62 protein-coding genes and 1 pseudogene (1 of these 63 cut by a window edge) are annotated in these 55,597 nt (G+C 70.4%); 30 read left to right on the forward strand and 33 right to left on the reverse strand.

What is annotated here, in order from left to right; translation table 11 throughout:
- Positions 1-95: 95 nt before the first annotated feature.
- Positions 96-526, forward strand: a pseudogene (locus ABT063_RS40290) (thiamine pyrophosphate-dependent enzyme); the annotation flags it as partial.
- A 293-nt stretch (positions 527-819) separates the two neighbouring features.
- Here ABT063_RS40290 and ABT063_RS40295 read toward each other — a convergent pair.
- Complete coding sequence (locus tag ABT063_RS40295) at positions 820-1,890, reverse strand: NAD(P)-dependent alcohol dehydrogenase (protein ID WP_351065770.1); 1,071 nt, start codon at positions 1,888-1,890, stop codon at positions 820-822.
- Positions 1,891-1,938: 48 nt separating this feature from the next.
- On the opposite strand from ABT063_RS40295, the gene ABT063_RS40300 reads away from it, so the two are divergent.
- From ABT063_RS40300 to ABT063_RS40380, 17 genes are all read left to right on the forward strand, one after another.
- Positions 1,939-2,781 (forward strand): SDR family NAD(P)-dependent oxidoreductase, encoded by an 843-nt coding sequence (locus ABT063_RS40300; RefSeq protein ID WP_351065772.1) that lies wholly within the window; start codon positions 1,939-1,941, stop codon positions 2,779-2,781.
- Between the two features lie 53 nt (positions 2,782-2,834).
- Entirely contained in the window at positions 2,835-3,995 is a 1,161-nt protein-coding gene (locus ABT063_RS40305) for an acyl-CoA dehydrogenase family protein (protein WP_351065774.1), read from the forward strand.
- 121 nt (positions 3,996-4,116) lie between these two features.
- On the forward strand, positions 4,117-4,905 hold the full coding sequence (locus tag ABT063_RS40310) for an enoyl-CoA hydratase/isomerase family protein (RefSeq protein WP_351065776.1): 789 nt from the start codon (positions 4,117-4,119) through the stop codon (positions 4,903-4,905).
- Between the two features lie 5 nt (positions 4,906-4,910).
- A complete protein-coding gene (locus ABT063_RS40315) occupies positions 4,911-5,318 on the forward strand; it encodes a Zn-ribbon domain-containing OB-fold protein (RefSeq protein WP_351065778.1) in 408 nt (135 codons plus the stop codon).
- On the forward strand, positions 5,315-6,514 hold the full coding sequence (locus tag ABT063_RS40320) for a thiolase family protein (RefSeq protein ID WP_351065780.1): 1,200 nt from the start codon (positions 5,315-5,317) through the stop codon (positions 6,512-6,514). Before ABT063_RS40315 ends, ABT063_RS40320 begins: the two co-directional genes overlap by 4 nt.
- A 20-nt stretch (positions 6,515-6,534) precedes the next feature.
- Complete coding sequence (locus ABT063_RS40325; RefSeq protein WP_351065782.1) at positions 6,535-7,803, forward strand: acyl-CoA dehydrogenase family protein; 1,269 nt, start codon at positions 6,535-6,537, stop codon at positions 7,801-7,803.
- Positions 7,800-8,765, forward strand: a complete 966-nt coding sequence (locus tag ABT063_RS40330; RefSeq protein WP_351065784.1) for a phosphotransferase family protein — start codon at positions 7,800-7,802, stop codon at positions 8,763-8,765. The genes ABT063_RS40325 and ABT063_RS40330 overlap by 4 nt, the downstream gene beginning before the upstream one ends.
- Positions 8,766-8,778: 13 nt before the next feature.
- Positions 8,779-9,993 (forward strand): acyl-CoA dehydrogenase family protein, encoded by a 1,215-nt coding sequence (locus ABT063_RS40335; protein ID WP_351065786.1) that lies wholly within the window; start codon positions 8,779-8,781, stop codon positions 9,991-9,993.
- Positions 9,990-10,775, forward strand: coding sequence for an SDR family oxidoreductase (locus tag ABT063_RS40340; RefSeq protein WP_351065788.1), 786 nt, complete (start codon positions 9,990-9,992; stop codon positions 10,773-10,775). The genes ABT063_RS40335 and ABT063_RS40340 overlap by 4 nt, the downstream gene beginning before the upstream one ends.
- Positions 10,772-11,533 (forward strand): SDR family NAD(P)-dependent oxidoreductase, encoded by a 762-nt coding sequence (locus ABT063_RS40345; protein ID WP_351065789.1) that lies wholly within the window; start codon positions 10,772-10,774, stop codon positions 11,531-11,533. The genes ABT063_RS40340 and ABT063_RS40345 overlap by 4 nt, the downstream gene beginning before the upstream one ends.
- On the forward strand, positions 11,530-12,387 hold the full coding sequence (locus ABT063_RS40350; protein ID WP_351065791.1) for an enoyl-CoA hydratase-related protein: 858 nt from the start codon (positions 11,530-11,532) through the stop codon (positions 12,385-12,387). Before ABT063_RS40345 ends, ABT063_RS40350 begins: the two co-directional genes overlap by 4 nt.
- Before the next feature lie 74 nt (positions 12,388-12,461).
- Positions 12,462-13,088, forward strand: a complete 627-nt coding sequence (locus tag ABT063_RS40355; protein WP_351065792.1) for a TetR/AcrR family transcriptional regulator — start codon at positions 12,462-12,464, stop codon at positions 13,086-13,088.
- Positions 13,089-13,184: 96 nt separating this feature from the next.
- On the forward strand, positions 13,185-13,535 hold the full coding sequence (locus ABT063_RS40360) for a nuclear transport factor 2-like protein (protein WP_351065794.1): 351 nt from the start codon (positions 13,185-13,187) through the stop codon (positions 13,533-13,535).
- Positions 13,536-13,557: 22 nt separating this feature from the next.
- On the forward strand, positions 13,558-13,980 hold the full coding sequence (locus ABT063_RS40365) for a nuclear transport factor 2 family protein (protein WP_351065796.1): 423 nt from the start codon (positions 13,558-13,560) through the stop codon (positions 13,978-13,980).
- Positions 13,981-14,020: 40 nt separating this feature from the next.
- Positions 14,021-14,341 (forward strand): EthD family reductase, encoded by a 321-nt coding sequence (locus ABT063_RS40370; protein ID WP_351065798.1) that lies wholly within the window; start codon positions 14,021-14,023, stop codon positions 14,339-14,341.
- A gap of 123 nt (positions 14,342-14,464) precedes the next feature.
- Positions 14,465-16,024, forward strand: coding sequence for a class I adenylate-forming enzyme family protein (locus ABT063_RS40375; protein ID WP_351065800.1), 1,560 nt, complete (start codon positions 14,465-14,467; stop codon positions 16,022-16,024).
- A gap of 26 nt (positions 16,025-16,050) precedes the next feature.
- Positions 16,051-17,133: an MBL fold metallo-hydrolase gene (locus ABT063_RS40380; RefSeq protein WP_351065802.1), complete on the forward strand. Its 1,083-nt coding sequence runs from the start codon at positions 16,051-16,053 to the stop codon at positions 17,131-17,133.
- A gap of 14 nt (positions 17,134-17,147) precedes the next feature.
- Here the strand turns inward: ABT063_RS40380 and ABT063_RS40385 are convergent, their stop codons facing one another.
- The 9 genes from ABT063_RS40385 to ABT063_RS40425 all read right to left on the reverse strand — a co-directional run bounded on the left by ABT063_RS40385 (position 17,148) and on the right by ABT063_RS40425 (position 27,224).
- Positions 17,148-17,900: an SDR family NAD(P)-dependent oxidoreductase gene (locus ABT063_RS40385; protein WP_351065804.1), complete on the reverse strand. Its 753-nt coding sequence runs from the start codon at positions 17,898-17,900 to the stop codon at positions 17,148-17,150.
- An 18-nt stretch (positions 17,901-17,918) separates the two neighbouring features.
- Positions 17,919-18,971 carry a phosphotransferase family protein gene (locus ABT063_RS40390; RefSeq protein ID WP_351065806.1) on the reverse strand — a complete coding sequence of 351 codons (1,053 nt, stop codon included), beginning with the start codon at positions 18,969-18,971 and terminating at the stop codon, positions 17,919-17,921.
- Positions 18,968-20,170, reverse strand: a complete 1,203-nt coding sequence (locus ABT063_RS40395) for an acyl-CoA dehydrogenase family protein (protein ID WP_351065808.1) — start codon at positions 20,168-20,170, stop codon at positions 18,968-18,970. The genes ABT063_RS40390 and ABT063_RS40395 overlap by 4 nt, the downstream gene beginning before the upstream one ends.
- Before the next feature lie 38 nt (positions 20,171-20,208).
- Positions 20,209-21,012 carry an SDR family NAD(P)-dependent oxidoreductase gene (locus ABT063_RS40400; RefSeq protein WP_351065810.1) on the reverse strand — a complete coding sequence of 268 codons (804 nt, stop codon included), beginning with the start codon at positions 21,010-21,012 and terminating at the stop codon, positions 20,209-20,211.
- Between the two features lie 26 nt (positions 21,013-21,038).
- Positions 21,039-22,778: an ABC transporter permease gene (locus ABT063_RS40405; protein WP_351065811.1), complete on the reverse strand. Its 1,740-nt coding sequence runs from the start codon at positions 22,776-22,778 to the stop codon at positions 21,039-21,041.
- 4 nt (positions 22,779-22,782) lie between these two features.
- Positions 22,783-23,949, reverse strand: coding sequence for an ABC transporter ATP-binding protein (locus ABT063_RS40410; protein WP_351065813.1), 1,167 nt, complete (start codon positions 23,947-23,949; stop codon positions 22,783-22,785).
- A 96-nt stretch (positions 23,950-24,045) separates the two neighbouring features.
- The gene (locus ABT063_RS40415) at positions 24,046-25,110 is read right to left on the reverse strand and encodes an ABC transporter substrate-binding protein (RefSeq protein ID WP_351065814.1); all 1,065 of its coding nucleotides are present in this window, start codon (positions 25,108-25,110) and stop codon (positions 24,046-24,048) included.
- A 486-nt stretch (positions 25,111-25,596) separates the two neighbouring features.
- Positions 25,597-26,661, reverse strand: coding sequence for an NADP-dependent oxidoreductase (locus ABT063_RS40420; RefSeq protein WP_351065816.1), 1,065 nt, complete (start codon positions 26,659-26,661; stop codon positions 25,597-25,599).
- A complete protein-coding gene (locus ABT063_RS40425; RefSeq protein ID WP_351065818.1) occupies positions 26,658-27,224 on the reverse strand; it encodes an FAD-binding protein in 567 nt (188 codons plus the stop codon). Before ABT063_RS40425 ends, ABT063_RS40420 begins: the two co-directional genes overlap by 4 nt.
- 140 nt (positions 27,225-27,364) lie before the next feature.
- On the opposite strand from ABT063_RS40425, the gene ABT063_RS40430 reads away from it, so the two are divergent.
- Genes ABT063_RS40430 through ABT063_RS40440 form a run of 3 tightly spaced genes read left to right on the forward strand, consistent with a single transcriptional unit; the run spans position 27,365 to position 28,672 of the window.
- On the forward strand, positions 27,365-27,811 hold the full coding sequence (locus ABT063_RS40430; protein WP_351065820.1) for an SRPBCC domain-containing protein: 447 nt from the start codon (positions 27,365-27,367) through the stop codon (positions 27,809-27,811).
- On the forward strand, positions 27,808-28,176 hold the full coding sequence (locus ABT063_RS40435) for an ArsR/SmtB family transcription factor (protein WP_351065822.1): 369 nt from the start codon (positions 27,808-27,810) through the stop codon (positions 28,174-28,176). Before ABT063_RS40430 ends, ABT063_RS40435 begins: the two co-directional genes overlap by 4 nt.
- A gap of 13 nt (positions 28,177-28,189) precedes the next feature.
- Positions 28,190-28,672 carry a hypothetical protein gene (locus ABT063_RS40440; protein ID WP_351065824.1) on the forward strand — a complete coding sequence of 161 codons (483 nt, stop codon included), beginning with the start codon at positions 28,190-28,192 and terminating at the stop codon, positions 28,670-28,672.
- A gap of 59 nt (positions 28,673-28,731) precedes the next feature.
- On the opposite strand, the gene ABT063_RS40445 is transcribed toward ABT063_RS40440, so the two are convergent.
- The gene (locus ABT063_RS40445) at positions 28,732-29,157 is read right to left on the reverse strand and encodes a VOC family protein (RefSeq protein ID WP_351065826.1); all 426 of its coding nucleotides are present in this window, start codon (positions 29,155-29,157) and stop codon (positions 28,732-28,734) included.
- 109 nt (positions 29,158-29,266) lie between these two features.
- Complete coding sequence (locus ABT063_RS40450; RefSeq protein ID WP_351065827.1) at positions 29,267-30,070, reverse strand: maleylpyruvate isomerase family mycothiol-dependent enzyme; 804 nt, start codon at positions 30,068-30,070, stop codon at positions 29,267-29,269.
- A gap of 113 nt (positions 30,071-30,183) precedes the next feature.
- Here ABT063_RS40450 and ABT063_RS40455 point away from each other — a divergent pair, with 113 nt between their 5' ends.
- A complete protein-coding gene (locus tag ABT063_RS40455; RefSeq protein WP_502990978.1) occupies positions 30,184-30,447 on the forward strand; it encodes a hypothetical protein in 264 nt (87 codons plus the stop codon).
- A gap of 89 nt (positions 30,448-30,536) precedes the next feature.
- Positions 30,537-32,024 carry a cytochrome P450 gene (locus ABT063_RS40460; RefSeq protein ID WP_351065828.1) on the forward strand — a complete coding sequence of 496 codons (1,488 nt, stop codon included), beginning with the start codon at positions 30,537-30,539 and terminating at the stop codon, positions 32,022-32,024.
- A gap of 32 nt (positions 32,025-32,056) precedes the next feature.
- Here the strand turns inward: ABT063_RS40460 and ABT063_RS40465 are convergent, their stop codons facing one another.
- From ABT063_RS40465 to ABT063_RS40480, 4 genes are read right to left on the reverse strand one after another with little or no spacing between them, the layout of a single operon-like run.
- Positions 32,057-33,739, reverse strand: coding sequence for a glycoside hydrolase family 13 protein (locus ABT063_RS40465; RefSeq protein ID WP_351065830.1), 1,683 nt, complete (start codon positions 33,737-33,739; stop codon positions 32,057-32,059).
- Positions 33,740-33,774: 35 nt separating this feature from the next.
- A complete protein-coding gene (locus tag ABT063_RS40470) occupies positions 33,775-34,608 on the reverse strand; it encodes a carbohydrate ABC transporter permease (protein WP_351065832.1) in 834 nt (277 codons plus the stop codon).
- Positions 34,605-35,678, reverse strand: coding sequence for a carbohydrate ABC transporter permease (locus ABT063_RS40475; RefSeq protein ID WP_351065834.1), 1,074 nt, complete (start codon positions 35,676-35,678; stop codon positions 34,605-34,607). The genes ABT063_RS40470 and ABT063_RS40475 overlap by 4 nt, the downstream gene beginning before the upstream one ends.
- An 11-nt stretch (positions 35,679-35,689) precedes the next feature.
- The gene (locus tag ABT063_RS40480) at positions 35,690-36,991 is read right to left on the reverse strand and encodes an ABC transporter substrate-binding protein (protein ID WP_351065836.1); all 1,302 of its coding nucleotides are present in this window, start codon (positions 36,989-36,991) and stop codon (positions 35,690-35,692) included.
- Positions 36,992-37,312: 321 nt separating this feature from the next.
- Here ABT063_RS40480 and ABT063_RS40485 point away from each other — a divergent pair, with 321 nt between their 5' ends.
- Positions 37,313-38,380 (forward strand): LacI family DNA-binding transcriptional regulator, encoded by a 1,068-nt coding sequence (locus tag ABT063_RS40485; protein WP_351065837.1) that lies wholly within the window; start codon positions 37,313-37,315, stop codon positions 38,378-38,380.
- A 118-nt stretch (positions 38,381-38,498) separates the two neighbouring features.
- On the opposite strand, the gene ABT063_RS40490 is transcribed toward ABT063_RS40485, so the two are convergent.
- The 14 genes from ABT063_RS40490 to ABT063_RS40555 form a co-directional block, all read right to left on the reverse strand.
- Positions 38,499-39,698 (reverse strand): FAD-dependent monooxygenase, encoded by a 1,200-nt coding sequence (locus tag ABT063_RS40490; protein WP_351065838.1) that lies wholly within the window; start codon positions 39,696-39,698, stop codon positions 38,499-38,501.
- Between the two features lie 372 nt (positions 39,699-40,070).
- On the reverse strand, positions 40,071-41,609 hold the full coding sequence (locus ABT063_RS40495; protein ID WP_351065840.1) for a glycoside hydrolase family 43 protein: 1,539 nt from the start codon (positions 41,607-41,609) through the stop codon (positions 40,071-40,073).
- Positions 41,610-41,928: 319 nt separating this feature from the next.
- Positions 41,929-42,357, reverse strand: a complete 429-nt coding sequence (locus ABT063_RS40500) for a hypothetical protein (RefSeq protein ID WP_351065842.1) — start codon at positions 42,355-42,357, stop codon at positions 41,929-41,931.
- 85 nt (positions 42,358-42,442) lie between these two features.
- Positions 42,443-42,817 carry a gas vesicle protein K gene (locus tag ABT063_RS40505; RefSeq protein WP_502990979.1) on the reverse strand — a complete coding sequence of 125 codons (375 nt, stop codon included), beginning with the start codon at positions 42,815-42,817 and terminating at the stop codon, positions 42,443-42,445.
- Positions 42,753-42,971 carry a gas vesicle protein GvpJ gene (gene gvpJ, locus ABT063_RS40510; protein WP_351065843.1) on the reverse strand — a complete coding sequence of 73 codons (219 nt, stop codon included), beginning with the start codon at positions 42,969-42,971 and terminating at the stop codon, positions 42,753-42,755. Before gvpJ ends, ABT063_RS40505 begins: the two co-directional genes overlap by 65 nt.
- The gene (locus tag ABT063_RS40515) at positions 42,968-43,780 is read right to left on the reverse strand and encodes a GvpL/GvpF family gas vesicle protein (RefSeq protein WP_351065844.1); all 813 of its coding nucleotides are present in this window, start codon (positions 43,778-43,780) and stop codon (positions 42,968-42,970) included. Before ABT063_RS40515 ends, gvpJ begins: the two co-directional genes overlap by 4 nt.
- Positions 43,777-44,139, reverse strand: coding sequence for a gas vesicle protein (locus tag ABT063_RS40520; RefSeq protein WP_351065846.1), 363 nt, complete (start codon positions 44,137-44,139; stop codon positions 43,777-43,779). Before ABT063_RS40520 ends, ABT063_RS40515 begins: the two co-directional genes overlap by 4 nt.
- Positions 44,136-44,387 (reverse strand): gas vesicle protein GvpG, encoded by a 252-nt coding sequence (locus ABT063_RS40525; protein WP_351065848.1) that lies wholly within the window; start codon positions 44,385-44,387, stop codon positions 44,136-44,138. The genes ABT063_RS40520 and ABT063_RS40525 overlap by 4 nt, the downstream gene beginning before the upstream one ends.
- 3 nt (positions 44,388-44,390) lie before the next feature.
- Positions 44,391-45,101 (reverse strand): GvpL/GvpF family gas vesicle protein, encoded by a 711-nt coding sequence (locus ABT063_RS40530; RefSeq protein ID WP_351065897.1) that lies wholly within the window; start codon positions 45,099-45,101, stop codon positions 44,391-44,393.
- A 62-nt stretch (positions 45,102-45,163) separates the two neighbouring features.
- Entirely contained in the window at positions 45,164-45,547 is a 384-nt protein-coding gene (locus ABT063_RS40535; RefSeq protein ID WP_502990980.1) for a gas vesicle structural protein GvpA, read from the reverse strand.
- Positions 45,548-45,900: 353 nt separating this feature from the next.
- Positions 45,901-46,251 (reverse strand): gas vesicle protein GvpO, encoded by a 351-nt coding sequence (locus ABT063_RS40540; RefSeq protein ID WP_502990981.1) that lies wholly within the window; start codon positions 46,249-46,251, stop codon positions 45,901-45,903.
- A 202-nt stretch (positions 46,252-46,453) separates the two neighbouring features.
- Positions 46,454-46,624 carry a hypothetical protein gene (locus tag ABT063_RS40545; RefSeq protein ID WP_351065850.1) on the reverse strand — a complete coding sequence of 57 codons (171 nt, stop codon included), beginning with the start codon at positions 46,622-46,624 and terminating at the stop codon, positions 46,454-46,456.
- A gap of 61 nt (positions 46,625-46,685) precedes the next feature.
- Positions 46,686-47,039 carry a hypothetical protein gene (locus ABT063_RS40550; RefSeq protein WP_351065852.1) on the reverse strand — a complete coding sequence of 118 codons (354 nt, stop codon included), beginning with the start codon at positions 47,037-47,039 and terminating at the stop codon, positions 46,686-46,688.
- A gap of 272 nt (positions 47,040-47,311) precedes the next feature.
- Positions 47,312-47,500, reverse strand: coding sequence for a hypothetical protein (locus ABT063_RS40555; RefSeq protein WP_351065854.1), 189 nt, complete (start codon positions 47,498-47,500; stop codon positions 47,312-47,314).
- A gap of 38 nt (positions 47,501-47,538) precedes the next feature.
- On the opposite strand from ABT063_RS40555, the gene ABT063_RS40560 reads away from it, so the two are divergent.
- From ABT063_RS40560 to ABT063_RS40585, 6 genes are all read left to right on the forward strand, one after another.
- A complete protein-coding gene (locus ABT063_RS40560; RefSeq protein WP_351065855.1) occupies positions 47,539-47,802 on the forward strand; it encodes a hypothetical protein in 264 nt (87 codons plus the stop codon).
- A 502-nt stretch (positions 47,803-48,304) separates the two neighbouring features.
- The gene (locus ABT063_RS40565; RefSeq protein ID WP_351065857.1) at positions 48,305-48,730 is read left to right on the forward strand and encodes a PhlB family protein; all 426 of its coding nucleotides are present in this window, start codon (positions 48,305-48,307) and stop codon (positions 48,728-48,730) included.
- Positions 48,731-48,790: 60 nt separating this feature from the next.
- Positions 48,791-50,035, forward strand: coding sequence for a CaiB/BaiF CoA transferase family protein (locus ABT063_RS40570; RefSeq protein WP_351065859.1), 1,245 nt, complete (start codon positions 48,791-48,793; stop codon positions 50,033-50,035).
- Between the two features lie 58 nt (positions 50,036-50,093).
- Positions 50,094-51,269 (forward strand): acyl-CoA dehydrogenase family protein, encoded by a 1,176-nt coding sequence (locus ABT063_RS40575; protein WP_351065861.1) that lies wholly within the window; start codon positions 50,094-50,096, stop codon positions 51,267-51,269.
- Between the two features lie 62 nt (positions 51,270-51,331).
- The gene (locus tag ABT063_RS40580; RefSeq protein ID WP_351065863.1) at positions 51,332-52,108 is read left to right on the forward strand and encodes an electron transfer flavoprotein subunit beta/FixA family protein; all 777 of its coding nucleotides are present in this window, start codon (positions 51,332-51,334) and stop codon (positions 52,106-52,108) included.
- Positions 52,109-52,132: 24 nt separating this feature from the next.
- Complete coding sequence (locus tag ABT063_RS40585) at positions 52,133-53,098, forward strand: electron transfer flavoprotein subunit alpha/FixB family protein (protein ID WP_351065865.1); 966 nt, start codon at positions 52,133-52,135, stop codon at positions 53,096-53,098.
- A gap of 68 nt (positions 53,099-53,166) precedes the next feature.
- On the opposite strand, the gene ABT063_RS40590 is transcribed toward ABT063_RS40585, so the two are convergent.
- From ABT063_RS40590 to ABT063_RS40600, 3 genes are all read right to left on the reverse strand, one after another.
- Positions 53,167-54,303, reverse strand: a complete 1,137-nt coding sequence (locus tag ABT063_RS40590) for a serine hydrolase (protein ID WP_502990985.1) — start codon at positions 54,301-54,303, stop codon at positions 53,167-53,169.
- A 215-nt stretch (positions 54,304-54,518) separates the two neighbouring features.
- Positions 54,519-55,292 carry a M23 family metallopeptidase gene (locus tag ABT063_RS40595; RefSeq protein ID WP_351065868.1) on the reverse strand — a complete coding sequence of 258 codons (774 nt, stop codon included), beginning with the start codon at positions 55,290-55,292 and terminating at the stop codon, positions 54,519-54,521.
- An 85-nt stretch (positions 55,293-55,377) separates the two neighbouring features.
- Positions 55,378-55,597: the 3' portion of a C40 family peptidase gene (locus ABT063_RS40600; protein WP_351065870.1), read on the reverse strand. 656 nt of this gene lie beyond the right edge of the window; only the last 220 of its 876 coding nucleotides appear in the window; its start codon lies beyond the right edge, outside the window; it ends in the stop codon at positions 55,378-55,380.

Here is a 55,597-nt window from a genome sequence, read left to right on the forward strand (position 1 = left end):
GAGTTGCCTACGCGTCACGACCGACTTCCTACCGGATCCGCCTTCCATGCGGATCCGGGTCAGCAAGATTGATCACGACGTCACACAGGCCCTAGTACGGCGTCGACACCGGCATGTGCAACGTGTGGGCCGCCCGCTACATCACGCCCAACGGCCGCCGCCGCGTGATCGGTTCGTTCCTGCACGGCACCATGGCCAACGCCCTTCCGTCGACGGCCTGCCCGATTACCAGACCGACCATGAGCCGGTGGACTACGCCGCCATCGCTGCGGGGGTCGGAATCCACTCGATCCGCATCGAGAAGCCCGGGCAGATCCGCGAAGGCCTGCGGGAGGCGCTGTCGTACGACGGGCCGTGCTTGGTGGACCTGGTCACCGACCCCAACGCACTGTCGATTCCGCCGCACATCTCCGGCGAACAGGTGAAGGGATTCGCCTTCTCGGCCCGGAGGACGGTGCTCAACGGGGGCGTGGGGAAGATGCTCGATCTGGCCAGGGCCAACCTGCGCAACGTTCCGCGGCCGTAGGTCACCGCTCGGCGCGGACGGCGAGACGTCGACAGCAGGCCGTCCCGTCTCCGCGACGAGTCCGATGAGCCCGGCAGCAGACCCGGCAGGGCCGGGGTCGAGGGCACTGCCCAGGGCCTGTCCGGCGGATCAGGTCGCAGGAAAACGGCGGCGACCCATGAGCGAGGGTGAGCGGGGTCTGGTGCGTCCGTCCAGCTGCAAGGCGGAGGAGGGCGTCGACAACCGACGACAACGCGGCAGATGGGCGTGCCAGACTTGAATTCAGCTCATGTAGAGGCTTGCTTGGCTCCGCGTCATTCGGGTACCAGCACGGCGCGCCCCCGTACCCCACCGGAGCGCAGCGTTTCGATCGCCTCCGGCGCGCGGGACAGCGGGAACCGCTCGGTCTCCACCCTGACGGTTCCTGAGCGCGCGAGCGCGACGACCTGTTCCAGATCCGGACGCGTGCCCCAGAACGGCAGTGAGATCCGCAGTCCCGGAGGGAGTGCCCCCGGCTTGCGGACCGTCAGTTCCCCGCCGCCGCTGCCGACGAGGGCGAGTTCTCCATCCGCCCGCAGGGTGTCCACCGCCAACCGGAGTGTGGCGGAGGTGCCGACGAAGTCGAGCACGGCGTCCACACCCGCGCCGCCGGCCCGTTTCCGCAGGACGTCGGCGGTGTCCGTGCGTGCCACCGTGCCGAAGTGCGCGCCGCGGTCGGTGGCCAGGGCGATCGCCTCCTCCCGTACGTCCACCGCGAGCACCTGCGCGGAGGTGGTGGCGCGGAGGATCTGGACCGCCAGATGACCCAGGCCGCCGATGCCGACGACGACCACACTCGCGCCGACGCCGCCGCCCTCGGTTTCGCCGAGAGCATGCCGGATTCCGGCGATGGCGTGGTAGGAGGTGAGTCCGGCGTCGGACAGCGGGGCCGCCTGGGTGGGATCGAGGTCGCCCACCGGCAGGAGCAGACGTCCGGACGGTACGAGCAGGAAGTCGGCCAGGCCGCCGTCGCGCCCGAGTCCGGCCCCGGTCCCGGTGTGGGCCGCGTCCAGCGCGGAGCGGCGGTCGCAGTAGTTCTCCGCCCCGGCCGAGCAGTGGCCGCACCACCCGCAGCCCCAGGGGCCGTAGACCACCACGCGCTCTCCGGTCCGTGGCCCGGTGGCGTCCGGGCCCAGCTCCGCCACCCGGCCGGCGACCTCGTGCCCGAGGGTGAAGGGCGTCAGGTAGGGCAGCGCGCCGGGCCCCGCGGAGATGACATGCAGGTCGGAGCCGCACAGCCCCGCAGCCTCGACCCGCACCAGGACCTCTTCGCCCCTGGGTGTGGGTCGTTCCACTTCGGCGACCACCGGTGGGCCGCCCCAGTGCGTCAGCCGGACCGCTCGCATCCCGCCCTCCCGGTACTGTCTGTTGACATGCGGGCCACGATAGCAAAAATGAAGTCAGTTCAATACCGGGGTGAGGCGGTGGCTCGGATGGGCGACGAAGTCGCGGAGTACGGCCGTTTCGCGGGGCGGGTCGCGCTGGTCACCGGCGCGGGCTCCGGCATCGGTGCGGCGGTCGCCCGCGGACTGGCCACTCAGGGCGCAGGCGCCGTCGTCGCGGCTGACATCGACGGTCCGGCGGCCGAGTCGGTGGCGAAAGGGATGGCCGGAGGCCATGCGGTGCCTCTCGACGTGGCGGACGCCGGACAAGTCGATCGGGCGGTCGAGGAAGTCGTACGGGCTCACGGTCGGCTGGACGTGGTGGTGCACGCGGCGGGCGTCGACGACCCCACCGTGAAGCAGTGGCTGGCCGACGCGGTCGTTGCCGGGCGACCGCCCGAAGTCACCACCCGCCTGGGTGTCGAGGCGTGGCGACGCGTCTTGCGGATCAATCTGGACGGAACCTTCCACGTCCTGCGCGCCGCCCTGCGCGCGATGCGGCCCAACCGGTCGGGAGCCGTCGTCACTTTCGGCTCCTCCGCGGCCTTCGACGCGCTCACCGGCTATCCGCACTACGCGGCTTCGAAGGCCGGCGTGCAGGCGCTCAGCCAGTCCGTCGCGAAGGAGGCCATCGCGTTCGGCGTGCGTGTCAACACGGTGGCCCCCGGCCCTACCGAGACCGCCATGGCCGCCAACACCCCCGAGGTGCTGCGGAAGGGCTTCGCCGACCCCCGTGTGCGGCCGTATGCCACGCCGGAGGAGATCGCCGACATCGCACTGTTCCTGGCGAGCGACGAGGCGGCGAACCTCGTAGGCGCGGTGCTGCTCGCCAACGGCGGCCGTTTTACGGCATAGCGAGCGGCTCCAGTGCGGCGACCGGGTCCGCACCGCGGACCGGGGGACAACACATGACTGCCCTGCGGGAGGCCCTGATGTTCCGGCTCGATGTCGATCCGGCGTTGCTGCGAGAGACGGACGAACGACGGCAACTGCGTGACGTACTGCGGGAGTTCCTGGCAGAGACCTGCGGGCCCGAGGAGGTCCGCAAGCAGACGGACGGCCCGCGCGGCTACGACCAGGTGCTCTGGGAGCGGCTCGCCGGCGAGATCGGCGTGCACGGTCTCGCACTGCCCGAGGAGTACGGGGGAGCCGGCTACTCCTTCGCCGAACTCGCCGTGGCTTTGGAGGAAACCGGCCGCGTCCTGTGTCCCGCGCCGCTGCTCCCGACCGTCGTACTCGCCGGGCACGCCTTGCTGGCCAGCGGCGACCGGCGGGCGTGCGAACGCTGGCTGCCGGGCATCGCCACGGGCGCCCTCACCGCGACCGTCGCCGGGTTCCTGCACAGCGCGCAGGTCACCGCCGAACGCGGGCCGGACGGCTGGCTGCTGCGCGGTGAGGCGGACTTCGTGCCCGACGGCGAGGGGGCCGGTTTGGTCCTGGTGGTGGCCCGGGCTCCGGACGGTCCGCGGCTGTTCGCCTGTGAGCCGGATGCCGACGGCTGCGACCGCACTGCGCGGCGGGTGCTGGACCTCACGCGTCGTCAGGCGCTGGTCCGTTTCCGGGGGACACCCGCCGAACCGGTCGGGGATGCGGGAGGGGTTCCCGGGATCGTCGACGCCGTGCTGGATGCCGGGCGGACGGCACTGGCCGCCGAGCAGCTCGGTGGCTGCGCCCACGCACTGGACGCCGTAGTGGAGTACGTGTCACACCGAACTCAGTTCGGGCGACCGATCGGGTCGTTCCAGGCGGTCAAGCACCGTCTGGCCGATCTGCTGGTCGAGGTCGAGGCGGCCAGGTCGGCGTCCGGGTACGCGACCGCCTGCCTCGCGGACCGGGCCGCGGGGGAACTGCGGGTGGCGGCGAGCGCTGCCGCGGTGGCGTGCTCCACCGCCTACCGGCGGGCAGCGGCGGAATATGTGCAGCTCCATGGGGGGATCGGCTTCACCTGGGAGCACCCGGCTCATCTCTGCGTGCGCAGGGCGCGGGCCGACGAGACGCTGTTCGGTACGGCGGACGACCACCGTGTCCGGCTGGCCGGGATCCTCGGCCTCACCGGGCGTCCGGACTGAGTCCCCGGCCAGCAGCTCCTGGCGGCCGTGTGGTGCGAGTGGTTGACAGCACATCGGTCCGGCCCGAGAATCTAAATGAATTCAGTTCAGTTAGAGTCGGTTCAATCAAAGGAGAGGTCGGATGGCTGTCGAAGACGAGATCCAGTTCGAGCGAGACGGTCATGTGGCTCGCGTCTGGCTCAACCGACCGCACAAGAAGAACTGCGTGACCGTGCCGATCCTGAATCGGCTGGACGAGATCATCACCGAGGTCGACGCCGATCCCGACCTGCGTGTGCTGATCCTGCGCGGCCGCGGCAACACCTTCTGTTCCGGGTTCGACCTGGACAGCCTCAAGGCCGACTTCATCGGCAGCTCCACCGCCATCGATGTCGCCGTGCTGTCCGCGAAGGTGTGCGACCGGCTGTACTCGATGAAGACGCCGTCCATCGCGGTGCTCGAAGGGCACGTGACGGCGGGCGGGTTCGAGCTGATGATCTCCTGCGACTTCGCGATCGCCGCGGACGACGCCCTGATCGGCGACTTCCACATCCGCCGCGCGCTGTTCGGCGGCGCCGGCCCGATCTACCGGGTGCCCCGGATGATCGGTGTCCGCAAGACCAAGGAGCTCATGCTCACGGGCAAGCTCCTGACGGGCGTGGAGGCCGCGGAGTTCGACCTCATCAACGCCTCCGCGCCGGCGGACAAGCTGGACGCGACGGTGGAGGAGTTCGCCGGCCAGCTCATCGACAAGAGCCCGTTCACGATGTGGATCACCAAGATGACCATCGACCGGAGCCTCGACGCGGACATCCAGTCGCTGATGGTCATGGAGCACCTGGCCGTCGGCGTCATGCTCAACTCCGAGGACGCGGCCGAGGGCGTCTCCGCGTTCCTGGAGAAGCGCGAGCCGAAGTGGAAGGGGCGCTGACGGCGATGCCCGGAGCCAACCCGTCCCCGGGCGTCACGTTCCAGGCCGGGGCCCTGTCCGGTCGCCCGCTGCACGGGTCCCGCTGCCCGAGCTGTGAGGTCGCCGTTTACCCGGCGGACCCCGCATGCCCGAGCTGCGGAGGGCGGGCCGTACCGGTGGTCCTGTCCGGTACGGGCACCGTGTGGACGTGGACCGTGCAGCGATATGCGCCCAAGTCGCCGCCGTATGCGATGCCTGAGGGCGGATTCCGGCCGTTCGCCGTCGGTTACGTCGAACTGACCGAAGGCGTACGGGTCTTGGCAGCGCTGGACGGCGTGCGGCCCGAGGAGCTGAGGATCGGCATGCCGGTCACCATCACGGCGGGCGACGGCGTGCCGCGCGCGCTGCCGGACCCGGCAGGGGAGGCGACGTGAGCGGAACGGACGCCGGAAGCGGAAGTGCCGCCCGGAGCACGGTCAGCTCCACCGACGTCCTCGTCTGCGGCGTCGGCATCACCCCGTTCGGCCGGTCGGAGGCCACGGGGAGGCAGCTCGCGGTGGAGGCCGTGACCGCCGCACTGGCCGACGCCGGGCTGCCGTGGTCCCGGGTGCGGGCGGCGTTCGGCGGCAGCGACGCGGCCGGGAACGCCGACACCCTGGTCACCCGGCTCGGCCTGACCGGACTGCCGTTCGTCAATGTCCGCAACGGCTGCGCCACCGGCGGCAGCGTCCTGGTGTCCGCCGTCAACGCGATCCGATCCGGCGCGGCGGACGTGGCCCTCGCCGTCGGCTTCGACAAGCACCCGCGCGGAGCGTTCGACCCGCGGCCCGCCGACTGGGGACTGGACGAGGCGTACGGCAGCGAGGGCCTCATGGTGACCACCCAGTTCTTCGCCATGAAGATCCAGCGGTACATGTACGACCACGGCATCACCCCGCGCACCCTCGCCCTGGTCGCCGAGAAGGCGTACGCCAACGGGGTCCGCAACCCGTACGCCTGGCGCCGCAAGCCGCTGGACGCGGACGAGATCCTGGCCTCGGGCATGGTCAACGACCCCTTGACCCGCTACATGTTCTGCTCGCCGGGGCAGGGCGCGGTCGCCCTGGTGCTGTGCGACCGCGCGGTCGCGCGGGAGCTGGGCGGTGGCGCCACCCCGGTCGCCCTGCGCGCGGCGGTCGTGCGCACCCGGCGGTTCGGCTCCTTCGAGGTGTTCAGCCCCTCGGCGCCCGGCGGCACGCCGAGCAGTGTCAGTACGGATGCCGCGAGGGCCGCCTTCGAGGAGGCCGGGGCCGGCCCTGGCGACATCGACGTGTGCCAGCTCCAGGACACCGAGAGCGGCGCCGAGGTGATGCACATGGCCGAGTGCGGATTCTGCGAACACGGCGAGCAGGAACGGCTGATCGCGTCGGGCGCGACCGCGGTCGGCGGTGCGCTACCGGTCAACACGGACGGCGGCTGCATCGCCAACGGCGAGCCCATCGGAGCCTCCGGGCTGCGCCAGGTGCACGAGATCGTCCAGCAGTTGCGCGGCCGCGCGGGCGAACGCCAGGTACCGGGCGGCCCGCGCACCGGCTTCACCCATGTCTACGGCGCACCGGGCGTCAGCGCGTGCACCGTGCTGACTCGCTGAACGGAAGGGAGAGGAGGGAGATGACACATACGAACCCGGTACCTCAACCGGTGCTGACACCCGAGGAGTTCCGGACCGAGGCCCGCCGTTGGCTGTCGGGCGTGGCGGACCACCGAGGCCCCCGGGGACAGGAGTGGGCCAGCGGTGACGACTCCGTGGCCGTGTTCGAGAACTGGTCCGAGGACGAGGAACGGGCACACACCGAGCGCATCCGCGTATGGGAGCGCACCCGCCACGACCAGGGCTGGGGCGCCCTCGGCTGGCCAGGGGAGTACGGCGGCCGCGACCTGCCCGCGTACTACGAGCAGCTGTACCGCGCCGAGGAGGCCTCCTTCGACGTGCCCCGGCGCACCGAGATCTTCCCCGTGACGCAGCAGCTCGTGGCACCGGCGATCCGTATCTGGGGCACCGAGGAGCAGAAGCGGCGCTGGCTGCGGCCCATGCTCCGTACCGACGAACTCGCCTGCCAGCTCTTCTCCGAGACCGAGGCGGGCTCCGACCTCGCCGCCGTCCGCACCAAGGCGGTCCGTGACGCCGACGGTGACGGCTGGGTGCTGCGCGGCCACAAGGTCTGGACGTCCGGCGCCCGGGTCGCCACCTGGGGAGTGGCCGTCTGCCGCACCGACCCGGAGGCGCCCAAACACGCCGGGATCACGGTCTTCCTGGTCCGGATGGACGCCCCCGGCGTCACGGTACGACCCATCCGGCAGATGACCGGGGGGAGCAGCTTCAACGAGGTCTATCTGGACGATGTCCGGGTCCCCGACGCCGACCGGCTCGGTCCGGTCGGCGAGGGCTGGCGGGTGACGCTCACCGTCCTCGCCGCCGAGCGGCTGGACTCCGGCACGCTCGGCCTGGACAACGCGGACCGCGCCCTCGACCTCGCACGGAACCTGCCCCGGCCGCTCACCGGCGGGGAACAGCAGCAGGCGGGTGACCTGTTCGTCCGTACCCTCGTCCAGCGGCTCATCGGCCTGCGGGTCACGGCCGCACTGGTCGCCGGCCGTGAGCCGGGCGCCGAGGCGTCCGTCGGCAAGCTCTATGCCACCGCGACCATGCGTGCCACCACCGACCTCGTACAGCAACTGCTCGGGCCGCGCCTCGCCGCCGACACGGGGGAGTGGGGCACCTTCGCCTGGACCGAGCACCTGCTCGGCGCTCCCGGCTACAGCATCGCGGGCGGCAGCGACGAGATCCAGCGCAACATCCTCGCCGAACGGGTGCTGGGACTGCCCAGGGAGCCCAGGAACGTCGAGGACGCCAAGAAGCCCAAGGAGGCCGCGCGTTGAGCACGCTCACCGAGGTGACCGAACTGACCGGTCGGGTGCGCGAACGGCTTGCCGAACTCCACCCCGGCGAGCCGCTCGGCGACCTGGAGACGCTGCCCGGCGGTCACTCGGGCCTCACATACTCCATCACCGCGGGCCCCGCATCGTACGTCGTCAAGGCCGTTCCTGCCGGGCAGCGGCCGGTCGGCCGGAACGACGTGCTGCGCCAGGCCCGGGTCCTGCGCGCGCTCGTCGGCTCGGTGCCCGTGCCGGGTGTCGTCGCCGTGGACGAGCACCAACCCGCCTGGTTCGCCATGGAGTTCGTGACCGGCGAGGCGGTCGAGCCCGTCCTCGACGACCACCGACTCGAGCCGCGCCTGTGCCGTACGAGGATGCTGGCGCTGGCGCGCGTGCTGCGTGGGCTGCACCGGACCGAGGCGGCCGGGCTGGGGGCGCCCGAGCCCCTCGACCCGGCCGCCGAACTCGACCGGTGGAGTCGCACCATGCGCGCCGTACCGGCCGAACTGAGGTCTGGGGCCGATGAGTTGCTGGCCCGACTCGCCGCCACCGCACCCACGGGCCTGCCGCCGGCCCTGATCCACGGCGACTTCCGGCTGGGCAATGTGCTCTGCGTGGGTGAGCGCCCCGCCGCCGTCATCGACTGGGAGATCTGGGGCCTCGGCGATCCGCGTACCGACCTCGGCTGGTTCCTGCTCTTCACCGACCACCGCAACTTCCCTCAACTGGGCCGCGAGGTCCCGGATCTGCCCACCGAGGACGAGCTGCTGGCGGCCTACCTCGACGGCCGCCCGGACCCGCCCGACTTCGACTGGTTCCGCGCTCTGGCCCGCACCAAGATGGCCGCGATCATGGGTCACAATCTGCGCCGCCACCGCGAGGGCAAACACCACGACCCTGACCAGGAACGGCTGCCACCGACCATCGCGGCGATGATGCGCGCGGCACGGGACATCCTCGGCTGAAGGAGCGACACGCATGGACTTCGAGCTCTCCCCGAGGACACGGGAACTGCACTCGCGCATGGGCGCGTTCATGGAGGAGTACGTCCTCCCGGCCGAGGCCGTCTACGACCGGCAGCTCGCCGAGACCGACAACCCACACCAACAACCCGCCGTCATGCGCGAGTTGCAGGAAAAGGCTCGCGCCGAAGGCCTGTGGAACCTCTTCCTCGCACACGGCGACTGGGGCGCCGGCCTCACCAACCTCGAATACGCCCCGCTCGCCGAGCTCGCCGGACGGTCCGTCATCGGCCCCGAGGTGTTCAACTGCTCCGCCCCCGACACCGGCAACATGGAGCTGCTCGCCCTCTACGGCACACCCGAGCAGCAGGACCGCTGGCTGCGTCCCCTGCTGGCGGCCGACATCCGGTCCTGCTTCGCCATGACCGAGCCCGAGGTCGCCAGTTCCGACGCGCGCAACATCCGCACCCGGATCACCCGCGACGGCGACTCCTACGTCGTCAACGGCCACAAGTGGTACACCTCCGGGATCCTCGACCCCGACTGCGCTCTGATCATCCTCATGGGCGTGGCCGACCCGGACGCGGAGACGTACCGGCAGCAGAGCATGCTGCTGATCCCGCGCGACACCCCAGGCATCACCGTCCTGCGCGACCTGCCGATGTTCGGCTACACCGACCGCTGCGGCCACGGCGACGTGCTCTTCGAGGACGTACGCGTACCGGTCGGTAACCTCCTCGGCGGCGAGGGGGAGGGTTTCGCCCTCGCCCAGGGACGGCTCGGCCCCGGCAGGATGCACTACGCCATGCGCGCCGTCGGCTTCGCCGAGCGAGCCCTCGACCTGATGTGCCGCCGGACGCTGAGCCGGGTCGCTTTCGGCGGACCACTGGCCGAACAGGGCGTCGTACGCGAATGGATCGCCCGCAGCCGCATCGAGATCGAGCAGCTACGGCTGCTGGTCCTGAAGTCGGCCTGGCTCATGGACACCCAGGGCAACGCCGCCGCCCGTACCGAGGTCGCCGCGATCAAAGTGGCCGCGCTGGAGGTCGCGCACCGGGTGGTGGACCGGGCGGTGCAGGCCCATGGCGCGGCGGGCGTCAGTGACGACACCGTGCTGGCCCGGCTGTACGCGATCACCCGGGCGCTGCGCATCGCGGACGGGCCGGACGAGGTCCATCTGCGCACGGTGGCCCGGCGGGAGCTGGCCAAGTACCCGAAGGAGCAGGTGTGAACGGACAGGTACCGCAGGTCCTGCACGGCCGGGTCGCCGTGATCACCGGTGGCTCGCGCGGGATCGGCCTCGGCATCGCCGCGGCCTACCGGCAGGCGGGCGCCCATGTGGTCATCGCCGCCCGCAAACCGGACGGGCTCGTCGAGGCCCGGGCGGAACTGCTGCGGCTCAAGGGCGACGGCGACGTCCACGAGGTGGTCGCCAACGCAGGCGAGCCCGAGGACGCCGAGCACTGCGTCGCCGAGACCATGGCCCGGTTCGGCAGGGTCGACATCCTGGTCAACAACGCGGCCACCAACCCGTACATGGGCGACCTGCTCGATCTGGATCTGCCTCGCGCGGAGAAGACCGTACGCGTCAACCAGTACGGCATGATCGCCTGGACCCGTTGCGCCTGGCGTGCCTGGATGTCCGAACACGGCGGCGCGGTCGTCAACATCGCCTCCGTCGGCGGGCTGATCGTCGACCCGCACATCGGCTGGTACAACGCCACCAAAGCGGCGATGCTCCACATGACCCGGCAACTCGCCTACGAACTCGGCCCAAGGGTGCGGGTGAACGCGATCGCTCCCGGCCTGATCAAGACCGAGCTCGCCAGGGCCGTATGGGAGCCGAGGGAGCCGATCCTCACCGCGAAGCTTCCGCTGCGCAGGCTGGGCACGGTCGAGGACGTGGCGAACACGGCGCTGTTCCTGGCGTCCGACGCGTCGTCCTGGATGACCGGCCAGACGCTGGTGCTGGACGGCGGCGCCACAGTGCTGCCGATCGGGGTGGACGAGTGACCGCGGCGGCTGATCGCTTCTCCCTGCACGGCCGTACGGCGGTGGTCACGGGCGCGTCCTCGGGCCTCGGCGCCCGGTTCGCCGCGGTACTCGCCGGAGCGGGTGCCACCGTCTTCGCCGCGGCCCGGCGGCTGGACCGCCTGAAGGAACTGGCCGACGCCGACCCGCGCATCCATCCGATTGCCTGCGACGTCTCGCGCGACGCGGACCGCGTACGGCTGGCCGAGAGCGCGCTCGCGGCCACCGGACGCTTCGACGTCCTGGTCAACAACGCGGGCGGTGCGGGATCCGTACGCGCCGAGGACGAGAGCGCGGAGGACTTCGCAGCCGTGCTCGCGGTGAACCTGGTGGCGCCCTTCCACCTCGCCCGGCTGATGGCCGAGTCCACCGACACTCCGGGCCGGTCCGTCGTGAACGTCTCCTCCGTCCTGGGCCTGGTCGCCGGGGCCCCGCTGGGAGGCGCGTCCTACGCCGCGTCCAAGGCGGGCCTGATCGGGCTCACCCGCGAACTCGCCGGTCAGTGGGGGCCGGCAGGGATACGGGTCAACGCCCTCGCCCCCGGCTGGTTCCGCTCGGAGATGACCGAGGATCTGTTCGCGGACGACCGATCCCGCCGGTGGGTCGAACGGGGAACCATGCTGGGCCGGGGCGGTGCACCGGGTGAGCTGGACGGGGCTCTGCTCTTCCTCGCGTCGGACGCCTCCTCGTACTGCACCGGTCATGTGCTCACCGTCGACGGCGGATGGACGGCGCGGTGAGCGTCACCCTCGGCATCGACGAGGCGGGGGTGGCCCATGTCGAGATGTGCCGCGAGAAGGCGGGCAACGCCATCGACCTGGCCATGGCCAGGGGACTGCTGGAGGCCGCCAGGTCGTGCGAGAGGACCGACGGCGTACGGGCGGTGCTGCTCACGGGACGGGGGCGGTCCTTCTGTGTCGGGGGCGACCTGCGGGAGTTCGCCGCGCTGCCCGGGGGCCGGCTCGCCGCGCACCTCACCGAGGTCACCGACGCGCTGCACGGCGCGCTGCGGGTGTTCGCCGGGCTGGACGCGCCGCTGGTGGCGGCCGTGCAGGGCGCCGTCGCGGGGGCCGGTCTCGGGCTGGCGGCGGCGGCCGACCTGACCCTCGCGGCATCCGACGCCACCTTCGTCGCCGCCTACACCGGCATCGGGTACTCCCCGGACGCCGGGGTCAGTTGGTCGCTGCCACGGCTCGTCGGCCCCAAGCGGGCACTGGACCTGCTGCTGACCAACCGGCGGATCACGGCGCCCGAGGCGGCGGAGATGGGGCTGGTCAGCAGGGTCGTCGCCGCCGACCGGCTGGCCGAGGCTGCCGAGGAGACGGCGGCGGCGCTCGCCCGGGGAGCCACCAGTGCGCTCGGGGTCACTCGGCGACTCGTCGCGGCGGGACTCTCCGCGAGCCTCGACGCACACCTCGACGCGGAGGCCCGCCACTTGGCCGACGCGGCGGTCTCGGCCGAGGGCCGTGAGGGCGTGCTCGCCTTTCTCACCAAGCGCAGCCCGGACTACGCCGTTGCCCGCGCCCCCGCGACCGTCGGGGAGGCGGACGTCGTGCAGCTCCGTGGCGATACGTGGCGCCTTCCTGATTCGTAACCGAGTTCAAGTAGGTCTACCCTCAGACATCCGATCGGTGGCGGGCACCGGTCGCGGAGTGCAGGGGAGAGGCAATGGCGAGGGCGCGGATCGTGGATCCGGACCAGGGGCCCAGGTCCAAGCGGGCGGCCATTCTGGAGGCCGCGGTCGAGTACTTCGGCGAGACCGGCTACGAGACCACCAAGTGGTCCGACGTCGCCGATCGGGTCGGTATCGGGCAGACGGCGCTCTACCACTACTTCGAGTCCAAGGCGCACTGCCTGCTCACCATCATGCGTCTGGAGCTGCAGCGTTCCCACGACATGTTCACCGAGGCGACGGCCAATGAACCGGACCCCGTCGAAGCCTTGCGGGCCGGGGTCCGCTCGGCGTTCGCCGTGTCGGAGCAGGAGATCCGGCAGATGCGCGTACTTCAGGCCAACATGTCGCTGCTCGCCACGCCACGGAAGTCCAAGCGCGAGGAGGCCGAGCGCATCGCGGCGCGGCAGCTGGTGCAGATGGTGGAGCGGGACTGGACGAACCTGCTGGTGCGCGGCATGGCGAAGGGCGCGTTCCCGGTGCGCGACGCCCACATGCTCGGGCTGGCCGTGCTCGGCATGATCGTGAGCGTATGGCGGTGGTACCGCCCGAGCGGGGCCATCCCGCTTCAGGAGATCAGCGACCTGATCGAGGGGTGCGTGGTGCGGATGGTCGGGGAGTAGCCCGTAGTGCTCCGCCTCTTGTTCGGGCGGAGCACCCGCATTATATTCAAACTGAACTGAACTCAGGTTGAAGTCCGGGTGAGGGAGAGCGAGACCATGGTGCTTCGCGAGTACATGGCCAGGATGGACGGTCAGGATCCGGAGAAGGCCCTGGAGCTCCTGGAGCCCGGGTTCCGGTTCCTCATCGCTCTCCCCAACGGCGAGAAAACCGGGGAGTCGAGGGCCGACTTCGCCGCGTACATCGCCGGCCGGGGCGCCGTGGACCGTGTGCACGAGATCGTGCGGTACTCGGTGGACCAGGACCTCGAGACGGCCTACGGCTTCGTGGTGGACGCGGGCACACCGACCGGCGCGTTCCTGTCGGCCGCCGTCGTCTCGCCCTCCGGTCTGATGGCGCGCTACCAGTCCTTCTTCACCCCTGCCTTCAACCTGGTCGACCGGCCTTGACGGGACAGGAGGCCCACAGCAGATGCCCGGCACAGCGACACAAGAACCGGCACCGGAGCCCGACTCGGAATCGGCATCGCGCCCTTCGGCACCCTTCCTGCGCGCGTGGTTCGCGCTGCTGGACAGTGACGACGCGTCCCGGATCCTCGACCTGATCAGCGACGACTTCTCGTTCTCCATCCTCTTCTCCACCGGCGGCGACGACGCCACGGACTTCCATGGCGGTCGTGCCGAGATGGAGGGCTACCTCGCGCAGCGCGAGCAGGGTGTTCGCACCCATCACCTGCTGGCCGCCGGCGTCGACGGTCTCGACGAACTGTTCCTCGGCGAGGTCCGCCGGGCCGGAGTGCCGGAGGCGAGCTTCATGGCCTCGGCGCGGCTCGACGAGTCGGGCAAGGTCCGCCGGCTGCTCATCGGCCGTTCGCCCGCCGTCCGGTTCTCCTGAACGACGTCTTCTCTCCGCCCATCCCGCACCGGGAGGTGCCATGTACAACCTCATCCTGCTGGCCTCGCGGCCGCCGGACTGGACCCATGAGCGGTTCATCGAGTGGTGGCGGGGCGAACACGCCGAACTGACCTGTCGGCTGCCGGGGCTGCGGTCCTGGCGGCACACCGACGTCGACGCGGCCCTGGAGCCGCGCTCCGAGGGATGGGACGGGGTCTCGGTCCTCGGTTTCGACACCGCCGAGGACCTGCGCAAGGCCCTGGACAGCCCCGAGTGGGCGGCGGCCGTCGCCCAGGTCGGCGACATGCGGGGCCGCCGGATCGCCGTCATGGGCGATGAGCGGGAGATGTACGCGGGCTGACGCGAGCGGGCTGAGGCACGCGGGCCGACCCATCCCGCCGCGCCACCGGACGGACCGAACCGTTCCACAACGTTCCACCATCTTTCGCGCGACGAGGCGAGAAAGCGGGAAGCGGGAAGCGGGATGCGACAGACAGTGCGGGAGTTCCAACAGCGTGCGGACGAAGGCGACTTCACAGCCGTCATCGACGACTACGGCCGCCACACCGCGCGGGAGCTCCTCGACCGCGCCCTCGCCCTGGCGGAGGCGATGACCCCGGACGGGACGCCGGGCGGCACGGTCATGGTGCAGGCCGACAACTCCTGGCGTACGGTCGCGGCCACCCTGGCGGCCGGAATGACCGGTGGCGTACTCGCCGTGGTGAACCGGCACACCACGGGTGCCGAGTTCCGGGCCGCCCTGGACGACATCCGGCCCGACGTCGTCATCGCCGAGCCGTCCGCGCTACGGGATTGGCACGGGCCGGGCCTGCCGACGGGCCGCACGGCCGAGGCCCTCGACGGCTGGACCGTGCTGTCCGCCCGCGGCCCGAGGGACGTCACCCGCTGGAACGGCGGCGCCGTCATCGGCTTCACCTCCGGCTCCACCGGTCGCCCCAAGGGTGTCGTCCAGTCGGAGACGGCCCTGCGCTACGCCTGCTCCCACACCCGCGACATCAACGGGCTGCGCCCCGGCGACGCGGTGGCGGCCCTCGTCCCGCTGTCCTCCACCGCCGCGTACTGCTTCGGAGTCTGCATGTCCCTCATGCTCGCCGGGCCGCTGGTGCTGACGGGCCGGTGGGACCCCGGCGCCGCCCTCGCACGGATGGCCGAGCACGAAGCCCGGTGGACCATGTGCGTACCGACGATGGCCCTGCAGATGGGTTCGGCGGCCGGGGGAGCGCGGGCGCTCGAAGGCGTCCACTCGATCACGGTGGGCGGGGGCCCCATGGACCGGGGCGCACTCGGTCGCGCCGAGCGGTCGCTCGGGACGAGGATCCTGCGGGTGTTCGGCATGTCCGAATGTCTCGGGCACACCTCACCGCGCCCAGACGACCCCGAGGAGATCAGACTCGGCCGGGACGGCCGTCCCTTTCCCGGCACCGAACTGAGGGCCGTCGCTGCCGACGGGTCCGTCCTCGGGCCCGGGGAGACGGGACGCGCGCAGGTCCGCGGCCCCTCCCTCTTCCTCGGCTACGCTCGCGACGGCGAGGTGGAGCCGCCGGCCCTCACCCCGGACGGTTTCCTTGCCACCGGTGACCTGCTGATGACCGACCACGACGGCACCGTCACCGTCATGGGCCGGGAGAAGGACGTCATCATCCGCGGCGGCCGCAACCTCGACATCACCGAGATCGAACGTGCCGTCGCCAGCCACCCGAAGGTGGCCCGCGTGTGCGTCGCACCGGTGCCCGACCCCCTGCTCGGCGAACGCCCGGCCGTGCTCGTCGTCCCCGAGGACGACAGCGGTGCCCTCATCCTCGACGAGATCACCGAACACCTGGAACGTACCGGCCTGTCCAAGGCCAAGTGGCCCGAATTCGCCTTCACTGTGAGCGAGTTGCCGCAGACTCGGGTCGGCAAGCTCGACCGCGGGGGCGCCCGGGAACTCGTCCGCGAACTGTACGCGCGGCTTTCCGCCGAACCTAGCGCTCAGGGAGGCGCCGCGGCAGCTGCCGGCGCGCCGGGACCGTCCGGCGAGTGACCCGAACCACCTCAGCTGGGAGATGTATGACGACCCGTTTCGACCGTGGACAGTGGGCGCAGGGCGGAGCCCAGACCGTGCGGCCCGGAGTGCACCGCGTACCGCTCCCGCTGCCGGAGGACGGGCTGCGGGCCGTCAACGTCTACGTGCTGGAAGAGGACGACGGCCTGGTGCTGATCGACGGCGGGTGGTCGATCCCCGAGTCCCGCAAGGCGCTGGAGGATGCCCTGGCCGGTCTCGGCCACGACCTGGCCGAGATCACCCACATCCTGGTCACCCACATCCACCGCGACCACTACACCCAGGCAGTCGAGCTGCGCCGCCTGCTCGGCTCCAAGGTCTACCTCGGCTCCGGCGAGCGGCGCGGCCTGGAGCTGCTCGGCGAGCTGCGCACCGACCGGCCCCTCGGATCGCTGGAGACGCTGCGCCTGGCCGGGGCCGGGGAACTGGCCGACCGTGTCGAAGCGATGGACCACGGCGGCTTCGACCCCGCCGTGTGGGAGGCGCCAGACCGCTGGCTGGACGCCGAGGAACTGCGCTTCGGGGACCGCACCCTGCGCGTGGTGCCCACACCCGGCCACACCAGGGGCCATGTCGTCTATCTCGACGAGGCCCGGGGGCTGCTGTTCTCCGGGGACCATGTGCTGCCGCACATCACCCCGTCCATCGGCTTCGAACTGGGAGACGGCCCCGGACTGCCGCTGGGCGACTACCTCGCCTCACTGCACCTCATGACCACGCTCGCCGACGCACAACTGCTGCCCGCGCACGGACCCGTCGGCGACAGCGTCCACCGCAGGGCCGTGGAGTTGCTGGTCCACCACGACGACCGGCTCGGCGAGACCCTCGCGGTCCTCGGCGAACGCACCCTCGACGCCCACGCGGTGGCCCGGGAGCTCGGATGGACCCGGCGGAAGGTGGCCTTCGAGGACCTGAACCCCTTCAACCAGATGCTGGCCGTCAACGAGACGGCGGCGCACCTGGACGTCCTCGTGGCCCGCGGCCGGGTCAGCCGGGCCTCGGCGGACGGCGTCAACCGGTACGCGCGGTGTGCCCCCGGCGCCGGCGACGGCGACCACGCATCGGTCCCGGCGCCCGCGTCGGCGTAGCCTCGGCGGGCACCTCAGCGCGCGGTCCAGCCTCCGTCGACGTAGAGCTCCGAGCCCGTCATGAAGGCCGCGTCGTCCGAGGCGAGGAACGCCACGGCGGCCGCCACCTCCTCGGTCGTGCCCAGCCGGCCGAGCGGGGTGCCCTCGACCATCGCGGTCAGCCGCGGCGTGCCCCGCCACAACTCCCGGGACAGGGGCGTCTCGATGAATCCGGGATGCAGCGAATTGACCCGCACACCGCGCTTGCCCCAGTGCAGCGCGGCGTTCTTGGTCATCAGCCGTACGGCGCCCTTGGCCGCGTGATACGAGAACTGGGCGCCGAAGCCGCCGACCGTGCCGAAGATCGAGGCGATGTTGACGACGGAGCCGCCGCCGGAGCGCTCGATCGCCGGGCCGCCGTGCTTCATGCCGAGCCACACGCCGGTCTGCGTCACCCCGATCACCCGGTCCCAGGTCTCCTGGGTCTCGGTCTCCACCGTGCCCATCGCGGCGATCCCCGCGTTGTTGACCAGCACCGACAGGCTTCCCAGCCGGTCGGTCACCTGGGCGACGACCGTCTCCCAGGCCGTCTCGTCGGTGACGTCCAGGCGCAGCCCCAGGGCACCGCCCGGCAGCTCTCCGGCGAGCTTCTCGCACCGGTCCGCGTCGAGATCGGTGACCACGACGGTCGCGTCCTCCGCGGCCAGCCGTCGCACGATCGCCTCGCCGATGCCTCCGGTGGCACCGGTCACCAGCGCCACCCTTCCCGAGAGCCGGGCTTGTGTCACCGCTCCTCACTTCCCTTCTCAGATACGCGGAACATCGACGGACAGCCCGGAGTGCAGCAGCGCTGGCACGGCCGAGCCGACCCGGTCGAAGCCAGGGCCGACGGTCCGCCCGGCGAGATGGCGGGCGTGGATGCCCTCCGCGATGACGGCCAGCTTGAAGTACCCGAGGGCCCGGTGGAAGGGCAGCGCGGAGACATCGCGGCCGGATCGTGCCGCGTACCGTTCCGCCAGCTCGGGTGCGGACAGGAAGCCCGGGTTGGCCGCCGGGACATGCCCTCCGCCGAGGACCGGCTCGCACGCGGGGTCCCAGTAGACGAGGAGCAGGCCGAGGTCGGCGAGCGGATCGCCCAGGGCCGCCATCTCCCAGTCGACGATCGCGGCGATCCGCCCCGGGCCGTCGGCGCTCAGGATGACGTTGTCCAGCCGGTAGTCCCCGTGCAGGACCGCCGGTGCGGCACCGTCGTCCCGCACCACGTGCAGTCCGCGTTCCAACCTCCTGTGCAGCGCGTCCAGTTCGGGCAGTTCACGGGTGGCGACCCGGCCCCACTGGCCGCGCCAGCGCCGCACCTGCCGCTCCACATACCCGGCCGGGCGCCCGAATCCGCCCAGCCCGACCTCGTACGGATCGACGGCGTGCAGCGCGGCCAGTTGGTCGACCAGCGCCTCGGAGCACCGCCGCGCGTCTTCTACGGACAGCCCGGCCGCACGTTCTACGTCCCGCAGCACTTCGCCGTCGACGAAGGAGACGACGGTGAACGGCGCGCCGATCACCGACTCGTCCTTGCAGGAGAGCACGGTCCGCGGCACGGGAACATCGGCGGCGGCGAGCGCGGCCATGACGCGATACTCGCGGTCCATGTCGTGCGCGGTCGGGGTGAGCGCGCCCAGAGGCGGCCTGCGCAGCACCCAGCGGTGCGTGCCGTCGGTCACGAGGTACGTGAGATTGGAACGCCCGCCGAGCAGCAGGCGGACGTCCAGGGGGCCGGCGCACTGCGGGACCTCGCGCTCGAAGAAGCGCCGCAGTGCGGGCAGGTCCACTCCGGCCACGGTGGCGTCGCCGGTCGCCGTCACCGCACACCTCCTCGCTCCCGTGCGGCCCGGACCGCGCGCTTGGCGATGGCCCACCGGTGGGTCTCCGACGGCCCGTCATAGACGCGGAACGCCCGGACCTCGCGGTAGAGCGCGGCCAACGGTGTGTCCTCCGAGATGCCGAGCGCCCCGCAGATCTGCACCGAGCGGTCCACGACCCGGCCCACGGCCTCGGACACGAAGGTCTTCGCGACGGAGGTGTACTGGGCGCCGGCTCTGCCCTGGTCGAGTTCCCAGCAGGCACGCCAGAGCACCGCCCGGCTCGTCTCGATGTCGATCTCCGAATCGGCCAACTGCTGCTGCACCATTCCGAGTTCGGCCAACGGCCCGCCGAAGGCCGTGCGCCGGGCGGCCCGGTCCAGGGCGAGGTCCTGCGCCCGGCGGGCCACGCCGAGCCACCGCATGCAGTGGGTCAGCCGGGCGGGCCCGAGACGCACCTGCGCGTACTCGAAGCCCTTGTCGGCCTCGCCGAGCACCGCGTCGTCGGTCACCTCGCAGTCGTCGAAGGCGAGTTCGCTGTGACCGGCGAACAGGCCCCGGTCGAGGGTGCCGATGTTCCTGACCACCTTCATGCCCGGGTTGTCGGCGCCAATCAGGAACATGGTCGCCCCGCCCGGGTCGCCGGGTGCGCCGCTGGTGCGCGCCACGCAGATCGTGAACGCGGCCCCGTCCGCGCCGCTGATGAACCACTTGCGGCCGTTGATCCGCCATCCGCCCGGGACGCGGACCGCCGTCGCGGCCAGCGCCCGCGGGTCGGAGCCGGCACCGGGGGAGGGTTCGGTCATCGCGAAGCACGACCGCGTCTCACCGGCCGCCAGGGGAGCGAGAAAGCGAGCCTTCTGTTCCTCGGTGGCGACCGCTTCGAGCAGATGCGTGTTGCCCTCGTCGGGCGCGGCGCAGTTCAGGGCCAGAGGGCCCAACAGCGAGTATCCGGCGGCCTCGAAGACGACCGCCTGACCACGCAGATCCAGACCGAGACCTCCCCAGCGGCGCGGTACATGGGGGGCGAACACGCCCGCCGCGCGGGCCGCCTTCTGCAGGTCCCGCCGCAGCGGCTCGGGACCCGTGTGCACGTCCCCGTGGCAGTTCTCCTCCGCCGGCAGAACGGTGTCGCGGACGAAGTCGGCGGTCCGCCGCGCGATGTCGGCGACATCCCGGTCGATGTCGAACTCGATGGCCATACGGCCCCTCTCGATCCTGTACGTGGTGCGGTACGAGGTCACTCCCTGATCCCACGCCACGCCAGCGCCCCGCCGTCGATGACGTACGAGGCGCCGGTGATGAACGCGGCGTCGTCGGAGGCCAGGAAGCAGGCGAGCTTCGCCACCTCCTCCGGCCGTCCGAGCCGCCGTACGAGCTGCGGCGCGGTCAGCTCCCGTTCCATGGCGTCGCGGTCGTCGGCCGCCTCGAAGAAGTCCCGCGCCAGGGGCGTCTCGATGACGCCGGGGCAGAAGCAGTTGCAGCGCACCGGCGCCAGGTCGACTGCGGTGACCTTGGTGAGGTGGACGACGCCCGCCTTGGTGGTGCCGTAGACCGGGGCCAGGGGGAAACCGGTGAGCCCGGACACCGACGCCGTGTTGACGATCGAGGGTCCGCGGGTGGAGCGCCGCAGGTGGGGCGCGGCGAACTTCGTCGTGAGCCAGACGGCCTTGAGGTTGACCTCGTAGACCGCGTCCCAGACCTGTTCGGGCAGCGTGTCGACCGCGCGGTCACCAGGCCGGTCCACCAACGAGGATTCGACCACCCCGGCGTTGTTGACGAGGACGTCGAGTCCGCCGAACCGTTCCGCCGTCCGGACCACCATCGCCTCGATGTGGTCGCGGTCGCGCAGGTCGCACACGATCGCTTCCGCCTCGGTCCCGGCGGCGCGTACGAGGTCGGCCGTCCCGCTCGCGGTCGCCTCGTTCCGGTCGGCGACCGCGACCGCCGCCGCGCCCTGCCGCGCCATCTCCACGGCGATCGCCCGACCGATGCCCTGACCCGCGCCCGTCACGAGGACCCTCCTGCTGTCGAGTGAGCCCATGCCCTTACCCCTGTCCCCGCTCCTGCTCACAGCTTCTCGAAGATGTCGGAGCCCGCGACCGACATGGCCACGAAGACGCCCGCCGACGTCACCAGCGTCATGACGAGCGCGATGGCCGCGACCAGCGGATAGGAGCCGTTGGACCAGTAGTCGAAGAGGATGGTGCCCATGACCTGCGTCGTGGGCGCTCGTACCAGCAGTGACGCGGTGAACTCGTGGGTGAGCAGCACGAACATCAGCGCTCCGGCTCCCGCGAGCGTGGGGCGCAGCAGCGGCAGCACGATCTCCGTGTTGGTCCGCAGCGCGCCCGCCCCGCTGGTCCGCGACGCCTCCACGTACGTGTCGCCGAGCGCCACCATCCCGGACAGCTGCATCCGGGTGGCGAAGGGCAGCATCAGCGTCACGTAGACGAGGACGATCACCGTTCGGGTGCCGTACAGGATGAACGGCTCACGGCTGTACGTCAGCAGGAAGCCGGCGCCGAAGACCACCGCGGGGATCCCGAGGGGCATCGCCACGATGAAGTCGACCGCGGCCCGGATGATCCGGAACCGGCGCCCCTTGAGCAGCAGCGAGGCGGCGACGAAGCCGAGCGGCAGCGCGATGGCGACGGAGATGACCGAGGTGATGAGGCTGTTGACGATGGCGTCGGTGATCCCCGACTCCTGGAACACGCGCCGGAAGTTGTCGAGCGTGAACCCGCTCGGTTCGATCTTCCCGCTCCAGAAGGCGGAGAGCGACACCACCAGGAGCGCGCCCAGCGGCAGCGCCAGCGCCACCAGGCCGTACAGGACGATGCCGGTGACCGCCACCCACGACGGCCGTCCGCCGGACCGGAACGCCTTGCCGCCGTGCGTGACGAAGCGGCTGTGGTCGCCGAGGATCACCTTCTGGAAGAGAACGACGGCGATACCGAAGAGCAGCAGCGGCGAGCCGATCGCGGCGGCCCTGCCGTAGTCGACCGGACTCTGTGACACGGCGACGTACATGTCGGTGGTGAGTACGTCGATGCCGTTGTTCCTGCCGAGCAGCAACGGTCCCGTGAACTGGCCGAGTCCCAGCAGCAGCGCGACGAAACCGCCGTACACCAGGGTCGGGCGAAGCAGCGGCAGCGTCACCCGGAAGAACACCCCGGCGGCCGACGATCCGCTGACCTGTGCCGCCTCGATCAGCTCCGCGTTGATGTTGCCGAAGCCGGCGCTGACGAACAGGTAGACGAAGGCGGTCAGTCCGAAGCCGGTGATGAGTACGATCCACGGCAGCGTGTAGATGTCGACGGGACCCTCGCTGAGATGATCCCACCAGGGCAGGTTGCGCAGCGCCGCGTTGAGGTAGCCGGGGCGGGGCGAGAACAGGAACGCCCAGCCGGTCACCGCTGCCACGGCGGGGATGACGATGGGCAGGACGGGCAGTATGCGCAGCAGCCGCAGGCGGGGCGGCAGGCGGGTCGCCGCCCAGGCCAGGAACGTGCCGAGGACGAGGGCGATGGTCAGCGAGCCCAGTGCCAGACCTGCCGTCGTGCGCAGTGTCCCGGCCATGTCCGGGTTGTCGAAGGCCGCACTGTAGCCACGGGCGTCGTCCTCGAAGGCCAGCCGTTGCAGGCCCACCAGCGGAGCGATCACCAGGTAGCCGATGGCGGCCAGGAAGGCGAGCGCGCCGAGCCGCGGAAGGTGGCGCCGCACACGGGTCAGCGCCGTCGGGTGCGGTGGGTCCGGGAGCGGCGGTGTCGTCGCGGGGGAGGGGGCGGATACGGCGGGTGCGGCCACGGCGTCACGCCCCCACTGCGGCGGCGGGGGCGTGCGCGGCCGTCCGTACCCCGTCGGCGTCGTAATAGATGGCCGCGTCCTTGGCGAACCACGCGGTCACCCGCTGACCGCGCGACAGACCCCGGGCCCACGGCTTGCCGGTCAGCGGTGCCCGCGCGTGCAGACGGCTGTCCGCGATCGCGACGACCACGTCCATGTGGCGCCCGCCGAACTGCGCGTCGACGACCTCCGCCGCGAGGCCGACGCCGTGGGCCGGCGGTTTCTCCTCGGCCGGACAGAGCTGAAGGTCGTCGGGGCGCAGCCGGGCGGCGACCTCGCTGTGCGAGCGGGTCACCGGGAGCTCGCCGAGCACTGCCAGGCTCGCGGGGCCGTCGGCGCCCGGTTGGCCGGCGAGTACCCATCCCTCGCCCCGCCGCCGGAGCGGAAGCCGGTTCGACATGCCGGTGAACCCGGCGACGTATTCGGTGGCCGGTTCCTCGAAGACCCGCTCCGGTGTGTCGAGTTGCTCGATCCGCCCCGCCTTCATGATCGCCAGGCGGTCGCCGAGCGCCAGCGCCTCACTCTGGTCGTGGGTGACGAACACAGCGGTGAAACCCAGTCGCGCGTGCAGCTCGTGCAGCTGGGCGCGCACCTGGTCACGCAGCCGGGCGTCGAGGTTGCTCAGCGGCTCGTCGAAGAGCACCAGGTCGGGCTGGGCGGCCAGGCCGCGGGCCAGGGCGACCCGCTGCTGCTGGCCGCCGCTGAGCTGCGCCGGATAGCGGTCGAGCAGGGCGGCGCAGTCGACGAGCTCCGCCGCCTCCTCGATCCGCCCGCGCGCCTGCTCGCGGGCCACCCGTCGGGTCCGCAGCGGATATCCGATGTTGCGGCGCACCGTCATGTGCGGCCACAGCGCGTACGACTGGAACACCATCCCGATCCGGCGCTTGTTCGGAGGGAGGTTGACCTTCCCGCGGACATCCAGCACCGTCTGGTCGCCCAGCGAGATACGTCCCTCGTCGGGCGTCTCCAGACCGGCCAGACAGCGCAGAGTCGTGGTCTTCCCGCAGCCGCTCGGGCCGAGCAGAACAACGAACTCGCCCGGCTCGATCTCCAGCGACAAGTCGTCCACGGCGACCGCCGGTGGCTTGCCGGCGAACTTTTTTGTCAGACCCTCGATGCGCACGTGGGACACGGGGGACTCCTCACATCCAAAGATCGAGTGAGTGGGCACCCGTCGGCGTGGGTGCCCACACTGCTGTGCGTCGGCCGTGGCCGATGCCCACCGCCCCTACTGGAAGAGGGACTTCCACTTCTTCTGGTACGCGGCCACGGCATCCGGCGTGAGTTTGGCCGGATCCTGGACCCGTACCTTGTCGTTGGTGATCACCGTGCCGGGGACCTTGGGCAGCACCGAGCCGGCCGAAGGGGTGATCAGCTCCTGGCCCTGGGCGGTCACCATGAAGTTGGCCAACAGCTGGCCGGCGTTGGGGTGCGGGGCGCTTTCCAGCACCATGCCGTAGTAGCGGGCACCCCACGCGCCGTCCGGCGGCATGCGGTAGTCGACCGGCGCGCCCTTCTTCTTGGCGGGCTCCAGCGCGATCGGCGCTATGAAGCTGCCGGCGGCTATCTCGCCGGACTGCAGCGCCTCGCCCATCGGCAGGGAACTGGGGTAGATGCGCGGCTTCTGGGCGGCCAGCTTCTTCACGAAGTCGGCGCCGTACGTCTCCTCCAGCCACAGGTAGAAGTCGACGATCGACGGCGCCGTCGGTTCGATGACGCCGATCTTTCCGCCGGAGAGCGACGGGTCGAGCAGGTCCGAGTAGTCGGTCAGCCCTTTGGAGTAGAGCTTGGTGTTCCAGCCGAACGTGAGCACCGCGGAGTTCGTCTCGAAGTAGTTGCCGTCGTGGAGGTACTGCTTGGCGTCATAGTCGCCCTTGCCGGTCAGTTCCGGCCCGGTCGGAGCCAGGAACCGCCCGGCTTCGGCCTGCGGCTTCACCCAGGACAGGCTCGCGCTGACGTACATGTCGGCGATGCCCTTGCCGGTGTTGAACTCCGTCTCGACCTTCACCCCGAGGTCACCGTCGACGCCCCGGACGGTCTTGACGTCGATCCCCGGGTACTTGGCCTCGAAGGCCTTCGCGAGGTTGTTGAGAGCGGTCAGATCCTGGGCCGAGTAGACAGTGACCTGTCCCTCTTTCTTCGCCGCGGCGACCAGCTCCTCCATGCCCGCCGACGCGGGCACGACCTTGGACTCGGCGTTGTTGTCGTTGCCGCCGCCGCACGCGGCGGCCAGCAGTGCGGTGATCGACAGCAGGATGAGCAAAGTCCCGCGCCGTCGCGGATCTGATCTCATTCTCGGCTCCCTTGCCTGATACCGGCTCCCGGCCGAACCGGCGCACACCCGAGCGGACTTCGCGCTGGACGGTGGCTGGATGGCCAAGATTTCAGGGAAATTACCAAACTGAACTAGGTTAGACAATAGCTTGCACAGGCGTGCGGGGAAGCGGGTCGATGGGCGGTCGTGCTCGGTAAGGCTGGCTCGCCTGCGGGTGGAGCGCGTCCGTAGTGACCGTAAGAAGGATATTTCCCCCCGCTGGTTGCGCTGCAGTGCTGGGTGGTGGTCAGTCTGTGGGGTATGCGCCGCCACCGCCTGGGTGTTCTGGCCGCGTGACCGGTCGACAGTGCGCTTACTGAACTCATTTCAGTTCGATCGCGATCGGGTTGCGGCGCTGGTGCAGTGGGGGCGGCACCATCAGTCGTTCGCCCCGATGAGGGTGGCGACGGCGGCAAGGGCACCGGGCTCGGTGGGCCAGGCGCTCCCGAGTGCTACCCGGCCTGCTCAGCCGCCGGCGTTCTCACGATGCCTGACATCGTCGATCCGCACGAGCGTCTTGCCGGTGTTGTCGCCCCGGAGCAGGGACGCGAGCGCCGCCGGTGCCTGGGCCAGCCCGTCGACGACCGTTTCACGGCAGTGGAGGCGGCCCTCGCGGACCCACGCACCCGTCTGCCGTCTCATCTCGGGCAGCAAGTGGGTGTGGTCGCTGCCGCGGAAGCCGCGCATCGTCAGGCCCTTCGTCACTGCCGGCATGAGGTTTCCAGGGCCGTTCGGTGGCTCCTCTGCCGCATACTCCGAGATCATGCCGCAGATCGCGACGCGGCCCGACCTCCGCAGCGCGCCGAGAGCGGCCTCGAGATGGTCGCCACCGACGTTGTCGAAGTACACGTCGATGCCGTCCGGCGCCGCCTCGCGCAGCAGGTCGGGAAGGGTGCCGCGCTTGTAGTTGAACGCGGCGTCCAGGCCGAGCTCCTCCAGGAGGTAGCGCACCTTCTCATCGGAACCGGCGCTGCCGATGACGCGGTGCCCGCGGATCTTCGCCATCTGTGCGACGAGGCTGCCGACAGCGCCGGCCGCGGCGGAGACCCACACCACGTCTCCGTCACGCAGGCCCGCGACATGGAAGAGGCCGGCGTAGGCGGTGAGTCCATTGCCGCCGAGTACACCGAGGTGGGCCTGTGGCGGAGCCGTGCTTACGTCGAGCTTCGTGAGTGTGCCGACACCGCCGAGCGCCTGCCTCTCCGCTTCGACCACCGCGTAGTCGCGCCAGCCGGAGGCGTGCCACACCGTGTCACCTCGGGCGAACCCCTCGGCGCGGGACTCGAGCACCTCCCCGACGGTCATGATCCCGTCCATCGGCTCTTCGAGGGGAAACGCCGGGAAGTATCCCGGTGGCGCCTTCTCCCGGAGCCGCAGCCGGAGAGCGGCGTCGACGGACGTCCACGTGTTCCGGACCAGCACCTCGCCCGGCCGCGGCTGTCGCACCCCGACCTCGACGAGGCGAAATTCCGACGCCCGGACCTCGCCGCGAGGATAGGCGATCGGCCGGACCTCACGGCCGATCGTCACCGCGTCTCCCCGGTGCTCGTGACCCGCCCCGGCACCGGTGCGTCTTGGGGTGCGGCGCGAACCGCTGCGGTCCCGGCCGCGGTGAGTCCGAACGCGAGGGCCGACGCGATGCCAACGGCGTGGGCCCGGTGCCACAGGCCTCCGGTGTCCGAACCGGCCGCGAGGAGCCCCTCCACGGGCGCACCGTCCTTGCCCAGGACCGGTGCCCGGTCGTCGATGCGGACTCCGTGGAACGGGAAGGTGATGGCCGGCACCGCCTCGATGACGTAGTAGGGCGGTTCGTCGAGCGGCATGCGGTCGAGGCGGCGGCCAGGCACCGGTTCCTCACCCGCCGCCGTTCGGGCGTCGAACCGATCGACGACCGCGACGGACACCCGTTGCGCGCGGCTCTCGCATCCGCCGTAAGTCCGGCCATCCCCGCCCCGATGACGAGCAGGTCGACCGTCCGATGGTCCGGCATTCGCACTCACCCCTTCTTGACGTTCGTTACGTCGTGTACTCGGGCAGGCCGTCCAGGGTGTGTGCGCGGCATGCGGTCGAGCCGTTTCCTGAACTGACTTCATTTTTGTCAAAGCCGTCCTTATGTCAACGGTGCCGCGTGGGGCTGGTCGTGAGTACCCGGGTGCAACCCTGGGGTTGCACCCGGGTAGGGGGATGTGCAACTCTGGGGTTGCATCTGATGGTGGCGATGAAGGAGTCCCTCATGAGCGAGGACCGGATCGAACGCGAAACCCTGATCGCGGCACCCCTGGAGCGGGTCTGGTCGCTGGTGGCCCAACCCGGCTTCTGGGTGGCCGACAAAGCGAGCCTGCCCGGCACCGTGGCCAAGGAGGGCGAGTCGATGGTGGCGAAGAACGCCGAGCACGGCGACTTCCCGGTGCGGGTGGAGAAGGTCGAGCCGCCTACGTACCTGGCATACCGCTGGACCAGCGCGTTCCCCGGAGAAGAGCTGCGCGAGGACAACAGCACCCTCGTGGAGTTCACGTTGACCCAGGAAGGCGACCAGACGCGGCTGCGCGTCGTCGAGAGCGGGTTCGCGGCGCTGGCCGGATCCGAGGAGCTGCGCAGCCAGAACCTGAAGGATCACACCGAAGGCTGGCCCCTGGAGCTCGACGCGCTCAAGACCCGCGCCGAACAGCCCTCCACGTGACGGAAGAACGTCCCGGCGCCGCCGAGGTCGTCGACAGCGTCCTCGGTGCGCTGGCCGACCCGACACGACGTCAGCTGCTTGACCTGCTCGCCGCAGAGGGTGAGGCCACAGCCACGACGCTCGCCGAACGACTTCCCGTCTCGCGGCAGGCGGTGGTCAAGCACCTCGCCGTCCTGGACGCCGCCGGGCTGGTTTCCGGCGGCCGGGTCGGACGCGAGGTGCGGTACGCCGTGCGGCCCGCGGCGCTGGACGCGACGGCACGGTGGATGGCCTCGCTCGCGGCCGACTGGGACCGGAGGCTGGCGAACATCAAACGTGTCGCTGAGGCAGCGGAGCGGGATTCGAGTGCGGCACGCCCCGACTGAAGGGAAGCACGCTATGGACACGACAGCACTTCGCGGCGCCTACGACAGGCTGTTCGATGCGGCGGCCGTCCCCGACCTCGGCGACGCCCACGACGGAGGATGGAACGCCGACCAAATACTGGCTCATCTCCTCAGCGTTGACGCCTCGATCGCAGCGGTCGCCCTGGGCGTCGTCGCCGGCGCGCGACCCACCTTCGACAACCGGATCTGCCTCGACACCTGGAATCTCGACCGGATCATCGCCGAGCACTCGGGCCGGTCGGACCTGATGGAGCACGTCCGGAGCCAGGCCGCCGTCCTGTGCGACATCGCCGATCAGCTCAGCGAGCAAGCCGCCTCGGTTCCGGTTCCCTCGCTCCTTCTCTCCAACGACGCACTCGTGCTGGACCAGCCGATTCCGCTGGCAAGCCTCATCGACGGCCTCGCCGAAGACCACGTACCCGCGCACACGCAACAGCTCCTCGAGCTTCGCGTCGCCGTCCCCGGACACGCCTGAAAGGCCGCGAACGACGCCGGCCATGCTCGCCGCGCGCTTCTCGGGCCATCGTGCGCTGCTCAGACGACCGGCTCGCCGATGCCCAACAGGTTTCCCTCGCTGTCACGGAACCAGGCGGCGCGTTCACCCCCTGCGCCCTTGCTCGGGTAGTTCCCGTCGATCTCGGCGATCCCGTCCTTCGTTCGGAACCCGGGCAGGTCGACCTCTTCGAACACCACGCCGCGCTGCTTGAGTTCCGACACGATTGTCTCGACGTCGTCGACCTCCCACCCCATCTGGGTGGAGGTGCCGGGCGAAGCTCCCGTCGACTTGAACAGGGCGAACTCCGTCCCGCCGCACCGATACAGCAGCCCACCGGGCCGTTCGTCGACGGGCTCAAGGCCGAGCTGCTCGGCGTAGAAACGCCGCGCCCGGTCCAGATCCTGGGCTGGAAGCCTGGTCGCCACGCGTCCCCGGGCCAGGATGTTCCTGTCGTCTGCGTTCATGCCCCCTACTGTGCCGCGAACCGTGTCCCGAGGGACGGCGACAGGCGCGTGCCACGGTGTGGCATCCGGGGCTGCCGGTGTCAGATCTTGAAGGATTCCTGGCCGGGGCCTATTTGCGGAGCCAGAAGCCGGATCGTTCGAGCCACAGGGTCAGCAGGTCCACATCCCCGTACACCTCGACGGCCGCGTCGGCCGGGGTGCGGCGGCCGTAGAGGAGCAGGACGAGGTCGGTGAGCGGGGCGCGCACCGCCACCGCGGCCTTCTCGTGGGCGTGGCTCCAGGTGATCGGCACGCCTGTGAGGTCGACCAGCCACTCGGCGTCGCGCGCGTCGGTGGCGTGCAGGTGCAGCGTGCGGCCCGGGCCGGTGAGCGGCGGGGCGTCGGGCCCGGCGGCCTCCAGGACCCGGGGCAGCGCGCCGAAGCCCATCCACTCGTCCAGGGCGTCCCGGGCCAGGTCCTCCCGTACGGCAAAGGAGGCGCCCGTGGCGAAAGCCGCGTCGGCGGCGTGCAGGGTCGTCTCGTGGGTCATCCGACGGGCCCAGAAGAGCGCGGTGCCGCTCGGGGCGACCGTCCACAGCGGGGCGTCGGGACCCGCCTCGCGCAGAGCGCCGGTCAGCTCCGCGGCGCCCTCGGCGAGCCAGGCGTCCAGGGCGGAGGGGGTCTCGGGGCCGGGCGAGGAGACGTCGTCGACCAGGTCGTGGGGGACCAGGCCGGTGGCCCGGGTGCGGACGATCTGCGCCGCCCAGCGGTGGGTGCCGCCGACGTGGCGGGCGAGCTGGGTGAGGGTCCAGCCGGGACAGGCGACGACGGGGGTGGCCGCCGGGCCCGCCTTGGCGGACCGCACGGCTGTGCGCAACTCGTCGGTCCGGGAACCGATTTCGGTGCAGTACGCGTCGTGGCTCACGTCATTCACCCGGACACCGTAGAGCGGACCGGGCGCGGGCCGCACGCGACTCCGTCAACTCCTGCTGGTAGCCGCGGCCGTCGGAGTCGTGGTGCCGGCGGCGTCGAGGGGGCAACCTCCGCATGGAGGGCTTCGTGGTCAACAACTACCTTGACCTACAAGAGGAGTTGGAGGAGTTCGCGATACCGCATCTGCGCACCGGCCGGCTCTCGCTGGACGAGACGGTGGTCGACGGGTTCGAGCGCATCGCGGACGCGTTCCCGGGAAGGCTGCGCGGCGAGAACACCGGCGAGACCATCGTACGAGATCACGCGCAAGTTCCGTCCATAAGCGGCATTCGGGTAGGTCCGCCGGTCTCGACGACGCGCAGGCCGTGCCCTGTGTGACGCAGCGATCACTCCGAGCAGGAATTCCGCCGCGCGATCTTGGGCATGCATCGGCCGCAAGGACCCCCACTCGAGGAGTGCCAAGCGCCGTGAACGCCTCGCCAGCCACAGCCGCCGCCACCCCCACTGCTCCGGGAGCCTTCCCTCTGATCGGCCACGCCCACCGCCTCACCCGCGACCCGTTGGCCTTCATCACCTCGCTGCGCCGGCACGGCAGCGTGGTGCGGATACGCATAGGTCCCACGCCCGCGTACGTCGTGACCGACCCCGCCCTGACCCGTCGAGTCCTCGTCACGGACGCTGTGCACTACGCCAAGGGCGGCAAGATCATCGACGCGCTGAGAGTCTTCTTCGGCGACGGACTCGCCACCGTCGCCGACGGCGACACGCATCTGCGCAATCGCCGCCTGATGCAGCCGATGTTCAACAAGGCACACATCGCCACCCGCGGCACCGCCATGATCGAGCAGGTGCGGGCGATGATCAGCGCATGGGGCGAAGCCGAACCCCGTGACGTGTACGCCGACATGAACGACGTCACGCTCGCCGCGTTCCTCGTGGCCCTGTTCGACACGGACCTCCCCGCACACCTCCAGGGCGAGTTCACCGCCCTCATGCCCGCGATCATGAAGGGGACGATCCGTCAGACCGTCCTTCCCCCCTGGGTCACGCGCCTGCCCTTGCCCGCCAACCGCGCCCACGCGGAGCGCGTCGCCCGGTTGCGTGCCCTCATCGACCAAGCCATCGACCATCACACCAGCAGGGCGCCGCATCCGCCCTCCGCATCCGCGGACACCTCGACCGAGCCTGCGGGATGCCCGCACGCCGCCCCGGCACAGGAACGCGACGGGCTGTTCACCACCCTGCTCACGGCCGAGGACCCGCTGACGCGGCAGCAGTTGCAGGACGAGGTCATCACGCTGCTGACCGGCGCGATCGAGACGACCGGTACCACACTGGCCTGGACCCTGTACGAGATCGCCCGTAATCGCGAGATCGAACAACGCCTGCGGGACGAACTGGCCTCGGTCTGCCCCGATCGCCCCTTGCGCTACGACGACCTGGACCAACTCCCGTACGCCCGCCAGGTGCTGCAGGAGGCCGTCCGCAAGTACGGACCGGCATGGATGGTGACCAGGACCGTCACCCAGGACGTGAACCTGGGCGGTCACCGCATACCGGAGGGATCCGACGTCGTCTGGAGCCCATATCTCCACCAGCACGACCCTGACTACTTCCCCCAACCGGCTCTCTTCGACCCGGACCGCTGGACGTCCGAGCGCGCCCCTACCACCCGCGGATCGTTCCTCGCATTCGGCGACGGACGCCGCAAGTGCATCGGGGAGAACTTCGCGTGGAGCGAGTTGCACATCATCCTGGCGACCATCCTGCAAATCTGGCCCCGCCTCGAACTCATCTCGCGCCCTCCCCGCGCGAAGGCCGTCGTCACCGTCAAACCCGACACCATGGCCATGGCGTTCCACCGGATGCCCGCACCGGCGGCGGACAACACCACCACACCGGCACGCCGACCCCAGCCACCGGCACCGGACAAGCCGGCAGCGGCCTCCGGCTGACCGCCGAGCGCTCCGCGTGAGCGCCCCGGTCGCTACACCGCGAGCCAGACCGCGTGATCGGGCGCCAGCAGGCCTCCTTCGACGGGGCCGCTGGAGAGCAGGAGGGAGGTGTGTTCGGGCAGGGGATGCGCCTCGGCCGAGAGGTTGACGACGCAGGCGAAGCCCGGTGCGCGACCGTAGGCGAGAACCCCGTCAGGGGCCTCCAGCCAGGTCAGGGTGCCGTCGCCGAGCGCGGGGAGCTCACGGCGCAGCCGCAGGGCGGAGCGGTACAGCTCCAGCATCGATGTCTCGTCACCGGTCTGCGCCTGAACGCTGAACTCGCCCCAATGCGACGGCTGCGGTAGCCAGGGCGCGGCGGAGGCACCCGCCGGGCTGAAGCCGTACGGCGCGGTCCGTCCCGACCAGGGGATGGGCACCCGGCAGCCGTCGCGCCCGCGGTCGGTGTGCCCGGACCGCTCCCAGATCGGGTCCTGGAGCACGGCCTCGGGCAGGTCCTCGACCTCCGGCAGACCGAGCTCCTCGCCCTGGTAGATGTAGGCGCCGCCCGGCAGGGCGAGCATCAGCAGGGCGGCCGCACGGGCACGTCGCCGGCCCCGTTCCAGGTCCAGTGGACCTTCGGGCCGGTACGGCTCGTTGGCCACCCAGCGCCTGACAGTCTCGCGGCCGTAGCGGCTGGGGTGGCGCATGACGTCGTGGTTGGAGAGCACCCAGGTGGCCGGCGCGCCCACCGCCCCGAGCATCGCGAGCGAGTCGTCGATGACCGCGCGCAGGTCCTTGGCGCCCCAACTCGCCATCAGAAAATCGAAATTGAACGCGGTGTGCAGCCCGTCCCGGCGGACGTAGGCGGCGAGCCGCTCGGGCGTGTCCGCCCACGCCTCGGCGACGAACGACCGGTCGCCGGGGAACTCGTCGGCCACCTTGCGCCACGCGCGGTAGATGTCGTGCACCTCGTCGCGGTCCCAGTGCGGGTGGTCGAGGTGCTGCCGTATCCGGGTCGGCCCGTCCGCGTCGTCCCGGCGGGAGAGCGGCCCGAGCACCCCCGCCGGCTCCTCGCGGGGCGGCAGGTCGGGCAGCTCGGGGTCCTTCACCAGCCCGTGCGCCACGTCGATACGGAAGCCGTCCACGCCCCGGCCGAACCAGAACCGCAGGATCGACTCGAACTCCGCCCGTACCTCGGGGTGTTCCCAGTTGAGGTCCGGCTGCTCAGGGGCGAACAGATGCAGGTACCACTCCCCGTCGGGCAGCCGCGTCCAGGCCGGACCGCCGAAGCAGGAGACCCAGTCGTTGGGCGGCTCGGCCCCGTTCGGCCCCCGGCCGGGGCGGAAGACGTAGCGCTCCCGCTCCGCGCTGCCGGGCCCGGCGGCCAACGCCGCCCGGAACCAAGCGTGTCGGTCGGAGGTGTGGTTGGGCACGATGTCGGGGATGACGCGGATCCCGTGCTCGTGCGCCTCCTCGATGAGTTGCTCGGCCTCGGCAAGCGTGCCGAACAGCGGGTCGATCGCGCGGTAGTCCGCCACGTCGTACCCGTGGTCCGCCATCGGCGACTCGTACCACGGATTGATCCAGATGGCGTCGACGCCGAGCGACTTGAGATACGGCAGACGAGAGCGGATGCCGGCGATGTCACCGACGCCGTCACCGTTCCCGTCGGCGAAACTGCGGATGTAGACCTGGTAGATGACGGCGCTGCGCCACCACGGTGCGGTGCTGGGCATGCTGCTGTGGTTCTCCTCGGATGGTGGACGGGTGGCTACTTGGCCGAGCCCGAGGTGAGTCCGGCGACGATACGGCGCTGGAAGACGAGCACCATGATCACCAGAGGGACGGTGACCAGAACGCCCGCCGCCATCTGACTGCCGTACGGAGTCTGGTAAGTCGTTGCGCCGCTGAACTTCGAGATGGCGACCGTCGCGGTCTGCATGCCGGGCTTGTTGGTCATCGACAGGGCGATGAGGAACTCGTTCCAGGCGGCGATGAACGTGATGATCGCGGTGGTGAAGATGCCGGGTGCGGCGAGGGGAACGATGATCCTGCGGAACGCCTGGCCGCGGGTGCAGCCGTCGACCATGGCGGCGTGCTCCAACTCGTCCGGCATCTGCCGGAAGAACGTGGTCAGGTTCCACACCGCCAGCGGCAGCGTGAAGGACATGCTGGGCACGATCATCGCCTGGTAGGTGTTGATCCAGCCGATGTCCGTGAACAGCTTCAGCAGCGGAACCACGATCGACACCACCGGGAACATCGAGGTGGCGATGATCAATGTGAGGATCAGCCGCTTGAACCGGAACTCCAGCCGGGCCATCGCATACGCGGTGAACGTGGCCAGCAGCAACGACAGCACGGTCGTAATGCCTGCGACGATCAGGCTGTTGAGCAACGCGCGCGAGAACCCCTGGGACGGGCTGAACACCGCGCGGTAGTTCTCGAACGACAACGGATGGGGAAACAGCGAGGTGCTGAAGATGTCGGTGCTGCGCCGCAGACTGGAGACCAGCATCCAGTAGAAAGGGGCCAGGCAGTAGGCCACCACGGCGGCGACACCCATGTAAGGCAGCCACTGACGCCACTTGGCCGTGAGGATCATGCCGTCACCTCCGCACGGCGCGGTGCCACAAGGCCTCGGCGCCTGCCCCGGGCCGCACGCCGGCCGCCGGCGCCGCCGGCATCGCCGACGAGGTCGGCGCCCAGCAGCCGGACGAAGGCGAGCGCGATGAGGAAGACGTAGAGAAAGAGGAGCACCGCGTAGGCGGAGGCCGGTCCGAAGCGGACGTTGGAGGCCTCGTTCTGCGCGAGCATCGACAGGGTTTCCACCGAGCCCTTCTGCGCGCCGATGAGGATGTACGGCAGGTCGAACATCCGCAGTGCGTCCAGGCACCGGAACAGCACCGCCACCAGCAGCGCGGGCTTCACCAGGGGCAGGGTGATGCGCCAGAACCGGGCCAGGGCGCCGGCCCCGTCGATCCGGGCCGCCTCGTAGACCTCCTTCGGGATCACCTGCAGGCCCGCCAGGACCAGCAGCCCGATGAAGGGAGAGGTCTTCCACACGTCGGCGATGATGACCGCGATCTTGGCCTGGAAGCCGTCGGCGGTCCACAGGACCTGATGTCCGATGAGAACGTTGGCGATTCCGTCGGCGTTGAAGATCCACCGCCACAGCAGGCCGGAGATGGCCGTGGGAATCGCCCAGGGCACGAGGATGCCGGCCCGCACCAGGGCCCGGCCCCGGAACGCCTTGTGCATGATCAGCGCCATGGCCACACCGATCACCGTCTCCAGCGACACCGTGACGACGGTGAACAACGTGGTGTTCCAGAAGGCGTTCCAGAACCGGTCCCCGGCCTGGGAGAAGATGTCGGTGTAGTTCCTCAGCCCCACGAACGGCTCGGTGCTGCTGATGAAACCGGTCTTCGGGTCCAGCCCCTTCGGTCCGTACAGCGACTCGTTCAGCGCCATGATCGTCGGATAGATCACGACGATCGTCAGCACGAGGAGCGTAGGGGAGACCAGCAGGGCGGCCAGCCGCCCCGTGCCCGCGGTGGCACGGGCTCGTGTGCGGCCGGCGTTCGGCGGCGAGGAGTGCCGCCCGGTACGGCTGCCGGGCGCGCCGCCGGACTCGTGTGCGGCGGTTCCGGGCGGGACCTTGGTGTCGGCCATCACCCCACTCCTCACTGCGCCGTCAGCTTCTGCAGGTCCGCCTGCAGGTCCTTCAGCGCCTGCGCGCTGCTCTTCTTGCCGGTCAGCGCGGCGTAGACCTCCTGCTGGATCGCCGACGTCACATCGCCGTACTGCACGACCCGCGGGCGCGGCACGGCATGTGTGATGGACTGCTTGAGGACGGGCAGGTACGGATACTGCTTGTCCAGCGCCGCGTCGTTGTACAGGTCCGCGTACGGCGGGGCGAGGGAGGCGTTCTTCAGGAAGTAGCTCGCGCTCTGCTCGCTGCTGAAGAACTTCATGAAGTCCAGGGCCGTCGCCTTGTTCTTGGCGAAGGACGACAGGGCCAGGTTGGAACCGCCCAGGCTGGAGGAGCCGGGCCCGTTCAGGCCGGGCAGCGGCGCGACCGCGAACTTGCCCGCGATCTTGCTCTTGTCCGCCAGGGAGTACACGTACGGCCAGTTGCGCAGGAATATCAGCTTTCCGGCCTGGAAGGCCTGACGGCTGTCCTCTTCCTGGTAGGTGATGGCCTCCTTGGGGATCGTCTTGTCCTTGAAGGAGTCGACGAGGAAGTCCAGGCCCTTCTTCGCCTGCGGGGTGTCGACGTCCGGCTTGCCGTTCGCGTCGGTGATCTGACCGCCCGCGGAGTCGACGGCTTCGGCGAAGTTCACCGTCAGGCCCTCGTACTTCTGGAACTGCCCGGCGTAGCACGACATGTTCTTGGCCTCGGGGAGCTTCTTCACCTTGGCGCAGTCGGCCGTCATCTCCGCCCAGGTGGACGGGGGTTGGCTGATGCCGGCCTTCTTCAACAGGTCGCTGCGGTAGAACAGCATGCCACCGTTCGAACTAGCCGGGACCGCGTACAGATTGCCGCGGTACTTCGCCGTCTCCACCACCGGCTGCAGCATCTTCTGCAACGGGAACCGGTTCGCGGGCAGGGGCTCGATCCACTGGTGGGCGGCGAACTCCGACGTCCACACGACATCGGTGGCGAGCACCGTGTAGGCGTCGGACTTCGTCTCCGCGTTCTGGATCATCTGCTGTCGCTGGGAGTCGGCATCCGTCGGGAGCTGGATGAAGGTGACCTTCTCCTTCGGGTGCAGCTTGTTCCAGCGGTTGATGATCGTCTGCACGGTGCCGGTGGTGTCCTTGCCGGCCACGTACGTGATGGGCCCACGGCCCTTGAAGGAGGTGTTCTGGGCCGGCGCCGCGGCACTGCTGCCGCCGGACGAGCCGCAGGCGGTGAGCAACAGCCCGGCGGCGACGAGCGTTGCCGAACACTGAAGAGCTCTTGTGGTCCTGATCTTCTGCACTGTCTCTCTCCTGGTCGTGCGAAACCGGAGCCGCGACTGAGTTGTCACGGGGTTCTGTGGAAGAAAGCGCAGGTCAAAGCCCTGAATGGATGACTTCACGGTGACGGCTTCGACTCCGCCGTGGCAACGTTTGCATGACAGGCAGGCAACCTGGGGAAAACAATCCGCAAATTCCCGGTAATGCGGGCAAGGCTTGGCTGAATACTGCGCCCTTTATGCGGCTTTTGCAGTGATAGGAGGAGCTTTTGTCTCGGAAGGGAGTCGTGACAGCGCTGTCACAGTGGGGCCTCTCAGACGGGTCAGCCGTGTTAGCGTCCGCTCATGCCTCCAGCTCAGCGGCACCCCACGATGACCGATGTCGCCGAACGGGCCGGGGTCTCCCCGTCCACCGTCTCGCGCACCCTGCGCGGCCTGCCGACCGTCTCACCGGAGGTCCGCGCCCGGGTCGAACAGGCCGCCCGCGAGCTGAACTTCGCGGTCTCGCGGCAGGCCGCGAGTCTGGTCACCGGCAGGACCGGGGTCGTGGCAGTGCTCGTGCCCACGCTCACCTCGTGGTTCATGGGTTCGGCGCTGTCCAGCCTGGGACCGCGGCTGCGCGCGGCCGACATGCAGCTGTCCGTCTACGTCATCCCCGACCTGACCGAGCGGGCCTCGTTCTTCGAGCATCTCCCCGCCCGCCGGAACGCCGACGCCCTGCTGGTGTTCTCCTTCGACCTCACCGACGAGGAGAGCGCGCGGCTGGATGACCTAGGGATGCCGGTCATCTACGTCAGCCAGCACGTCGAGGGCCGCCCCAGCGTGTACGTCGACGACGTGGCCGGAGCCCGCGAGGGCACCCGGTATCTGCTCAACCTCGGACACCGGCGGATCGCCTTCATGACGACGGTGGGCGCCAGCGGCTTCACCTTCAGTTCGCACGAGCGGCTGCTCGGCTACCGCCAGGCGCTCACCGAGGCGGGCATCCCGCCGGACGACGACCTGGTGGTGTCGGCCCAGGCCCAGGACAGGCGCGCCACCCTGGAAGCGGTCGGGAAGCTGCTGAGCCTGCGGGAACCACCCACCGCCCTGTTCGCCGAGCACGACGAACTGGCCGTCTCCGCCATCTCGACCTTGCGCAGAACGCAGATCGAGGTACCCGGGCGGATGTCCGTCCTCGGCTTCGACGACCAGCCACTGGCCGAGTGGTCAGACCTGTCCACGGTGGCCCAACTGCCCTCGACCATGGGGCACGTGGCCGGCGAACTCGCCCTGAAGCTCATCAACGTCGCGGACGCGGACCACAAGCGGCACATCATCCTGCCCACCCACGTGATCCCACGGGCCACGACAGCTCCGCCGCCGGCTCCTGAGCAGGAGCAAGCCGGCCGTGGCGAGCCGCCGTACGGCTGACGGACCCGCATCGGCACGGATCACGGGGCCCGGGCGAGGGGGAGCACCGCGCCGGCGCGGTGGTGACTCGACGCGCCGGCGGCTGCACGGCCGCTCTCGGAGGGGGCGGTGGCGACGGTCATGCGAGGGGCGACCGAACGTCCTCCGTCTCATGGGAGTAGAGCCATGCCCTGTGCCGCAGGGCTGCGGAGCGGCGCATGGCCTCATCGCGTGCTCGCTGCTCTGGGCCGTCGGCGAGGTGCAGTTCGGCCGCGGCGCTCCGGGAACGGCTTTGTATCTCGGCGGTGCGCGGAGCACGAAGGGATTGGTACCGGCGCAATGCCGCGGGCACTGTCTGCGGACGGGCCTCGGCCAGGCATGCCGCGAGATCCATCGCATCCTCGATCGCCTGGTTCGCACCCTGCGCCATGAACGGCAGCATGGGGTGCGCGGCATCACCCAGCAGGGTGATTCGGTCCGTTGACCACCTGTGCAGCGGCTCACGGTCGTGCAGCGCCCAGTGACGGACCTGGTCGGCGGTGTGAAGGATCTCGGAGACCGCGCCGTGCCAGCCGTCGAAGGCGCCGCGCACCGTGGCCGGATCCGCCGTGGCCGACCACGATTCGGTGAGCGGGGCGCTGACAGAGGAGATCGCGGCGAAACTGATCAGCTCGCCCCCGGACACGGGATAGCACACGAAGTGCCCGTCCGGCCCCAACCACAGCCTGACCCGGGGTTGTCGCGCGGCCGGTGACAAGCGGTCGGCCGGCACCAGCCCGCGGAACGCGCTCAGGCCCGAGAAGACCGGGGCCTCCCGTACGAGTGCGTCACGGACGACGGAGTGAATGCCGTCGGCGCCCACGACGAGGTCGGCCTCATGGGTGGTGCCGTCGTCGAACAACAAGCGCACCCGGTCCGCGGACTCCTCCGCCCGAAGCAGCCGGTGGCCGAGCCGGAGTCCGGCGGGCTCGGACAGTTCCCGCAGCGCATCGTGCAGATGCGCGCGGTGCACGCTGTAGTACGGGGCACCGAAAAGCCGTTCACAGTCGGCCCCCAACTCGGTGCGGGCGATGGAAGCACCCTGCCAGCCGTGGAACTCGATCGCCTCGAGCCGTACAGCGCGTTCCTTGAGCGCGGGACCGAGTCCGAGCCGATGCAGCGGTCGCACGGCGTTCGGGGCGAGCTGGACGCCCGCGCCGATCTCGGAGAACTTCCGCGTCTGCTCGAAGACCACACAGCGAACGCCGGCCGCCCGCAGCGCCGCGGCCAGTGTCAGACCGCCTATTCCCGCGCCGACAACGGCGATCCGCAGCCCGCTCTTGCGCCTCGTCCTCCGCACCGATTCCCCCCTCGCGCCCCGGCCGAGCCGGCACTGGGATGCCGGTGCGGGAAGAACGCGGTGCCGGTACGGGAAATTTCGTGATCGGCGGCCGGTACAGGTGCCTGTCGAAGGACGGACGTCACGGTGGCGACAAGCCGGCCCGCGGAGCCGCCCCGTAGCCGAGATGGACCGGTGGACTTCGAACCGTACCGGGGTGAACTGGTGGCGTACTGCTACCGGATGCCGGGCTCGTTCCACGAGGCCGAGGTGCGACGTGATCACCTCGCCCTGGGTCCACCTGCCCGGTGCCGGTGCAGCGCTGCCCGGAGCGACGCATGGGCACCCCGGCCGCAAGGTCAGTTCAGCGCGGCCGGGGTGGGTGAGCACCTGTCAAGCTGCCCGCAACTCGAACCAGTCGAAGGCAGCACTGCCCCGCGTGGCGTACATGCCGAAGACACGACCGGTGAAACCGCCGGCGACCTCGGTGGTGAGGTAGCGGCCGTCGAGTTCGGCGAGGATCTCGAAGTCGCCGCTGTCCGTCTCGTAGCCCAGACGCAGGGTGTCCGGGCCGCCGACCCGGAGGCCGGGCGGGGGAGTTGCGTCCGGGCCCGTGGGCCGGGTCGTGACCGTGGGCGGCAGGACGTCGGAGGTCGTCACGTCGATGCGCAGCTTCACCGGGCCGGAGGGCACGGCCCGTTCGGCGGCGGCGTGGCGCAGGGGGCCGATCCTGGCGACCGCGCGGACCGTGCCGTCACTCACCTCCACCTCGTAGTGGTGCGCCTCGTCCAGCCGTACCGCGAGCCCGCCCCGGCCGCCCTCGGCGACGTCGACCAGTGTGCGCGCGGTGCAGTCGGGGTCGCGCTGTCGTCGCCCGACGAAGAGCGTGCCGGGCTTGTCGAGACTGTCCGCGCGGGCGTGCAGCACCAGCTGGCCCGGCCGCTCGTCGAGACGTACGGCCTCCGGGTCCTGCCGTCGCAGCGACACCCAGCACGGCGCGAGCGCGGGCGAGTCGAAGTCGTCCCGGTCCGGCTCCTGCGGCCAGGGATGTGGCGGCAGCGCCGGGGCCTGTGCACGCAGTTCCAGCGGCCCGGGCAACGGCCACTCGTCCTCCCACCGCACCGGCGCCAGGAACGTCTCCCGGCCCATGCCGTGGTACATCGGTGTGTCGCCGCGGGGCCTGGTGCCCAGCAGAACCATCCACCACGTGCCGTCGTGCGCCCGCACCAGGTCGCCGTGGCCGGTGTTCTGCACCGGATGGCTGGTACTGCGGTGGGACAGCACGGGATTGGCCGGGTGAGGCTCGAACGGTCCCGGCAGCGTGCGGGCCCGGGCCAGCGACAGCGCGTGCCCGCGTTCCGTGCCGCCCTCCGACAGCAGCAGGTACCACCAGTCGCCGACCCGGTACAGGTGCGGGCCCTCGGGATACTGCAGCCCGCTGCCCGACCACATCGGCACCGGCTCGCCCAGCAGTTCGCCGGACTTCGGATCGATACGGACCCCGCGGATCCCGCCCGAGGAGAACACGCACCAGCAGGTCCCGTCCTCCTCCCAGGCCAGGTCGGGGTCGATACCCGGCACGCCGACCGGCACCGGATCCGACCACGGTCCTGCGGGGTCCTCGGCGGTCACCAGGACGTTGCCCGCCCCGGCGACCACGGTCGTGATCAGCCAGAACAGGCCGTCGTGGTGGCGCAGCGTGGGCGCGTACACCCCGGTGGAGGAGGGAGCCGTGTCGGGCAGCTCCATTTGCGCGGGCCGGCCCAGCGCGTGCCCGATCAGCCGCCAGTGCACCAGGTCGCGGCTGTGCCAGATCGGTACGCCCGGTACGTACTCGAAGCTGGACGTCGCCACGTAGTAGTCGTCGCCGACCCGGCAGATGCTCGGGTCCGGGCTGAAGCCGGGGATCACGGGATTGTCGAAGAACGCCATGTCCGTCCTGAGGAGTGTGGTCGGGAGGAGTGGGCCGCGGGCCATCGTCCGCGCGGGGCCGAGAGGTCCGGCGGGCGGTGGTCAGGCCGTGATGAAGCGGTACTCACAGCGGGCAACCCCTCGGGCGGGCGGCAGTCGGCGCGGCTGGTGGCGAACGGGCGCGGTAACGCGGAGGCGGGCCGCACAGCCAGAAATCGTTGAAGCGCTTCGAAAGTTCGCACGCGGGCCTCTCGTATGTCAACAACTACCCAACGGAGTCCTGCAGCGGCATCGAAGCGCTTCGACTACGGCCTGTCATGACCCGCGAGGTGAACCGAGCTCAAAAGGAACCTCCCGCGAACCCGCTCGCACCGCCACCGGCGTCGCTGCCGTAGGTGGTAGACGGGCCGGATGCCGAGTTCCCTCCAGGGCCGCGCCGGCGCCGGCGTTCGTCCTCCCGCTGCCGGATTTTGGCCATGCGTCGCTGTTGTTCGTCCACATGAGCCGACAGGTCGCCGGCCTGCTCTTGACAGTCGGACAGCGCCGCATCGAACTCCGTCCGAAGCTGCGCGTCCACCGCGTCGAAGTCCCGTCGCAGCTTCCGGTTCCGCCGGGTATTGCTCAGACGCCACAGCAACCTGTTTCGCAAGGGCGGGTGCAGATGCAGGCTTGCTGCTTGCTCCCGTTGTTGCGGTGCGCGGATGCCGATCACGCTCTCCGTCGGGGCGTCGATCAACTGTTGCAACCAGCCGATGCGCATGGTCTGCATAGTGCCATCCTGGAGCATGTGGCCCGGGACCGGTCCCACCCGCTCAAGCCCTGAAGCTTGCGAAGGAAGTCCGCCATCGCTGTGTTCAGCCGGTCGTCGGCAGGAGAGTCCCCAGCGGCCCCAGGTCCAGGTTGAGGTCTTCCAAACGCAGGTCGTAACGGGCGCAGAGTTCTTCCATACGGTCGTGCAGGAGCATCAGCGTAAGGCCGATGCGCTCTTCCTGTTCCTCCGTGAGGTCGTCGTTGTCGACGCGGTGGAGGGCCTGGCGTTCCATGAGCTGGCGGAGGAGTTCGACGACGGTCAGGACGAGTTTGACCAGGTCACGCTCGACGGTGTCCGGGTCGGTGGACAGGCGGTGGGCGGGACGGGTGCCCGGGGGCGGGGGCATGGAGGCCTCACAGCAGGGGACTGGGGTGGGCCGCGTCGACGGTGGCGGCGGTGTCGACGGCAGCGGCGGCAACGGGGGCTATGACGGCGCGGAGGTCGATGCGGACGAGGTCGACGTCGGCGATGGACAGGACGAGGTCGCCGGTGACGACGACGCCGCCCTGGAGGAGGCGGTCGAGGAGGTCGATGAGGGCGATCGGGCGGTCGGCAAGGGAGTCGACGGTCACCGGGCGGGCTCCGGGGGAAGGGCGAAGGAGTAGGGGGCCCAGGGGCCGGTCACGTCCACGTGGACACCGCAGAGGCCCTCGGCGGCTGCCAGGACACGGGTGCGGAAGTCGTCGACGCGGTCGGCGGGGACGAGGTAGGTGTCGTTGCTGACGTTGGTGCCGGGGACCGGGCCGGCGAGATCCCCGCGTTGGGGGCGGTGGGCGACGTGGTCGACGGCGAGGGTGGCGACCGTGTCGGTGAGGCGGGAAGCGGTCCGGGTGGCCGCGTGCCAGGCGTCCTCGGCGGTGCGGCGCCTGCGGCGGCGTCCGGCGAGGTAGGCGCGGCCGGGGTTGAGGTCCGCGGCCGGGACCGGGTCGGTGTCGGACGGTGCGGCGTCCGGGGTCTCCGCGGCGGCGTAGATCTTGACGCCGAGTTCCACGTGGCCCGTCAGACGGTCCAGCAGGGGCAGGAAGTCGTCGCGGCGGGCGCCGAGGGTCTGCCGGACGCGGTCCTCGTCGCGGTAGACGGTGGCCAGGCGCAGCGGCAGGACGGCGTCCCCGAGCCCGGCGAGGGCCGCGACGACGGCGTGGTGGGCGCGGGCCGTTGACTCCAGCCAGCTCAGGTCCTCCAGATGGGCTTTGAGGGGTGCCTCGTCGAAGTCCGCGGCCGGGACGGGGCCCACGGCCGCGGCCAGCTGCGGAGCGCGGTCCGCTGACTCCACGAGGCGTATCGGCTCGCCGGCGACGCCGCGCAGGTCGGCGACCGCCTGGTCGGCCTCCGGCGTGCGGCGCAACACCGCGTAGGCATAGACGATGTCCGTGTCGGTCATGGGTTCTGGCTCCTGTCGGCCGCCCGCAGCGCCGCGATCTCGGCGTGCAGGCGTTCGTTCTCCTCCACGAGCGACCGGTCCGGGCGGGCGGCCCGGGAGGAGAGGGAGGGGTCGTTCTCCCACCAGTCGATGCCCATCTCCTTGGCCTTGTCGACGGAGGCGACGACGAGTCTCAGCTTGATGGTGAGCAACTCGATGTCGAGCAGGTTGATCCGGATGTCGCCCGCGATCACCACACCCTTGTCGAGGACCCGTTCGAGGATGTCGGCGAGATTGGCGGCCTGGCCGCCGGGTCCCTGGGCGTACGGGGAGGGAAGGCGGGGTGCTCCGCCGAGTCCGCCCGCTACCGGTTGTGTCATGGTCGAGGGGCTCGTCTCCACTCGGTGATTTCGTCGAGTCGGTCCAGCAGTTCGTCCTCGCGGCGGTCGTACTCGGCCTCGTCGATCCGGCCGTCCAGCAGGGCGCGTTCCAGTTCGACGAGGGCCTGCTGGACGGGGGCCGGATCGTAGTACTCCGCTTCGGCGGCGTTCAGTACCTGCTCGGCGGCCCAGAGGGTGGTGCGCAGGGGCGCGAGCGGGAGGGCGAGGATGCCGGTCAGCAGGCCCATGGATCAGGCGGCGAAGCTGTACGGGGGCAGGGGCCCGCGCAGCCGGAAGTCGTAGGCCTCGCCGTAGTCGCGCGCCAGCCGCTGTCCGGCTTCGGTGAACTCGCGGGCGCGGGCGCGTTCGACGAGGAACGAGACGTTGAGGAAGTCGTCCTTCGCCGGGGCGGCCTCGACCTGGGCACGGGCCAGTCCGGACAGCTGCAGGACGACCTGGTCGGCCAGCAGCCGCTGCCGGGCGTCGACCTGCCGGGCCACCAGCTCTCCGAGGGCGACGCGCTCCTCGTAGGTGCCGTTGCCGTCGCGGGTGCGCTCGTTGAGACGGCGGGCCTCGTCGGACTCGTCGAGCACCTCGCGCAGCAGGTCGTCCTGGGCGCGTGCGGCCTTCAGGTTGAACTCGGTGGTGCCGTGCAGCTCGGCGAGCCTGCGGGTGTACTCCGCGCCGTTCTCCTCCAGAGCCGTTCTGACGGCCGCGTCGTCCGGGGCGAGCATGCCGAACCTCATGGGGAGGACCGCTCCGTCGGCCATCAGCCGCTCCTGCAGCGCCTGGTGGGCCGCGAGGTCACGGCGTTTGGGACGCAGCTCAGGGGGTGCGGGGCTGACGACCGCGGCGAGCCCGCCATGGACCACCGTGGACAGGGAGCCGGCGAGGCCGCCGACGGTCCGCAGTCCGTCGAGCCGCAAGGGGTGCTCGGCGCTGGTGATCGCGTAGACGTACAGGGGCGGGTCGGGCGTCGGTTCCGGGGCGGGTTCCGCTCGGGATTCGGTCGGCGGGGTGCTGCTCACCGCTCCTCCTTGCCGTCGCGGTCGAAGACGTCGCCGATCGCGTCGATGGCGCCGCTGATCGCGCCGCCGGTCTTGCCCCTGGCGCCGCTCTCGACCATGTCGCCGACGATGTCGGTGAGCCGGGCGGGGGCCTTGCGGCCCGCCTCCAGGTCGAGGCGGTTGCAGGCCTCGGCGAAACGGAGGTACGTGTCGACGCTGGCGATGACGATGCGTACGTCGATCTTGAGAATCTCGATGCCGACCAGGGAGACACGGATGAACACGTCGATGACGAGCCCCCGGTCCAGGATGAGTTCGAGGATGTCGTAGAGGCCGGCGGTGCCCGAACCGCTCGATGTGGCGGCGGGTTGCATTCCGCCGCTCTGCGTCATGACGGTCACGGTTCGGTTCCTCTCGCTGGGCTCCGCTCTCGGACACGGCACCGGCCGACCTCGCATGGCCTGGTGGTGCCGTACGCGGCTGGTACGGCACCGGCAACGGGCGGGCGCAGTGCTGCTTGTAGGTACGGGCGCGGCAGCGGTCGTGTTCACGGCGAAACGAGAACAGCCCCGCGAGAAGACGTGAGAGGCCTGCTGCTCCGGCGAGTTGGGAGGAATGAGCCGGTCAGCGACGGTGAAGTCGCAGGCGTGCCAGCCGAGTTGGAGTCGGCAGCCGTGCGGGTGGCGGACCGGCGCCTGCCGGACGCCGGCCCGCCCCCGCCCAAGTCCTCACGTACATGAGTGCTTCTTGACCACTAACGCCCCCGGTCGAGTTGGCCGCGGGCATAGCGCCGCACCCGCTCGTAGCCGAGGAGTTGGCCCTGTTCGTCCAGGCTGACCCGGTAGCTCGCCATGATGGTCATGGTGTCGGGGACCCGTTCCAACTCGACGACCTCCACGTCCGCCGTCCAGCCGTCCTGCGCGGGCCGCAGGGCGGAGACGGACTCCGGGGTGGTGCCGAGCAGCTCGGCGAGCTGAGCCGCCGCGCCGCGCATGGCCTGGGCGGCGGTCACGCGGCCGGAACGGCCTGTCGTGTCGTCTGTCGTACTGCCGGTCGTGTCGGGGGAGTTCGGCATGTCCGGGGCGTCCTGGTCGGTGCTTGTCATGCTCCTACCGTGCCAAGTCCGCGGCTGTGGGGGGAGCGGATCGCGTATCAAGAGCGCCCGGATCGCTGACGAGGCCGGCCGCGTACCGACATGAAGGCCGGCCGCGTACCGACATGATCGACGCCCTGACAGGCCGCCCCCTTCACCCTCTTCTCAGCCGTAGGCATGCCGGCCGGTGAACGCTGTGGTGGGCCTGCCGCCGCTATCCCGTTGGCCGGTATGGCTGGTCGGCCCGGTGCCCGCCCAGCAGTTCCGCTGCCTGGTGCTGCGTGTGCTGGGCAGCCATCTGGGCCTCCGCCACAGCGTCACCGCGTTCACGCACCAGGTGCTCGTAGATCGGCAAGTCATCGCTTTCACTGGTGGTGCGTGTCACAAGCACCGCTCCTTCCGCTGTCGTGCTCTCTTTCCGATGGGCGGAGTAGCCCGTAATGCGGTCAGGTCCGGTTGAGCCGGGCGGCGATTCCATGACCGATCAGCAAATAGATAACGGCCGGGAGACCGTAATTGAGGACGACACGTAGCCCCTCTGTGTCCATAGTGAAAATGTCCTGTGCCCATCCGGCCAGCCAGTCCGCCGTCCCGTGCACGAACTCGACGAATGGATTCGCGCTGTTCGCGTCGAGCAGGTAGAGGAGGATCCACAGGCCCAGCAAACCGGCTGCGACATCGGCGATCGTGCAGATCACAAGGGCTGTCCGCCGTGCGGTGGTCTGGTTGCGCACGGAGCGGTCGGGCCTCGGGGGCTGGTCGTACGTCTGGTATCCGGAAACCGGGTCGGTGTTGCTCACAAGAAATCCGATCTGACGTGTTGTTCTGTCGACAGGGCCACCCGGCGTGCTGTGATTCGGCGCCGGGCGGTAACTCGTTCCTGCCTAACTCAGCGTTTTGCAGGCACTGCCGCGTTACACCTCGGGCCGAGGCAACCCAAATATGGCCTCCTATTCGGGCACTTGGTCAAATGTTCGCCCCGAAGGGACATTTGTGGACGGCGGGGAGGGAAGGGCGGCCCCGTCTCCCCTCGTCAACTGCCACGGACCTGGCATCACGTCGGAGTACCTGTTCAACCGTCTTGCAGACGATTCACCTCGTCGAGGCCGTGCCGGTCATTCGCGGCGTCGTTAGGTCTGGTGACCCGGCCGACACGGCCGGGACCGATCCAGCGGAAGGAAACAACAGAGATGTACAGCGCGCGGCGTATCGCGGTGGTGGCCTCGATGATGCTGATGGCGGTTCCCGCCGGCACGGCCACGGCCCAATGCCGGTGACGGCGACACGGGGGCGGGCGGTGTGCCGTCCAACGTCTCCGGCAGGAACTCCTCCGGCCACGCCAACCTCCGCGGCACGGGCAAGCTGGCGCTCTTCAAGGAGCGCACCTGTGTGGCCGAGGACAACGGCAAGAGCGGCGGGGACCAGGCGGGCCCCAGCGGCGGCGTCCTGTCCAACCTCCTGTTCGCACGCAACGCCTCGGGCCACAGCAACAACTGTGGCAACGAGACGGTGGCGGTGTTCAGCCGGACCACCTGCGTCACCGTGGACAACTCCGCCCACTGAGCAGCCGTATCGGCGCAGCGGTGAGGGACGGGGCCGGTGCCTGACACTCGGCGTCCGCCGAAGCGGCAGGCACCGGCCCTCGCACGGGACAAGAATCCGGCAAAGGGCGGGCGGTTCGGACTGATATGTCGTCAACTTCCTTGTGTATCGGCGTAGTAGCGCCACTGACGGGGCGACTGGCCCCCCTCGGGGTACCGCTGTCGTACGTCCTGCGCGCGCTGGGACCCCGGCTCGCGCACCTCCCGGTCGTCGACGCGTGATCCTCCCTCCTTCGACGGCCCGTTCCCCGGGGCAGGACCCGGTCGAACCGCGCACGGGACGGCCCCACTGTGAGAGTAGCGCCGGGAAACCGGCTCTGACCTCAGCGAATGGAACGCGTTCCGCGCACAAAGATGCGTCAGCTCGTCGTTGACCGGCCATCCGCGGCGGGGCCAGGGTGGTGGAGCCACATCGGATTCCGATCACCCGTTTCCGGTCACCGAACCGAGCGCAGGAGGCCGTGATGCTCCAGACAGACACCCGTGAACACACCGAGTTCCGGGAACACCACGAAGCGGCTGCCGCCGCCACGATCGCGTCGGCCGCACCGGCGGTCTGCGGCGGGCTGGTCTTCCAGCGCTGCCTTTGGTGCGGCACTCCGGCCTACCGCCGTTCGTTCTGCCGTGCCTGCGGGTCCATGGCCCTCAGACGGGAGCGCAGCGTGGGTGCCGGGGTCGTCGTTCGCCGCAACGGACCCGCCCCGCACAACACGTGGTTCGTCGCGATGGACGAGGGATTCACCCTTGTCTGCCAGGTCACCAGGACGGCGCCGATCGCGGTGTCCGTTGGGGCGCGGGTGAAGGTCATACAGGCCGTCGACCCGCACTGCCAGGGCCTTCCGGTCGCCGAACTCACTGACCCGGCACCGCCGTTGGAGCGCTGGTGGTGACGGGACACGGCTCGGGCGGGGCAACATTCGCGTAGCGGAGACGATCAGAGAGGAGGGTGCGTGGGCACCCAGCACAACGCGTCGGACGGATGGGCCGGCGTTCTCGACGGAGCGGGGCGCGGCGCGCTGGACGGTCTGCGCATCGCCGACTTCTCCCGGGTTCTCGCGGGGCCCTACGCCACCATGCTCCTCGCCGATCTCGGCGCCGAGGTGGTGAAGGTGGAACGGCCGGGCATCGGGGACGACACCCGGGCCTGGCACCCGCCGGCGGACCACGACGGCACGTCGACCTATTTCCTCAGCGTCAACCGGAACAAGAAGTCCGTCGTCCTGGATCTCACGACCGAGGCCGGCCTCGAACAGGCCCGTGCCCTGGTCGCCGAGTCCGATGTGCTGGTGGAGAACTTCCGTCCCGGCACGATGGAACGGCTGGGACTCGGCCCTCGCGAACTCCGCGCCCGGCACCCGGAGCTGATCTACTGCTCGATCAGCGGTTTCGGCAGCGGTGCGGGCGCGGGTATCCCCGGATACGACCTCCTCGTGCAGGCCGTCGGTGGTCTGATGAGCGTGACCGGGAACGCGGAGGGGGAGCCGGTGAAGGCGGGTGTGGCCCTGGTCGACGTGATCACCGGGCTGCACGCCTCGCTCGGCATCCTCGCGGCCCTCCGGCACCGGGACGCCACGGGGGAGGGGCAGCGAGTGGAGGTGAACCTGCTCGGTTCGCTGCTGTCGGCCATGGTCAACCAGGCGTCGGCGTTCGCCGTCGCCGGTGTGGTTCCCGGCCGCCTGGGCAACGCGCATCCGAGCATCGCGCCGTACGAGACCTTCCCGGCCGCCGACCGCCCGATCGCGATCGCGGTGGGCAACGACCGGCAGTTCGCGGCGCTCGCCGAGATCGTCGGGGATCCAGGTCTCGCTCTCGACGACCGCTTCCGTACCAATGCCGACCGGGTCGCCCACCGCGCCGCCCTCCGGGACATCCTGACCGAACGGCTGGGCGTCGCCGGCGCGGACCACTGGTCGGCCGTCCTGCTGGCCGCGGGCGTGCCCGCCGGACCGGTCAACACCCTCGACGAGGCATTCGGCTTCGCCCGGCAACTCGGCCTTCCCGGCATCGTCGACGTCCCTGCCGCACCCGCCGAAGGATCAGAGGGCAGGCCCTCTCGCCAGGTCGCGAGCCCCATCGCGCTGAGCGAGACACCCGCGCGGTACCGTCTGCCGCCGCCGCACCTGGGCCAGCACACCGCGGAGATTCTCCACCGCTTGTCCGACCACTCCTCCGCGCCGAAAGGAGCGGCCACATGACCGGTCCAGGCGCAGGCACCCCGACCGAACCGACCACCGCAACCACCAGGAGCACACGATGAGCCGCAAGCCGATGAACGACCCTCTCGACCTGCTCGACCTCGCCTCCACCCTCTCCGACGAGGAACGTGAGATCCAGGCCACCGTCGCCAAGTTCCTCGCCGACCGGGTGCGCCCGCACATCGGCGAGTGGTTCGAGAACGCGCACTTCGCCCGTGAACTCGCCCCGGAACTCGGCAAGTTGGGCGTGCTCGGCATGCACCTCGAAGGGTACGGCTGCGCCGGCACCAACGCGGTCAGCTACGGCCTGGCCTGCCTGGAGCTGGAGGCGGCGGACTCCGGCTTCCGCAGCTTCGTCTCCGTACAGGGCTCGCTGTCGATGTTCTCCATCTGGAAGTGGGGGTCGGAGGAGCAGAAGCAGCAGTGGCTGCCCCGGCTGGCTGCCGGTGAGGCCATCGGCTGCTTCGGCCTGACCGAGCCCGACTTCGGCAGCAACCCCTCCGGGATGCGCACCAGGGCCGTCCGCGACGGCGACGACTGGATCCTGAACGGCTCCAAGATGTGGATCACCAACGGCGGTATCGCCGATGTGGCCACCGTCTGGGCGCAGACCGAGGACGGCATCCGCGGCTTCCTCGTGCCGCGTGGGACGCCGGGCTTCACCACGCAGGACATCAAGCAGAAGATGTCGCTGCGCGCCTCCATCACCTCGGAGCTGTACTTCGACAACGTCCGGCTGCCCGACTCGGCGCGGCTGCCGCTCGCGGAGGGCCTGCGCGGACCGCTGTCCTGCCTGAACGAGGCCCGCTTCGGCATCCTGTTCGGCGCGGTCGGCGCGGCCCGCGACTCGCTCCAGACGGCCATCGAGTACGCCGACTCCCGCGTGCAGTTCGACAAGCCCATCAGCGCCTTCCAGCTCACCCAGAAGAAGATCGCCGACATGAGTGTGTCCCTCGGCAGCGCCGCACTGCTCGCCGTGCACCTGGGCCGGCTCAAGGACCAGGGGCGTATCAGGCCCGAGCAGATCAGCGTCGGGAAGCTCAACAACGTCCGCGAGGCGCTCGCCATCGCCCGCGAGTGCCGCACCATCCTCGGCGCCAACGGCATCTCCCTGGAGTACTCACCGCTGCGCCACGCCAACAACCTGGAGTCCGTCCTGACCTACGAAGGCACCAGTGAGATGCACACCCTCGTCGTCGGCCAGGCGATCACCGGCCAGGCCGCGTTCCGCTGACCACAGGGGTGAACCGCCGCACCGCTGAAGGCTGAACCGCTGAAGGTTGAAGGAAGACGCCCGTGAACATCGTCGTACTCGTCAAGCAGGTCCCGGACACCGGCGCGGAACGCACCCTGTCCGAGGGCGACCACATCCTCGACCGCGAGGGCGCCGAACTCGTCCTGGACGAAATCAACGAGCGCGCCGCCGAAGAGGCCCTGAGGCTGAAGGAGACGGCGGACGCCCATATCACCGTCGTCTCCATGGGACCCGAATCCGCGCTCGACGCCATCCGCAAGGTCCTGGCGATGGGTGGTGACCGGGGCATCCACATCTGCGACGACAGACTCCGCGGCGCGGACGTGGTGACCACCGCGAAGGTCCTGGCGGCGGCCGTGCGGTCCGTGGAGGACGTCGACCTGGTGCTCGCCGGTGACGCGACCACCGACGGTCAGGCGAGCGCCGTCCCCGCCGTCATGGCGGACCTGCTCGCCCTGCCGCAGGTGACCCATGTGCGGAAGCTGGACGTGGACGCGGGACGGGTGCGCGCCGAGCGCGAGACCGAGAATGGCGAGGCGACGCTCGACGCTCCGCTGCCCGCGCTGGTCAGCGTCACCGAGAAGATCAACGAGCCGCGCTACCCCTCCTTCAAGGGGATCATGGCCGCCAAGAAGAAGCCGGTGGACACGGTCGACCTCGACGACCTGTTCCCCGACGCGACCGGATTCCTCGTGACCCGCACCCGTGTGGTGGAGGCGGTCCCACGCCCTGCACGAACCGCCGGAACCCGCCTCACGGACGACGGTTCGGCCGGCCGGCAGCTCGCCTCGTACCTGATCGCCCAGAAGCTCGTCTGAACCGCCCGACCAAGAGACAGGCCCATGCCCGATGTCCTCGTACTCGTTGATCACGACGGGGAACATGTCAATAAATCCACCTATGAACTCCTGGCAGCCGCGCGACGACTCGGTAAGCCGGCGGCCGTGGTCGTGGGAGCTCCCGGCACAGCGGCGCGCCTCAAGGAACCCCTCGCACACCACGGCGCCACGACCGTCCACGCGGCCGTAACCACCGAAGCGAGCGAGTTCCTCGTCACGCCCGCCGTCGACGCCCTGGAGCTCGCGGTCCGGCAAACCTCTCCCGCCGCCGTTCTGGTCTCCGCCACGACGGACGGCAGGGAGGCGGCCGGGCGTCTCGCCGCACGGCTGGACGCCGGGCTGCTGATCGACGCGGTCGACCTGGACTCGTCGGGAGTGGTCACCCAGATCGTCTTCGGCGGGTCCTGCACCGTGCGCTCACAGGTCACCCACGGCATACCGGTGATCGCCCTGCGTCCCGGCGCCTTCGAGCCCGAAGAGCATCCCGTGGAGGCAGGGGAGCGGGAGCTCGCCCCATCACCGATCGACCCTGCGGCGTCCGCCCGCATCACGGCCCGGCGCGCCGCACTCGCGAGCGACCGACCCGGACTCACCGAGGCGACGGTCGTCGTCTCAGGAGGCCGCGGTGTCGGAGGAGCGGACGGCTTCGAGGTGGTGGAGCGGCTGGCCGACGCCCTGGGAGGTGCGGTGGGCGCCTCGCGGGCCGCGGTGGACGCCGGCTACTACCCGCACCAGTTCCAGGTCGGGCAGACCGGCAAGACCGTCTCCCCCCAGCTGTACGTCGCCCTGGGTATCTCCGGGGCCATCCAGCACCTCGCCGGAATGCAGACGTCCAGGACGATCGTCGCGGTCAACAAGGACCCGGAGGCGCCGATCCTCGACCTCGCCGACTACGGCGTGGTGGGCGACCTGTTCACGGTGGCTCCTCAGCTCACGCAGGAAGTGGCCGCCCGCCGCGCGGTCGGTTGAGGGTCCGGCGACTCGTATCGCAGGCGCGGCGGGTGTTCGCCCCGCTCTGGTCGTCTCCCACCGTCCGGTCAGCAGACCGGCACCCCGGGAACCTGGTTCTCCGGCACGCTGAGATAGATGTTGGTCATGTAGCCGCCGTACTGCGGCAGATGGGCCCACCAGTCGTTGACGTAGGGCGGGGCGCTGACCTGCTGGCCGCGCTTCTGGCAACCGACCAGGACCTCGACGCCGGCGGGCAGCGTCGTGACCGCGCCGGAGGTGGTCGTCGCCTGGGTGCGGACGCGGACCCCGCTGCCCCAGGTGCCGATCCACGTACCGGCGGGGCGTGCGGCGCCGGGGACGTTCAGCGAACGGGTCAGCCGCCCCACGTCCGTGTAGGCCTTGCCGTAGGACGTTCCGCTGGGGTGCAGGGTGAAGACCGCCACGATGGAACGGTCGCCCGCGCCCACCACACCCGTCGTGTGCAGTGCCGGACGCGCAAGGTCCACGGCGTCGGCGCCCGCCGGCGTCCGTGCGACCGTCCCGCCCGGTTCCTTCGCGGCCTTCGCGGTCGTCGCCGTGCACCCTCCGGAACTGAAGCCCGACCAGCCCTGTTTGACGGCCCAGGGACGGTTGAAGGAGCCCGCGATGCCGAAGTGCTGGTCGTAGCCGTCGGTGGCGCAGCGGGTGGACTGCCGCAGGTTGCCGAGGACGTAGTCGCGGACCGCCGGGGGAGCGGAGTCCAACAGGTAGCGGTAGATCCTCACGGTGTCACGGGCCGAGAGAGCCGTGTAGCCCCAGTAGCCGGGGTGGGTCGACGGCGGCCGGACGGTGTCCGTCAGGCCGAGCCGCGCGACCATCCGGTCGACGATCGCGCCCGCGCCGTTGTTCGCCCAGAACGTGCTCGCCGCCGCGTCGTCGCTGCCCCGCAGCATGGCGTCGATCCGGGACCGGTCGGCGGCCGACAGGGAGTCGGGGCCGCGGTTCCAGAGAACGTCCAGGGCGATCAGCAGTTTCACCACGGACGCCGACCGGAACTGCCCGGCGGTGTTCAGCTGCTCGGTGAACGTGCCGGTGTGGCGATCGAAGACGGCGACGCCCGCCGTCACCCCGGCCGGCACGTCGGCTCGAACCGCCGGGGGCGGCGACGGGGACTCGACGGACGCGGCGCTCGCGGTGGTGCACACGAGCGCCCCGAGGGCGGCGGCCAACAGGCCCGCCCGCACCGCGCCACGACGGGCGGACCGGACGACGGCTCCGCCACGTGCGCTGCTCAAGGTCATCATGGTGATCCTCTGGTTTCGGTAGAGGCGCGTCGCATACGGGCCGCAAGCCGCCACGACCCGCGAGGTACGGCGTACTTGTCCCGTCCGAGGGGAGAGGAGCGCCGCGGCGGCCGGGACGACCGCCGCGACACCCCTCGCACCGGCACGGACGCCGGTCAGCACTCACGCACTCCCGGCAGCCAGGCGGCGGGGTGGTCGATGTAGATGTTGCTGACGTAGCCGCCGAGCGCCGGGACGTAGGACCAGGCGTCGTTGCTGTAGCCCTCGGCGTTGACCATGTCGCCGCGCTTCTGGCACTCCACGTAGACCGGGGTCGGCCCGGTCAGCGTGCGCACGACCGCCGCGCTCAGCCGTGCGTCGGCGCGCACCCGGACCGACGTACCCCAGGTGGTGAAGTTGGTCCCGGGCGTGGTGCTGCCCGGCGTGCACGGCAGGCCCACACCGCGCTCTCTCAGGTACGGAACGGGGTCCATGCCCCGGGTGCTGGACGTGGAGCTGTGCGCCTCGAAGTGCAGGTGGTTGCCGGTGGATTGGCCCTCGGAGCCCATGCGCGCGATCAGCTGACCGCTGCTCACCCGCTGGTTCACGGAGACGAGACGCTCGTACATGTGGCCGTACTCGGTGACCGTGCCGTCGTCGTGCCTGATGCGGATCCACTGGCCGTAGCCGCTGGCGGGGCCGGAGACGATGACCGTGCCCGGCCCGGTGGAGTAGATCGGCGTACCGCGGTTGTTGGCGATGTCGACGCCGTCGTGACCGGAGTGCCACCACTGGGTGACCGTCCCGGCGGTCGGGCAGGACCCGGCGTAGCCGGCGGGCTTGGCGGGCGGAGCGGCGTCGGCCGCGCCGGCCGTGAGCGGAATCAGCCCGGTCGCGGCGACCGTGGCGACGAGCATCCCGATGGACTTGGTGCGCTTGAACACGCGCATGGCGAGATCTCCTCCGTGCAGGAACGTGCAGGAACGTGCGGGAACGTGTAGGGATCGGTTCAGTGGGGCCGGCGGTGCCCGTGGATCAGCAGGCGGGAACTCCGGGCAGCCAGGCCGCCGGGTCGTCGATGTAGATGTTCGAGATCCAGGCCTTGTACTTCGGCAGGTACGACCAGGCGTCGTTGCTGTAACCCTCGGCGTGGACCATCTCTCCGCGCGCCTGGCACAGCACGTCCACCGGCGTGGGGCCGGGCAGACGGGCCACGGGAGGCTTCTGGGTGCCGGGCTCCGGACGAAGGCTCACA

Source organism: Streptomyces sp. NPDC002838 (assembly GCF_040295365.1).
Classification (GTDB): domain Bacteria; phylum Actinomycetota; class Actinomycetes; order Streptomycetales; family Streptomycetaceae; genus Streptomyces.

Excerpts from the sequence above, each read along its gene's own strand:
- ABT063_RS40295 (WP_351065770.1), bottom strand. The coding sequence starts at position 1,890 with ATGCGAGCGGTCCGGCTGACGCACTGGGGCGGCCCACCGGTGGTCGCC.
- ABT063_RS40300 (WP_351065772.1), top strand. The coding sequence starts at position 1,939 with ATGAAGTCAGTTCAATACCGGGGTGAGGCGGTGGCTCGGATGGGCGAC.
- ABT063_RS40305 (WP_351065774.1), top strand. The coding sequence starts at position 2,835 with ATGACTGCCCTGCGGGAGGCCCTGATGTTCCGGCTCGATGTCGATCCG.
- ABT063_RS40310 (WP_351065776.1), top strand. The coding sequence starts at position 4,117 with ATGGCTGTCGAAGACGAGATCCAGTTCGAGCGAGACGGTCATGTGGCT.
- ABT063_RS40315 (WP_351065778.1), top strand. The coding sequence starts at position 4,911 with ATGCCCGGAGCCAACCCGTCCCCGGGCGTCACGTTCCAGGCCGGGGCC.
- ABT063_RS40325 (WP_351065782.1), top strand. The coding sequence starts at position 6,535 with ATGACACATACGAACCCGGTACCTCAACCGGTGCTGACACCCGAGGAG.
- ABT063_RS40335 (WP_351065786.1), top strand. The coding sequence starts at position 8,779 with ATGGACTTCGAGCTCTCCCCGAGGACACGGGAACTGCACTCGCGCATG.
- ABT063_RS40355 (WP_351065792.1), top strand. The coding sequence starts at position 12,462 with ATGGCGAGGGCGCGGATCGTGGATCCGGACCAGGGGCCCAGGTCCAAG.
- ABT063_RS40360 (WP_351065794.1), top strand. The coding sequence starts at position 13,185 with ATGGTGCTTCGCGAGTACATGGCCAGGATGGACGGTCAGGATCCGGAG.
- ABT063_RS40365 (WP_351065796.1), top strand. The coding sequence starts at position 13,558 with ATGCCCGGCACAGCGACACAAGAACCGGCACCGGAGCCCGACTCGGAA.
- ABT063_RS40370 (WP_351065798.1), top strand. The coding sequence starts at position 14,021 with ATGTACAACCTCATCCTGCTGGCCTCGCGGCCGCCGGACTGGACCCAT.
- ABT063_RS40375 (WP_351065800.1), top strand. The coding sequence starts at position 14,465 with ATGCGACAGACAGTGCGGGAGTTCCAACAGCGTGCGGACGAAGGCGAC.
- ABT063_RS40380 (WP_351065802.1), top strand. The coding sequence starts at position 16,051 with ATGACGACCCGTTTCGACCGTGGACAGTGGGCGCAGGGCGGAGCCCAG.
- ABT063_RS40395 (WP_351065808.1), bottom strand. The coding sequence starts at position 20,170 with ATGGCCATCGAGTTCGACATCGACCGGGATGTCGCCGACATCGCGCGG.
- ABT063_RS40400 (WP_351065810.1), bottom strand. The coding sequence starts at position 21,012 with ATGGGCTCACTCGACAGCAGGAGGGTCCTCGTGACGGGCGCGGGTCAG.
- ABT063_RS40415 (WP_351065814.1), bottom strand. The coding sequence starts at position 25,110 with ATGAGATCAGATCCGCGACGGCGCGGGACTTTGCTCATCCTGCTGTCG.
- ABT063_RS40425 (WP_351065818.1), bottom strand. The coding sequence starts at position 27,224 with ATGAAGTCAGTTCAGGAAACGGCTCGACCGCATGCCGCGCACACACCC.
- ABT063_RS40430 (WP_351065820.1), top strand. The coding sequence starts at position 27,365 with ATGAGCGAGGACCGGATCGAACGCGAAACCCTGATCGCGGCACCCCTG.
- ABT063_RS40440 (WP_351065824.1), top strand. The coding sequence starts at position 28,190 with ATGGACACGACAGCACTTCGCGGCGCCTACGACAGGCTGTTCGATGCG.
- ABT063_RS40445 (WP_351065826.1), bottom strand. The coding sequence starts at position 29,157 with ATGAACGCAGACGACAGGAACATCCTGGCCCGGGGACGCGTGGCGACC.
- ABT063_RS40455 (WP_502990978.1), top strand. The coding sequence starts at position 30,184 with ATGGAGGGCTTCGTGGTCAACAACTACCTTGACCTACAAGAGGAGTTG.
- ABT063_RS40465 (WP_351065830.1), bottom strand. The coding sequence starts at position 33,739 with ATGCCCAGCACCGCACCGTGGTGGCGCAGCGCCGTCATCTACCAGGTC.
- ABT063_RS40470 (WP_351065832.1), bottom strand. The coding sequence starts at position 34,608 with ATGATCCTCACGGCCAAGTGGCGTCAGTGGCTGCCTTACATGGGTGTC.
- ABT063_RS40475 (WP_351065834.1), bottom strand. The coding sequence starts at position 35,678 with ATGGCCGACACCAAGGTCCCGCCCGGAACCGCCGCACACGAGTCCGGC.
- ABT063_RS40485 (WP_351065837.1), top strand. The coding sequence starts at position 37,313 with ATGCCTCCAGCTCAGCGGCACCCCACGATGACCGATGTCGCCGAACGG.
- ABT063_RS40495 (WP_351065840.1), bottom strand. The coding sequence starts at position 41,609 with ATGGCGTTCTTCGACAATCCCGTGATCCCCGGCTTCAGCCCGGACCCG.
- ABT063_RS40500 (WP_351065842.1), bottom strand. The coding sequence starts at position 42,357 with ATGCAGACCATGCGCATCGGCTGGTTGCAACAGTTGATCGACGCCCCG.
- ABT063_RS40515 (WP_351065844.1), bottom strand. The coding sequence starts at position 43,780 with ATGACCGACACGGACATCGTCTATGCCTACGCGGTGTTGCGCCGCACG.
- ABT063_RS40520 (WP_351065846.1), bottom strand. The coding sequence starts at position 44,139 with ATGACACAACCGGTAGCGGGCGGACTCGGCGGAGCACCCCGCCTTCCC.
- ABT063_RS40525 (WP_351065848.1), bottom strand. The coding sequence starts at position 44,387 with ATGGGCCTGCTGACCGGCATCCTCGCCCTCCCGCTCGCGCCCCTGCGC.
- ABT063_RS40540 (WP_502990981.1), bottom strand. The coding sequence starts at position 46,251 with ATGACAAGCACCGACCAGGACGCCCCGGACATGCCGAACTCCCCCGAC.
- ABT063_RS40565 (WP_351065857.1), top strand. The coding sequence starts at position 48,305 with ATGCTCCAGACAGACACCCGTGAACACACCGAGTTCCGGGAACACCAC.
- ABT063_RS40575 (WP_351065861.1), top strand. The coding sequence starts at position 50,094 with ATGAGCCGCAAGCCGATGAACGACCCTCTCGACCTGCTCGACCTCGCC.
- ABT063_RS40585 (WP_351065865.1), top strand. The coding sequence starts at position 52,133 with ATGCCCGATGTCCTCGTACTCGTTGATCACGACGGGGAACATGTCAAT.
- ABT063_RS40595 (WP_351065868.1), bottom strand. The coding sequence starts at position 55,292 with ATGCGCGTGTTCAAGCGCACCAAGTCCATCGGGATGCTCGTCGCCACG.